The following is a 53,072-nucleotide window of genomic DNA, read 5'->3' as shown; positions in this document are numbered from 1 at the left end:
GTGGACAATCCTCATCAATTAAAGTTTTACTTTATTGCACACCATATTGAATATAACTTGAATCATAGTATACCCATTGATTTGTCCCTAAGCAAAGCCATCCATCTTGCTTACTCCATACTCGATATGATTCACCATGATGTAACTGTCTTATAACATTCCCGTTTAATGATGGAGCGTCTCGCAGATTCACATTATCGCCAGTAATAGTTGCCACATAATGTTTATACTGAATATAACTTGAATCATTATATACCCACTGATTTGTCCCTAAACAGAGCCATCCATCTTGTTCTCCCCAAACTTCATATGATTCGCCACGATTCAATTGGCGAATTACACTAGACTGTAAAGATGGTCCACTTCGTAAATTTACATTATCTCCATTAATTACAGCAACTCCGTATACTGGTGTTGCATTATTAGGCGTGGAAATATTACCTCCACCACTTGCTCCATTTCCTTGTAAAGCTTCTAATGAAACAGCTGCTGATATCACAATTCCCTACTCCTGAAATTTGACCAGAATCTGTGTACTGCCACGCTGTCCACGCTGTCCATCCACATGTACAACTTCAGTTAGAGGACACGACGTTTATGCTATAGTAATAAAGTTCTAATATATTCATTTTGTCGAGATGTTTAAGAAAAAAGTGAAATTGAAACTACACCGTCCACCAGAAACTCCATTAATACACTTTTAACACCTCAAAAAAGGCCTTGTAATTACAAGGCCTTTTGCAAACTCCCTTTATTTTGTAGTAAGTACATATTATAGTAAAGTCCTTGTTTACTAAGCAACTCTTGATGTGTTCCTCTTTCTATGATTTCCCCTTCATGCATAACAAATATTTGATCCGCATCTTGGATTGTAGACAATCTGTGTGCAATCGCTATCGTTGTTCTACCTTTTCGCATTTGCTGCAATGCCGTTTGGATAGCCTCCTCTGTTTCTGTATCAATATTTGCCGTCGCTTCATCTAACACTAATACTTTCGGATTAGTTGCTATCGTTCTAGCAAAAGCAATTAATTGCCTTTGACCACTAGAAAACGCAGCTCCTCTTTCGACTACTTCTGTATCATATTTCTCTGGTAATTTTTCAATAAACGTATTCGCTTGTACAAATCGCGCTGCTTCTTCTATCTCTTCATCCGTTATCTCTTCATTATACATACGAATGTTTTGCTTTACATTTCCAGCAAATAAAAATGCATCTTGCAGCACAAGACCAATTTTCTTTCGAATTTCTTTTTCTTCAAACTTCTCTAAACCCACTCCGTCTATTACAATATTACCTGATTTAATATTGTAAAATCTCATTAATAAATTCATAATTGTACTCTTACCACTACCAGTGTGTCCAACGAAAGCAACCGTTTGCCCTGGCTTTACGTGAAAAGATACATTTTTTAAAACGTCACGCTTTCCATCATATGAAAAAGTAACATCTTTAAACTGAATTTCCCCGTTAACTACTCGTGGATTTTCACTCCCCATTTGAACAGGAGCTAAATCTTTATCATCCATTAAATGAAATACACGCGATGATGAAACGAGCGCTTGTTGGAAGAAAGATAGTTTCATCATCATCTCGTTTACCGGCTGGAAGAAACGATGAATATAGTTAACGAAAGCATATAAAACCCCTACTTCAACAGGACTCTTTAAAGCGTCAATTCCAAATAAACCAAGAACTAACGCAATTGCTACAATATGAACAAGGTCTGTTGCTGGACGTAAAAGTAATGCATCTAATTTCAATGTACGACGTCCAGCACTATAATGCTTGTTGTTCACTTCTTCAAACTCTTTTCTCATCCGCTTTTCTTGCCGGAACACTTGAACAATATTCATCCCTTGAATGGACTCATTTAACTTTGCATTTAATACACTCAGTTGATTACGTACCTCTAAATAAAAAGCTGCACTTTTCCGGCGATACAGTACCATAATCGCAAACATAATTGGAATTAATATGAGAGAAAATAGCGCTAATTTTACATCTAGTAAAAACATCGCTACTAAAATCCCCACTAAAAAGACTACATTTTTCACGAATGTTGATAGTACACTAACATAAAAATCCTTAATCGCTTCCGTATCATTCGTTATACGAGATACGAGCATACCAATCGGCGTACGATCAAAGAAACTTAATGATAACTTTTGAACATGTTCATACACTTCAACACGCATATCTTGAACAATCTTAAAAGCAATATTTTGAAAGTACAATAAATTCAAATACGTAAATAATACTTTTAATAAGTGAGCAATTATGTACACAACAAATAAAGTAACTAGCGCTGATTGTTCGAAATTACGTGGTACCAAGTGTTCATCTAGAAATTGTTTAATTAAGAAGGGCCCCATCATTTCAGTTACAGTTGCGCCAACTAGAAATATAAATGCTAACGATAATAAACCTTTATATGGCTTCATATAGGAAAGCAATCTCCCTAAATCGCTCTGCTTTTTCTCAGCCATCATACGCCTCCTTTCTCAACTAACGCCTCTAACTGCTGGCTTTCGTACATGTCTTTATACCAACCGTGTTCTTTCATTAGTTGCTCATGTGTCCCTCGCTGCACAACCGTTCCTTCATCAACAACAAGAATAAGATTTGCATGCTGAATCGCACTTAAACGGTGCGCAGTAATAATCGTTGTTTTCTCTGCTCTTTCTCGTTTCAGTGCAGTTAAAATTGTTTCTTCTGTTTTTGCATCTACAGCTGACAAACAATCGTCTAAAATTAAAATTTCAGCATTTGTTAATAACGCACGCGCAATGGAAATCCGCTGTTTTTGTCCTCCAGATAGCGAAACTCCTCTTTCACCTACTACCGTGTCATATCCTTCTGGAAATTGAATAATATCATTATGAATACAAGCAATCTCAGCAGCACGGGTAATTTCTTTATATGTAGCATCGGCCTTTCCAAAAGCAATATTCTCCCCAATACTCGCTGAAAATAAAAAATGATCTTGCGGTACGTATGAAATTGCAGAGCGCACACCATGAAGTGTTAAATCTCGAATATCTCGCTCACCAACTTTTAATTCACCATTAAAATGGTCATACTCGCGAATTAAACATTTTAACAACGTCGTCTTCCCTGCACCGGTACGTCCTACAATTCCTAACGTTTCACCTTTTCTTAAATTAAAATAAATATCTTTTAAGTTTAAGAGTTCATTTTTCTTATAAGAAAACGAATCAACAGCGAATGAAACATCACCACATACTATAGTATCTATAGCATGTTCCCTATTCACTACTTCCGAAGTTTGTGAAAGTATTTTCTCCACACGATCATATGAAGCACGTCCACGCTCCATAATATTAAACAGCCATCCAAAAGCTAACATTGGCCACGCAAGAGTCCCTAAGTATGTTGTAAATGTAACTAATTCACCTATAGTTAATTCTCCCCGTACAACTAATAGTGATCCGTAACAAACTGCGATTAAAAATGAAAACCCGACAATAAGAGCAATCGTTGGATCGAATAACGAGTCAATACGTGCAACTAACATATTTTTATGTACAACATCTTCCGATTTCTTCCGAAATGCTTGTAAATCTTCTTTCTCTTGCCCAAGCGAGCGAATTACCTTCATCCCACTCATACTTTCTTGTACTTTATCATTGATTTCAGAAAACGCTTGCTGCGCTTTATGAAATCTTCTATGCAATAAAGTTCCATAATAATTTGTAGAAATCGCTACAATTGGCATCGGAATTAAACTTAATAACGTTAACTTCCAGCTAATTGTAAATCCCATCACTACGAGTACACACCCTCCAACAGCTAATGAATCAACGAGTGTTAAAACACCTGACCCAGCAGTTTGCTGAATCGCCTGAATATCATTGGTCGCATGTGCCATCAAATCGCCCGTACGACGTGATTGATAAAAGGATGGGCTCATCTTTGTGAAATGTTCATATAAATTCTTTCGTAATTGACGGGCTAGTTTTAAAGAAGATCCAAAAATCGTAATACGCCATAAGTAACGTAATATGTACATCGTAATCCCTACAGCTACTAACAGAATGACCCATTTCAACAATTTTTCAGACGTTAATGTTCCATTATTAATTTCGTCTACTACAATCCCAATTACTTTTGGCGCTACAAGTTCAAGGAGCGCGACACCAAATAACATAATAATTCCGATTATGTATGCCCGTTTTTCTTGTTTAAAAAACCAAGCTAAATTAAAAAACACTTTCATATTTATCCTCCTCCCTTAAAATGAGCGATATTTTCAGTGTAACAAAAATACAGAATTTTTAAAAGTTTTAAATATCTTTTGTACCCAAAAGAAAAGGGCACTCGGTAAGAGTGCCCTTTGGCGCTTATTTTGTTTGTTGCTTGTTCATCGCGCTCATCATTTGATTGATTTTCTTTTGGGAAGGTTTTTGCCCCATTTGCATCATCATCATTTTTAGCATTTGTTCGTTAATTGGTGGATTTTTTTGTAAGTAATTCATCATGTATTTGCGGGCAATGAAAAATCCTAAAGCCACGCCTGCTACTAGTGCTACTACGCCCACTAGAATACCTAACCACATTGGCATATCTTTTCCTCCTTCATGTTGTCTACCTTACAGTGTACTAAAACCTTTTCAATAAGACAAGATACTATTCGACATTTTTTATACATATGTTCGTACTTGTTTGAGAGGATTTAACCAGCCGTACTTTTTATTTTCATAATCCATCGCGAAAAATGTTAACTCACACTTTCTAAGCACCTCAAAGAAAGTTGTTTCCATGGATACATTTCCAGAAGTATTCATTCGAATATATTGTGGTTTCACCATTATTTCACCATATTCCGCTCCTGTATAAAGCGTATGAGTATGATTTGTTCTTTCATATTTGCCAAGAACACGCAAAGCTTGTTCTAATTTATGATGAATTTTCATTACTTGTATTGGCATCGTAATATATATCATTTGCTTATATAACACTTTCTTTTCCGAAAGGGACCCAGATTCTGAAAATCGAGCAAATAAATCAAAAAACAAATATTCACGACCAAAGTAAGCTTTCGCAATATCTTCTTGAATTAAATACAATTCATACGTTTTCATTTTTCCCCTCCCGATCTGGACAATCTTTTCTCTACATTATATAAAAGAAAATTTGCAATGATTGTCTGACTATGGAGAGAGAAAAAACTTTTTCTGTCGAAAAAACTCAATTACATAGAAAAATCTCCCCATGCTGGAGAGATTTTACTAAAATCATTAAAGCATTTCTTTTACTTTACGAACAACGTTCTCTACAGTAAATCCATACTCTTCCATAATCTTCTCACCAGGAGCAGAAGCACCGAATGTATCGATACCTAGTACATCACCGTCAAGACCTACGTAACGGTGCCATCCGAATGTAGCACCCATTTCAATTGCGAAACGTTTCGTTACTGCTTTTGGTAATACAGATTCTTTGTACTCAGCAGTTTGAGCTTCAAAGCGATCCATAGATGGCATGCTGACAACAGCTGCGTCAACGCCGTCTACTGCTAATGCTTTTTGTGCTTCAACAGCTAGACTCACTTCAGATCCAGTTGCAAGTAGGATTACATCAGCTGTTTCTTTCTTACTTGGAGAAACTACATATGCACCTTTTGCTACTTTTTCATAAGTATCGTCTTTTGCACCTTCTAATGTTGGAAGATCTTGACGAGTTAAAACTAATGCAGTCGGTGTTTTTGTAGATTCTAAAGCTAATCTCCAAGCTGCAACAGATTCGTTACCGTCAGCAGGACGAATAACAGATACATTTGGCATTGCACGAAGCGCTGCTAATTGCTCAACTGGTTCATGTGTTGGGCCATCTTCACCAACAGCGATACTGTCGTGTGTAAATACATACGTTACAGGCAATTGCATTAATGCTGCAAGACGAATTGCTGGACGTAAGTAATCAGAGAATACGAAGAACGTACCACCGTAAGTTTTTAAACCGCCATGAAGTGCGATACCGTTCATTGCTGCACCCATTGCAAACTCACGTACACCGTACCAAATGTTTTTACCGCTGTAATCAGCTCTTGTAAAGTCTTTTTCGTTATTCATGTATGTTTTGTTAGAACCAGCAAGGTCCGCAGATCCACCAAAGAATGATGGTACAGACTCTGAAATAGCATTAATTACAGCACCTGAAGAATTACGTGTTGCTGCTTTTGATCCTAATTCATAAGTTGGTAAGCTTTGTTCCCAACCTTCTGGAAGAAGACCGTTCATTGCTACTTGCAGTTCGTTTGCTAATTCTGGATATGCTTGTGCATATTCACCGAGCATCGTGTTCCATGCAGCTTGCGTCGTTTCACCAACATCTTGTACTGTTTTACGGAAGTTTTCATATACTTCTTCTGCTACATGGAAGTCTTGTTCAGCATTCCAAGCATATGCTTCTTTTGTTAATTTTGTTTCGTCTACACCAAGTGGAGAACCATGTGAAGCTGATTTCCCTGATTTGTTTGGAGAACCGAAACCAATTGTCGTTCTTACTTCAATTAGCGTTGGGCGTTTTTCGTCAGCTTTCGCTTCTTCAATTGCTTTTGCAATTGCTTCAATATCGTTTCCATCCTCAACACGGATTACTTGCCAGCCGTATGCTGTATAACGATCTTCTACACTTTCAGAGAATGAACGATTTAAATCGCCATCTAATGAAATGTCATTAGAATCGTATAACACTACAAGACGACCTAATCCTAAGTGTGCAGCTAATGAAGATGCTTCAGCAGAAACGCCTTCCATTAAATCGCCATCACCACAAATAGCGTATGTAAAATGATCCACTACATTGTACGCATCACGATTATACTTTGCTGCTAAATGTCTTTCAGCCATCGCCATACCAACAGCTGTTGCAATACCTTGTCCAAGTGGACCAGTTGTTGAGTCTACACCTACTGTGTGACCATACTCAGGATGTCCTGGAGTTTTGCTTCCCCATTGACGGAAGTTCTTTAAATCATCCATTGTTAAGTCATAACCAGATAGATGAAGTAGGCTGTATAGTAACATTGAGCCATGACCTGCAGATAATACGAAACGATCGCGGTTAAACCACGTTGGGTTATTTGGATTGTGTTTCATAAATTGAGTCCATAATGTATAAGCCATTGGTGCTGCACCCATTGGCATTCCTGGATGACCAGAGTTTGCTTTTTCAATCGCATCAATGGATAATGTGCGAATCGTGTTGATAGAAAGTTGTTCGATTGAATGTGACATGCTATTCTTCCCTTCGCGTATGTTAGTAAACGTTTTATACATTTATATGATAGCTTCCCACGCAAGATTATACAACATGTATCGACAAATATGTTGATGTTTTTTTGGTTTTTTATAAAAAACCCAATGATTTCGGTAATGTATGGGCATTCAATATGACATACTTTTTCATTGTTTTTATTTTAGAAAGAAAGGGAATAATCTGTATTTTTATACAAAAGAAGCACCTTATGTGGGTGCTTCAAAAAACACTTATACGATTCTCTTTCGAATCGAGCTCGAAATAAAGTCAATAATAATCACCATCAAAATAATTCCTAGTAAAATAATACCTACACGGGACCAATTTCGTGAGCTTAGTGCAAAAATTAAAGGCGTACCAATTCCGCCTGCTCCAATAACTCCTAAAATCGAAGCGGAGCGTACATTAATTTCAAACCTATATAACGTATATGACAAGAAATCCGGTAATACTTGTGGTAATACTGCATGCCAAAGTATTTGAAAACGATTCGCTCCTGTTGCAATCAACGCTTCCGTCGGCCCTTTATCTATATTTTCAATCCCTTCCGAATACAGTTTTCCTAACATCCCAATAGAATGCAGTCCTAAAGCTAATACACCCGCAAAAGACCCTGGACCAACAGCCTTTATAAATAAAAGTGCCATAACTAACTCCGGAAACGTACGAATAAAACTTAGTACAAATTTCCCTGTTCCAGAAGTCACTTTTCCCGTACTCATATTTGTTGCTGCCCAAAATGCAAATGGTACAGATAAAAATGCTGATATAAATGTACCTAATATTGCGATTGCTAACGTATCAATTAAACCATGCAATAAATCTTCGCCATCCGGTAATGACACGTACGACCAATCTGGATGTGACACCCCTGTAATAATCGCTTTTGTAATTTCGCCAGCTGTATCCTTTATTCCTTCTAGCGGTACTCCGGAAAATGCCCATACATATAGAACTACAAGTGCAATAAAAATAATCCAACGATATAAACTCGGTTTCCTTGGTTTCGGTACCACCATCTTCAGTTCACTCATCATAATTTCTCCCGTAACAATGTACTTATATAGTCAATTACCAATACAACAACGAGTGTATAAATAATAATAGAAGCAGTTTGTTGATATTGTAAAAATCCAAGCGTTCGATCATAATATAATCCAATTCCCCCTGCTCCAACTAAACCTAAAACGGCTGCTGCACGTACATTCACCTCAAATGTATACAGAACATAAGAAACGAAGTGTGCCTTCACCTGCGGGATTACTGCATATACAATCCACTGCACCTTATTTGCTCCTACAGCAGTCATTGCTTCTAATGGACCTGGGTCAATCGATTCGATTGATTCATATAATAACTTCGCAACAAGCCCAACAGAGAAAAAAGTAAGCGCCAAAATACCTGGAAGTGGTCCGATTCCAAAAATCGCTACAAAAATAGCTGCTAATAATAGATCTGGTATCGTTCGAATTAAATTTAAAACGAACCGAGCCGGACCATATAAAGCCATATTTGAAAACACATTACTCGCCGCGAATAATGCAAGAGGAATAGCTAAAATCGCACCTAAAGTCGTTCCAATAATAGCCATACGAATTGTGTCTAACATCGCCGTTGTGATCACCTGAAAATAGCCCCAATCTGGTGGTACCATCTCCTTCAGCAAATCCATCATATTTGGAAAGCCTGTTACAAGTTTCGAAAATGATGCATCTACCTGTACACTACTACCCCACAATAATAAAATGATAATAGTAGCAGTTAACATATGCTTCAGTTTACTTGGTGGTTTCGGTATCGTTTTCGAATGTATCGTCACATCATTCATTTGACCGCCACCTCTAACAATTCACTGTTCTGAATTGAGTTCCCATAAATCTCAGCAAATTTTTCATCCGTTGCCTCTACTACAGATCCATTAAATACAATCTCACCTGCATGTAACCCGATAATGCGCGTCGCATACTCTCTAGCCAAATCAATAGAATGTAAGTTTACAATCATCGTAATTCCCAAATCTTGATTAATTTTCTTTAAATCATCCATTACCTGCTTCGTAGTAAGCGGATCTAAAGAAGCGACAGGCTCATCGGCTAAAATAATTTTCGCCTCTTGCGCAAGTGCCCTTGCAATTGATACCCGTTGCTGTTGTCCTCCCGATAACTCATCAGCCCTCGCATATGCTTTCTCTAATATATTCACTCGTCTTAAGGCTTGAAAAGCAAGCTCTACATCGTCTTTAGGAAATAGTCCTAGCGTTGTACGTAATGTAGAATGATATCCAACACGTCCAGCTAATACATTTTTTAAAACAGTAGATCTCTTCACAAGATTGAAACTTTGAAAAATCATACCAATGTCTCGTCGCATGCATCGTAACTCTTTTCCTTTCGCAGCGGTAATAGATTCTCCATCAATAATAATTTCTCCACCTGTAATTTCATGAAGTCGATTAATCGATCTGAGAAGTGTTGATTTTCCGGCCCCAGATAACCCTACCATAACGACAAACTCGCCTTTTTGAATTTCCATATTAATATTATTCAATCCTTTTGTACCGTTCGGATAAACTTTGGAAACATTTCGAAACTCAATCACGCCTTTTACCTACTTTCTACTTAATTATAAAAGCCGAAAAACGGCCCACTAACTGAAAATACACACACTTCCAGTTAGTCGCCATTTTCAATGAACCTGTAAAATATCCATATGTATTATTGCGTTTTCACTTTCTTTCCATAATCGCGAACGATATCAAATTTACTATCATCAGATTTAATATAACCTTCATGGGAATATACTTCTTTAATAATCTTTTGTCCCTCTTCACTCTTTCCAATTTCGATAAATGCGTCTTGTAATTTTTCACTCCATTCAGCATCTAAGTCGGAGCGTACAGAAATAGTATCGTTAGGAATTTTTTCTGTGAATTCCACAATTTTTGTTTGATCAAACACATTAGGATAGTCTTTTTTTACAATATTACGAGCATCTTGGAACACAACCGCAGCATCTACATCCCCGTTTAAAAGAGCGATAATAGATTGGTCATGCCCTTTTAATGTAACAGGTTTCACATCTTTTAATGGATCTATCCCTTCCTTAACCAATACAGCGGCAGGCCACACATATCCTGCTGAAGATGTTACATCTTGATAACCGATTTTTTTACCTTTTAAATCTTTCACACTATTAATGTTAGAATCTTTCTTTACAACAAACTCAGATTTATAATAATCTACTAAGTCTTTTGTTGGAGCTCCTGTTGCATCATCTACTCCAAATCGTTGTGCTTGTAAAATTACATTTGCGGCCTTTTTCTCATGCGCTAATACATATGCCGTTGGAGGCAAGAAACCTACATCTACTTGTTTTGATGCCATCGCTTCTACAATCGTATTGTAATTCGTCGAAATACTAACTTTTACAGGGATATCTAGCTTATCACTTAACAGTTTTTCTAGTGGTTTTGCTTTCGCTTCTAACGTATCAGCATTTTGCGACGGTACAAATTGAACATTTAACGTCTTGGGCACGTACCCTTTTTTCGTATCTTCACTTTTATTTGCACTCGATTCCTTAGTTCCACACCCACTTAATAATCCCGCTGCTAATACAACCGATGTACCCATTGCAAAAACTTTTTTCAACATGTTAAAGCCTCCATTTCCCTTGTTATAAATTTACTTTTTGTAAACATGTAGAAATATATCACATATTTTCCCACACAATTATTCATTTACAGAATCTTTACACATTCTAAACATTCCAACCAAACTTCATTTCACATATCTGATATGATTAATCGTAAGATAACAATAGAAAAGGTGGATTATGTTGGATCAAAATCGATTTGTAACTATTAACATCTTATTAACGAGCGATATACATGGTAATGTTTATCCGATTCACTATCAAAATAACTTACCAGCAGACGTAGGACTATCCAAAATTTCCACACTCATTAAAAAAGAGCGTTCTACAAATGAGCATGTGATTTTAATTGATAACGGTGATTTCATCCAAGGAACCCCTTTCACTTATCACTATGCTACTTATGAAAAAGATAAAAAGAACCCAATGGCCTTATTAGCTGATTATCTAGATTATGATGCTGCAATTATTGGAAATCATGAATTTAATTATGGGATGGACATATTAAACAATGCTATTTCAACTGCCAATACCCCCTATTTATCAGCCAATATTTTAGATAAAAACATAAAGAAACCGTATTTCGGAAAACCTTACATCATAAAGCAAATTGAGCCCGATATCAAGATTGCTATTTTAGGGATAACAACACATTACATCCCAAATTGGGAGCAACCTCATCATATTGAAGGTTTACTATTTGAAGATGCACTAGAAACAACAAAAAGGTGGGTTTCTTATATTCATGAAGAGGAGAAACCTGATTTACTAGTCGTAGCCTACCACGGGGGATTTGAACGTGATTTACAAACTGGAGAACCTACTGAAGCTTTAACAGGTGAAAATCAAGGATATGCAATGTGTCATGAAATTGACGGTATAGATATTTTACTAACAGGTCATCAACACCGAACGATTGCAAACGCTAAAATTAATGGTGTTACAATTTTACAAGTTGGCTGTAATGGACAATCATTAGGAAAAGTGAAAGTTACATTTGAAAGAAATAATAATGAATGGATGCCGACAGAATGTCATTCAGAAATACTATCTGTGCAGAGGATCCAGGAAGATGAAGCTGTCCTTTCACTTGTGTATGATTACGAGGATAAAACACAAAAGTGGCTTGATCAGCCCATTGGGGTTATTAATGGAGACATGCAAATTTTTGATGCTATACAAACGCGTCTACAAGACCATCCCTTTATTGAATTTATTAATAAAATACAGATGGATGTAGCAGAAGTTTCTATTTCTTGCACAAGTTTGTTTCATAATGAATCTCCTGGTTTTCCAAAACATGTCACAATGCGTGACATCGTGTCTAATTATATTTATCCAAATACATTAAAAGTTATTCGAGTGACTGGGGCAGATATAAAAGAAGCTCTCGAACTCTCCGCCGCTTATTTCACACTACAAGAAGACGGAAACATCATTGTAAACCGTGCCTACTTAGAACCGAAACCGCAGCACTATAATTACGATATGTGGGAAGGGATTTCATACGTATTAAACATTTCAAAACCAATTGGCGAAAGAGTTACTTTTTTAGAATATGATGGACTGCCTATCAACACGAAGCAAGAATACGATGTCGTTATGAATAATTATCGCGCAAGTGGTGGCGGAAACTTCCTTATGTATCAAAATAAGCCCGTTATAAAAGACATACCAATAGATATGTCTGAACTTATCACTAACTATATATTGAAGCATAAAACGATAGAAGCAACAATAAATCATAACTGGAAAGTTATTAAATAGCGAATCTGTCTATTAATATCAAAAAAAGATGGGCTATGCCCATCTTTTAATTTAATTTTGCATTATCTTGCTTTTTTAAAGCTTTTAATTTCGCCGGTGTAACATCCGTTCCTTCTTCGTTAACGACTTTAATTCCTTTTAATTCGTTTAACATATTTTGACGAAATCCTTTTAAATATTGTTCACGTAGCGATTGGCGCTCACGTTGTTCTTCTTCAGTTAAGCCTTCAGCTTTTGCTTTTTTCGCTAAGAAGTTAATGCGTTCAATGAGTTCGTGACTTGGCATCTCGAATCCCCCTTCTACTCAAAACTGATTATTATCATACAATAGTTAGTCCTCTTTATCAAGCAATTGCTTTGTATATTCTACATACCTTCGATGTACAGTTGCTTTTGAAACATCATGACCAAAACCACGAAGTGTTGCTGCAATTTCTTCAAAAGTTAATTCATTCCGGCGTAAACGTACAATTTCCTCAATTGGCACTTCTTTTTTCTCACGTCCTATACTTAAATGACGATTTTTCAAATTATTCTCTGGACGAAATCCTTTCTCTACCGCCCTTTGCATGCCACGTTTAATTTTTAAATTGTGGATCTTTCTTTGATACTCTTCAACAATCCCAATTATATTTAGCACCATCGAATCAGAATCTGAAAGCTGTAATTCACCACTATGCGTGTGCGTATAAACTTTTATCCCCTCTTTATGTAAACAATGCATTAATGCGATCTTTGCATTTCCTCTACCAAGACGCGTTTCATCTTGTATAAGTAGTACATCAACTTGTTCATCTCGAATTGTATCTAGCACTTCTAATATGCCATCACGTTCAATTGTATAACCGCTAGCCTGCTCCTCAATTACCTTTGTAACATCCATTTGATAGCGCTCAGCTAAATGCAATAATTCATCTTTTTGACGCAATAATGATGTTTCCTGTTCTTCTTTTGTTGTGCTCACACGTGCATAAATAATTGCATTCATTTTGAACCCTTCTTTCTCACTATATTTTCCTTATAGTGTATCATAAATTCGCCTTTCGTTCGAACTTATGTTTGTAGAATGTTTTTTCGCATGTTATACTTAATAATAAGAAAAATGAAAGAAAACGAGGTGTTAGAAAACATGGAAAAGTTAACGAAACGCCAGCAAGACATTCTCGACTTTATTAAGCTAAAAGTACAAGAAAAAGGATATCCACCTTCCGTACGTGAAATCGGTCAAGCAGTCGGCCTCGCTTCTAGTTCTACAGTGCACGGACATTTATCACGACTAGAAGAAAAAGGATATATTCGACGCGATCCAACAAAACCACGCGCAATTGAAATTTTAGGTAGCAACCGAATGGAAACAGAAACACAATCTGTTATTCAAGTTCCAATCGTCGGAAAAGTTACTGCCGGTTTACCGATTACAGCAGTCGAAAGTGTAGAAGATCACTTCCCACTTCCAGCTAGTATCGTTGCTGGAGCAGATCAAGTGTTTATGTTACGCATTTCTGGAGATAGCATGATTGAAGCTGGTATCTTTGATGGTGATTTAGTTGTTGTTCGCCAACAGCAGTCTGCATACAACGGTGAAATTGTAGTTGCTTTAACAGAAGATAACGAAGCAACTGTTAAACGTTTCTATAAAGAAAAAGATCATTTCCGTCTACAACCGGAAAACTCTTCACTAGAACCTATCATTTTAAAACAAGTGTCAGTTATCGGAAAAGTAATTGGTGTATATCGTGATTTACATTAAAAATAATAAAAAGAAGATAATACCCTTATTTATATAGGGTATTATCTTCTTTTTATATTTTGATAGATTTCCGTTCATTCAAAAGACTTCATTTCATTAATTATTAACGCGTTTCAATAGTAACATCTCCAGCAGCAGTTTTACCGCTAATCTTTTTACTACCATTACCAATCGTTATATTTTTATTTTCTTCATTAAAAATTGTCACGTCTCCAGCAGCGGTTTGCCCAGTTATAACTGCATCTTGTGGTTTTTCCAATAAAGTAATATCTACATCTCCAGCAGTTGAACTTGCCTCTAAATCATATTTAGAATCATGATCAATAATATCTATATCCCCACTAGCCGTTTTTGCTGTTACTTTCCCTATTACTTTTTTAAAATTCACCTCACCAGCTTTTGTAGAACCCTCTACACTCTTTGCTGTTACATGTTTCAAATCCACTTCTCCGGCGAGTGTTTCAACACTTACGCGGTCACTTTTCACATTACTTATTTCTATTTGTCCAGCGGATGAATTTACTTTTATCTCTTGATAAGAACGTTCAGGTACTAATATAGTCAATGTAGGCGTTTGAAATCCGAAATTGTAAAATGAAAAATCAAATGAAACACCTTTTTCTATTTCCCCTATGACTTTTAATGTGTCACCATCTTCAGCAATACGAATCTCCTGTTTACTTACGTCTCCTGTTTGCTTTACATAAAAAGAGGAATCAGGAGATTTTTGGACAACAATATCTCCAGCATCTAACTTAACTTCTACATTTTTTAGCGTTTCGTTTTTAATAACTTCTTCCTTATTTCCTTTCTCTACAGTTTCTACTGCTTTTTTATATGTTTGTGAAATCCCTATTACTCCAATAATGATACAAGCGATAGCTACTAATAATATTTTTTTCATCATCTACTCCCCTTTTATCATTTTGAAGTTCCATACTACATAGCGTACACATAATCTTTTAAACCACTTCGTACTATAATAAGCTACAATACATAACAATAAACCTACTCCAACAAACGTTATACTAACGAAAAGATCCAACCATATAAAAGTACCCATAAATACTTTTAAAATAACGAAAAATGGTGTCACTACACTAGCAATACCACCGACCCAAAAGGAAAATATAAAAGCTATAATTGCAATTAATGGGCCTAACACAATAATAAAATTAAACAAACTAAGTCCAACCGCTGCCATGACAGCTCTTGTTATATTTGAAGTCGATGGATCCTTTTTCATCTCATCAAAGTGATACAAAGCAAGCAAATCTTTCGCAATTACCTTCGGAGAGCCAAGCCCCTTTATTATTTCTGATTCAGTTTTCCCCTCTTCTATCCCAAACTGAAAGTGCTCTTCATAATCAAATAAAATATCTTGTCGCTCTTCTTCTGGTAACTTTCTAAGATGACTTGATAATTCTTTAAGAAACTGCTCTTTACTCATCCCATTCCACCCCTTCAATAATTTCTTGAACACCTTTAGCAAAATCACGCCACTCTGTTACTAATAACGTAAGTTGCATCTCCCCTTGCTCTGTTAGTTGATAATATTTACGGGGCGGTCCTTCCGTGGATTCTTTTAAATACGTTTGAAAATATCCATCTTTCGTTAAACGACGTAATAACGGATATACAGAACCTTCCGATATTAAAAATTTATTAGAGATTTGCTGAACAAGTTCATACCCATAACAATCCTTACGTTTTACAAGTGCCAATACACACAGTTCTAACACACCTTTTTTAAACTGAACATTCAAGGACAATCCCCCTTTCTTATTTCAGTACTGTTCAATACACGGTACCTATTATATCCATAATATACCATTAGGTACTGTTTATTGCAAGGTACTAAATTATATTTATTCCCTAAATTTATAAAACACAAATATAAAAGCCCGAATAAGATCTTTTGTAACTGACCATTATCCGGGCTATCATTCAACTCGAATTACAATAATACAAGATTTCATTCAATCTTTCTCCTCTATGAACCCACTTCCATTTGTGACCCTAATAAATTTCGAAATACACCTTTTCTCTCTTTAGCCAATTGATTAAATTCACCTTTTTGAACAATTTCACCTTTTCCTAAAACAATAACTTGATCTGCATTGCGGATCGTAGATAACCGATGCGCAATAACAACAATAGTCATCGTTCCTTTCAATCTTTCTATTGCTGATTGGATCTTTACCTCATTTTCAGTATCTAATGCACTCGTAGCTTCATCTAATACTAAAATGGATGGTTGTCTTAAAATAGCTCGAGCTAGTACAAGTCGTTGACGTTCACCACCTGAAAGCCTCACTCCACGATCTCCAATGAGAGTATCAAGCCCTTTTGGAAGCATTCGTACAAATTCAGCTGCCGCCGCAAAATCTAATGCAGTCCAAATTTGTTCTTCACTGGCATACGGATCAATCATCAATAAATTTTCTCTTATGCTTGCATTAAATAAGAAAGGATCTTGTGACACATAACTAATAGCCCGTCTCAATGACAACAAATTTTCACTTGTAAGAGGAGTTCCATCTATTAATACTTGACCTTTCTCTGGTTGAATCAATCCCATTAAAACATCAATTAATGTACTCTTCCCAGCTCCCGAATGTCCCACAATAGCCGTCATGCTATTGATTGGTATTTGCACATTAATATTTTGAAGTGCATACAAATGCTCCTTCTTATTATACCGAAAATAAATATCCTTACATTCAATACCCTGTTCTATACAAATCGGCTTTATATGTTTTTGCTGATGTATATCCTGCATTTCAATCGCTTCATTACATTCCTCTTGTAATTCCCATAATGACTTAAAAGCAGGAATGCTTGCAGCAAGCTGTTCTAAATTAGACTGAATTGTCATAAATCGTGGCCATAGTCTAGAAAAGATAAGTATGATTAATAGTAATTGGGCAGGTTGAGCTTTAAATATACTTACTGATAATAATATAAAAAATGCAATTAAAATAGCCATTGAAACTTTATAAAACAATTGAGAGTTCGATCTTATTCTCATATACTCCATTTGTTCATTACTCATCTTTTCTGTTATAGATTGTAACCAATCCAAACGTGATGCTTCCAAAGTATTACTCTTTATATCTTTAATTCCATTAAAATGATCTGTTATACCAGAAAGATAGCCTTGTGCCAATTTTGAGGTCTTACCGCCTAGTATTCGTGCTTTTTTCATAAAAACACGAGAAGCTACCAAGAATAATAAGCCAAAGCCTAAAACAAATATAGTTATTTGGGGAGATAATAAAAACGCAATCCCCACCTGTATGAATGTAAACAGAATAGCAGCTAACAATTGTAAAATTAAATTAACCCCATAACTTACGCGAGCTAATTCTGTAGTTAATGTATTTATTAGATTTGTTTTCCTTTTCTCTAAAAAAAAACTCCACTTCGCTTTTAGAATCATACTATATGTTTCTATTCTTAATTCTCGTACAAAAGCTTGTTGCGTTCCCGCATCCCTTAGCGTTATGTTTCTTTGTAGTAGATTTTGACCTAACACTATTAGTATATATATACCTAAAATAGAAATTAGACTTGTTGTTTTAGGGAAATCCTGCAAAAATCTATAGACAGGTGCGATAAAAGCAGTCTCCTCACCTATATTGATTATTCCAGTCATACTTATCATAGGAATTAATAAAATAATACCTATCCCTTCAAGTAAACTTATTAAAACCATACCAAACAAATTCACATACAGAATCTTCCCTGCAGAAGAATATAATTTCTTCATAAAATATATAATATGATTCATCGATGTTCCCCCTATAACAAAGCAAGCTCCTTTGTTTTCCTCCAAAGACATAGAAACGGACGTAAAGGAAAATATAAAAAATGAAGAGATTTAGGTAACGGTAATGTTTTTGCATCAATTGGATAAGGATAAAGTTGGCTCAAAATAAATAAAATTTTTTGCTGATTAGACATCAGTGAAAATAAATGTCTACCATGATAAGCAAGTACTTCTTCAGGAACAGGTTCAGAATGCAAGTTTATCGTTTTCTTGAAATAAAACAGTGCTTCTTGTGCTAACTGCTTCGAATGTTTTTTAGCTACTAATTCCGTCATTCTTTCATTTAATCGTGTACCTAGCAATTGTGATGCCAAAATTAATGCTTGTCCTCCTAAATGAAGTATTTGGTATTTTCTCATTAATTTATGAATCTCATTCCAGTTAAGATCTTGATCGACAATTTTTTTTATGTCTACTAACCAACGTAACCTGGACCAACCATGTCTGGCACCATGAGATACAAGAAATAAAAATAAGTCTTCCTTTCCTAACATATATACCGAATTACTCGTAAGTGTACTTTTTCTCTTCTGCTTCCAAAGCTCTTCAAACCCAGGTTCCTTACCCGGTCCGGGATTTAACCTCCAATGAATTTCAAGTTTGATCCGCCTTGTTGGATGGAAAAATGTTATATGGTGATGCCTCCATTTCCAATCACTTAATATCGTTTGAATATAATCATCTTTCACATATCCTTGCTCTAAAAGTAGTTTTTCTACTTTTTCTAAATTTTGAATAGGGATGAGAACGTCCAAATCACAGGATGTTCGCAAAGAAATATCTCCATATAAGTCCTGAGATAGTACAGGACCTTTTAGAAACATCGTACGAATCTCATTTTCATTAAAAAGTTTATTTATTCGTTCCATTTCAGCACTTAAATAAAGCATTTGAAATGTATTATTTTTATATTTTCTATTTAAAGTTTGTACAACATGTGAAGGAATTAGTTCCTCATCTACCTGTTTAATTTTTTGATAAATCACCGGATAAACACGATGATGCATAGCTTGCTCAAGAAAAACCTCCCAATCAATATCTGCAAACCATTCACTACTGTAAGTTTGCAGTGTTTCGTCATCTTGTAACTTCAAAATTGCAAAAAGAAATTTCAATTCCTTAGACATGAACTCTACATCAAGACCAAAATCATTCCTCATTTTACTCTCCTTTAATAGTGTCCTCACTTAACCTCTTTGCAAATGATCCGACGACAGTAAACTTCTCCATTCCCTCTGATCCAGTAACATAAAAAGAACCGCTACGTAACCATGCATGCGCAATTAATTCCCCATTATTATCCTTAGCAGTTCCTAAATAAAGTGTACTCTCAATATGACGTTTTTCGAGCATTTTCATCCCAGCCATAGCTTTAACAAGGCATTGACTTTCCCAAAAAGTATAACGACTCATAACAGAAATAGCTTCGGACACCTTCTTTAGTGTATCCCAGTGTGGCTGAGTGTGAGTAAATGATGTTTCGTTCATGTAATCTCCTAAAGAAGGTGCAACTTTGGAAAATGTAATACTTTTTAGTACACGTGCCCACCCTAAGAAAATAAAAGCCTCAAAAAGTAAAAACTTTGTTTTCGTGTTCAATGATAAAAATATCCTTAACCTTTTCACAATATTCATTAATCCCTCCCTAATAATTCTCTTAAAGTTATGAATCTATTTATTAGGGTGATCTTTTATTTGAATTAAACCTTCTTGATACAAACACTCTAAAAAGGAAAGAACTTGCTCTTCACAATCTTTTCGTTCAATATCATAGTTAGATACTAACATGGTAACAAGCTGATTAATTATTATTGGCTTTTCAATAAGCTCCCATATTTCTCCGCCTATTTCACCTAAGTTATAGTAATTTCCTTTTTGGACATTTAACATAACTTTTTCTCCATCCATATCGCTTACTATATTACCTTTACTTTGGACAACGTTATGTTCTAATGATATTTTTCTCGAATGTACAACCATCAACCATACTCCCTTTCTGTATTGTATTTAAAATAACTTGCACAAGCTCATGAGCTGTAAATCTCGAATCCGGTCGTCTTAATTGAAACATTTCCATTCCGCTTGCAATATCAGATGACGTTTCAAAATGCCATTCCATCAATCCTAATTTAGAAATTAAAGAACTCCTAAATGTATGGTAGTATAATTTATACAGACGTGTAAGCCCTTCTATCCGGGTCATCTCTATATCTTCTCCCTGCGCTTTTACTAATTCAATAACACCAGCAAGAGGTAAAGGATCAGGAAAAAATTGAGAATTCACAGGAACAGCATACTTCGTTTCCCTTTCAAACAAAGGGCTATATTGCGTTATTTCCATTCCAAACTCATCTAAACTTTCTTGCCATAATTTTTGTTGTGGGTAAGACGGATGAACCATTGGGGTATTCTTACATAAAAGAGACACGGCGACTATATCATCACTTAAAAGCTGATATCCTTTACTCAAAAAGGCCGAGGATAAAGTTGATTTTCCGGCTCCTGAATCACCAATTAAAGCATATGCTTTCCCATCTATGGCAATCACACTTCCATGCAATGGAAGTACTTTGCGTTGCATTAAAAGTGCCCCCATGCAAGTTCCCAAAATATATAGTCGTATTTTATTTTCATCCGCCCCTGGCATAGGTGAAAAAGTAATTTTTTCGCCCGCTTGGATAGAAAATATTGCAGTTTGAGGAACATGAAACATCACTACCTCATCTTCCACTACAATTGTTTTCCGCTGTTCTTCGTTATATTTATCCCATCGTTTAGATAAATCAATTATTTCAATTTGAATATCTGCCATCTCTTTCTTTTCATTTAGCTGAGACAATTCGGGTAATGGGATTTCACTTACTATTTTTAACCCGAATGCTTTGTATAACACATTCTCCATAGAATTGATCATCCTATTCACTCCATATTGTCATTTTTTTGAAAGCTCTTATATAATAAAGCTATATAAGAGCTTTATTTTTCCAATGACTTAACTATACTTCACCGGATCATCTGGATCAGGTTGAATAGCATCTGGATATTTATGCCCAGGTCCCGCCATAGTCATATTAATATTAAGCACTTCTAATACAGGTTGTTTCCATTCCTTTTTCATACGTATCACCTCCTTTCATATTACTTTTTTTATAAATCGATAGAAGATTAAGCTGCGCATCAAAATTCTAAAATCTAAATCAAATGCATATTCTGGTCGAGGTTCTTTACAAATTTTTGAGATAGCTTTCTTAATTACCTCTACATTTAGAAATTCAGAAATTACTGGATCTATACTAAGTTCTTCAACTTCCTCAATAAATTCATTCCAAAAAGGAGCCATACGGTAAACACCATCTGCACCTTGAATACCTCGAACCCGTTGATTCAATCGTACTTTATCAGGAAGGAAATTCTTTGTGGCTCTCCGGATCAGGGCTCGATCTAAACCATTTTGAACATACTGTTCTTCTGGAACTGACAAACAAAATTGAATCAATCGTAAGTCATTTGTGGGATCACGATCCCATAAAGCATAACGTAATGATAATTTCGTTTCATACGTTCCATTTATGCTCCAATAATATGGTTTTTCAAACTGTTCTCTTTTCATGTCATATGCATTAGAGATAGAGGTGCCTGTTATATCAATTTCTTGTTCTCTAAGTCTGTCAAAAACATTCATTTCCCTTGCAAATTCCGGATTAATTATTGCGGAATTTGCATCTTGTTTTCCTGAAAAAAGTAACTGATGCAAAAATGGAAAAGCCTTTCGTCTTACCACTTCAAAAACACGTGATTTTTTCACTCCTATATTTCTACTATATAAATATAGTTCACGATAAAAACGAATCCAATGTAGCTTTTTCAATAACATTGCCTGGTAATCTAAAATAGGTCCCCATGATACTGTCCAATTACCTCTTTGACCACTAAGAAGTACTCCTATTCCATGCTGAGATGCTTTTTCATAAACTCCACTCAACCAAAAAGTATTCTCAAAAAATTTATATGGCATCTCCATTGTTTCCAGCCAATCATCAATTTCCGATAGTGGGCTTCTCTCTGGCAATTCTAAATAATAATCCTGTATATTCCCTACATGCTCTACAGTCGATTGAATAAATGGTCTTTCGTCAGCTATCCTACCTTTGTGTGTCCAATCTTCAAATCCTTCTACTGGAACATAACTATACGTATGTAATTTTTTATTTTCAGCCCGTAAATCCTTTGCAGCAAAACTAACGACAGAACCTGAGTCTAGCCCTCCACTCAAATGGGCTCCTACTTGGTGATGTGTTCGTAAACGGGCCTTCACTGCACTTTTATACACCTCTCGAAACGCCTCTTCATACTCTTCATTTGATTTTAAATTAAGCATTTTCCCAACAGTTGGTGTATAGTATCGCGAAAACTTCACTTCGCCTTCTTTTACCAAAATAGTGTGTGATGGGGGCACTTGTTCTATATATTTGTAAACTGTTAACTGTGGATCTACCGATTCGAAATTTACAGGTATAGCTAAAAATTCAGCAATCCACTGCTTATTTAATTTCTTCTCAACATATGGTAGAGAAAATAACGGATTTATAATAGTACAAAAAGCAAATTTTCCCTCACCACGATAAAAATAAAGTGTCCGACTTCCTGAAAAATCTCTGGCACCAAAAAGAATTTGTTTTTTCTCATCCCAAATCATAAAGGCAAAATCGCCTACCAAATATTTTGGAGCCGCTTCCCCCCATTTCTGATAAGAGAGTAAAATCAACTCACTATCTGTCATGTTTTTTCTATCCGCATAATCCACTTGTAATTTTTCAAATAACTCATTACGATTATCAATAATAGCATCTGCTGTAATTGCCAGTTGCCTTTCATAATTATAGAAGGGTAATTGTTCACCAATTGACTCTGGTGTAATCCATTGTGCATGACATCCTAGAAAAGCATTTTCTTTGTGCCATATTTGAATATCATCGGCAGGATATTTGTATAAACGACTCATTACTTCTCTTCCGTGCTCAATTGATACAGGCTCATTAGTAAAGTGAATAATGCCAGTTATAGCGCTCATTTCTTCCTCCTAATATATGAAAAGTTACTACAAATACTATTTACATATTAAATTCGTTAAACACACCCTTTAATCATTCTTTTTAACGAACGAAATTATTTGTTTTATTACTTTCTCAATTACATACTTTAATTTACTTGCAGACTAAGATATAGATATTTAAAACCTATGATCATCCCTTTTTTATATTAGTTGAAACTAAATATTCCTAAATAACTTTCGGAAAAATTCACTATAAAGAACAAATAGTGGTACGTATACAAATTTAATTCCACTTTCACTTACTTTTCTTTTAATTCTTCCATTCTACAGCTTTCAAAATACCTTGAATTACCCTTCGTTGATCTTCTGCTAACATATTAGATCCTGAAGGCAAACAAATTCCACTTTGAAATAGGGACTGCGACACATCTTCATTTTCGCTATGCGGATAATACTTCTTCTCTTTAAAGAGCGACTGCATATGAAGTGGCTTCCACAAAAGACGCGCTTCAATGTTCTCTTCTGCTAAAGTTCTCAACAATTGCCCAATAGAGATCCCGGATTCTTTTTCATCAATTGTCAATGTCGTAAGCCAACGATTTGAGCGTGTATTTTCTAATTCAGGCATAAAATAAAATCCTGGCATGTGAGATAGCGCTGCGTAATACCGTTTATATATAGACCTTCTAGCCTTCACCCTATCTTCTAACACTTCTAATTGTCCTCTACCAATACCAGCTAAAATATTACTCATTCGATAATTATATCCTATCTCACTATGTTCATAATGTGGCGCTGGATCCTTTGCTTGTGTCGCTAAAAACCTCACTCTCTCTAATGCTTCTACATCATTAGAAACTAGCATTCCACCACCTGAAGTTGTAATAATTTTATTTCCATTAAATGAATAAACACCAAATTTTCCGAATGTACCGCTTGCTTTTCCTTTATATGTAGATCCAAGAGATTCTGCTGCATCCTCGACTATAGGAACATTGTATTGATTACAAAGTGAAAGAATTTCATCTAGTTTAGCACTCTGACCATATAAATGAACAAGAATGATAGCCTTTGGTAATTTCCCTGCTTTATCAGCTTCATATAATGCATGTGCCAATGCATCCGGTGACATATTCCATGTTTCTGGTTCTGAATCAATAAATACCGGTTCAGCTCCCAAATAAATAATCGGATTTGCACTCGCTACAAAAGTGAAACTTGAACAAAACACTTTATCTCCTTTTTGAACGTCTAATAATCGTAAAGCTAAATGAATGGCAGCAGTACCTGAACTAACCGCAGCACCATCTTTAACTCCTACAATAGAAGCAAGTTCTCTTTCAAATTCATCTACATTTGGACCAAGAGGTGCAATCCAATTTGAATCAAAGGCATCTTTAATATATTTCTGTTCATTTCCACTCATATGCGGTGAAGAAAGATAGATTCGTTTTTTATGCTGAATTGTTTGCATGTAAACACATCCTTTATACATATTTAAATACTATGTATCTAGAAACATATGCTTTAATACTGGTATATCAGGTAATCTCCTTAAATTATCAATTGTATAATGTGCTTTATAAGCTTGCTCAACTATAAGATTATGGTAAATCCCATCTTCTCTATTAATGTGAACCGTTAACCATTTTAGTTTCTTGGCAGTTATAAAATCCTTGCTTAAATTATCTCCTATATAGACACATTGCTGATGAGACACCTGTAATTCCTTACTTATTTTTTCATAAGGGATTTCGCTCGGCTTCCAACATTCTTTTCCAAGCTTATCAGTGAGAATTATTGAATGAACTCTCTCTTTTAACTTTAATGCATTTATTTTTCTTTCTTGAGCAACTAAATATCCATCTGAAATTAGTCCTATTTTTACGGTATTAATTAAATTATTTAGTACCCAATCCGCTTCCTCCAATAATTGAATATCTGGTTTATGGGCCCTATATTGTTCTATCAAATTACCAATCAATTTTTCATCATAATCAATGTTTAACTTTTCTAGTGTTTTATTAAACACTAACTTTCTTTCCCCCGAATTGAATAATCGCATTGCAATATTATAAAATTCAGTTTTTTTATGATTCACTTTAATCCAATCATCCACTGCTTTAAAACCACTTACGACATAATCTTTTTCTTTATACAAAGTATCATCCATATCAAAAACAATTGCTTTAATCATCATATTAAATACTCTCCATAAAAACTGCTTCATCATATCTAAGCATTGTTAAATTTTCTCTCCAATTAAAGTCCTTATCTATAAAAACTTCCCCCTGACACATTTTAATTGTCCAAAGCGGAAAATTCGCTCCTGCTTCTATTGATAGCGGAATTCCCCCACCAAAACGTGGGTTTATTTCAATAAACGTAATTTGTCCATCCTCCTTTTTAAAACATTGTAAAGTAATACACCCAATAGGATTAGGAAGAGCTTTTATTACAGTTTCTGCTGCTTTGATGATTTCAATATCCTTCTTGGTCATACCTTTACTTACCTCACCTGCTCGTGTTTCTATGCGCAACCTAGGAACAATTGTTTTTATATTTCCATAGAAATCTACCATTATATCTATAGTATATTCTTCTCCTGAAACGTACTCTTGTATCATAGCGTTAGGTATATACTCCTTAAAAAATTCCAATTCCTTTTCATTCATAATTTTTGTTACACCTTTACTAGAACTGCCATCATAAGGTTTAATTAATAGTGGAAATTGATATTCTTTTCTTTCAATCTCTTCATCACTAAATACTCTAGGCGTTGGTATATTATTAGAAACGAAAAAGTTATATGTGTATTTTTTGTCATTAGCTATTTTATTTAATTCCATACTAGAAACTAGTACTTTTACACCGATACCTTCAAAAACCTTTGCCTTATTAGCCAAAAGCATTAATTCCGTATCAATTAACGGGATTATTAGATTTATCATTTCAGATCTACATATTTTTAATAATTCATTTATATAGCCTTCTTCATTTACATGCGGAACAATAAAATGCTTATCGCTAAAGTATATGGTAGGTGCAGTTTCTTTTAAGTCTGCAGTAAAGATTTTCCCTTTAATCCCTTCTTGTTTAAATGCTTCCTTAAATTTTTTAATTAAGGCGACCCTCCTACCTGAGCTAGTAAACAAAATATTCATTTCATTCTCCCCCATGCTCGATTCCCCCCTTAAAAACTGGCATAGTCACATGCTTATTATTTGTTATCCCTTCCGACTTTAAAACCTTACTAAAAGTTCGATATAAAATTTTTAAGTCTAAAAGAAAACTTTGATTCTCAACATACCATACATCTAATTTAAATTTCTCATCCCATGAGATGCTATTTCTTCCATTAATTTGAGCCCACCCAGTGATTCCCGGTCTTACATTATGCCTTTTAGCTTGCTCTTGCGAATATAAAGGCATATATTCTATTAATAATGGGCGGGGTCCCACCAAACTTAATTGACCTTTTAGCACATTTATTAATTGTGGTAATTCATCTAAACTATATTTTCTAAGAAATTTTCCTACTTTAGTTAATCTAGCGTGATCTGGTAAGAGCTTCCCATTACTATCTCGCTCATTGGTCATCGTACGAAATTTATAAAGATAAAAAGGTTTTCCATGTAACCCTGGACGTTGTTGTCTAAATAAGATGGGTGATCCTATCTGGATTTTAACTATAATTGCTACTAAAAGAATAACGAAAAAAAAGCAAATTAATAATAATAAAGAAATAAAGATATCAAACAATCTCTTCATTACCAATCATTCCCCCATCTTAAATTATTACAAATGCTTTTCCAAAGTTAAATAATCTACAAAGTATTCATTACGGATTGAAATCAAGTATATTCAAGTTGTAATTAAAGAATTGTATTCAATTTCTCTTTACTTATCACCTGCAAACATTTTCTATAGTACACAACTTTAAAACTTAATAAGTAGAAGAAAGCAATACACATAGGTGCAAAATATATTTTTCCAAATGCTTATCCAAGAGACTATTACACACTGTAAAAATCTCAAAAAATATATTCACAAACACAATTTTATAAACAACGCTTAGTAGTATATAAAAAAATCCATTTATTATTTAAAAATTCTCCTACACACTATTTTTTAGTATGCAGTTAACGTAATAATAAAAAGCCAATAAACATATTATCTATTAGGAATTAGGCTATTTCGAATGATTATATTGGACCAAATCCCTTCCATAGTACTACTTGAAACTACTAAAAAAAGCGGATGAAATTGTGTACGGTGTACCATTATATAATACTTTATAGACATATTTATTAAGATTCATTCTACTTCCTTTCTCATAATTTTTTAAAACTATTCAAATTTAATTATCACCATGCATTAATTTGGATTTATTACACCATTAACAATATTTCCTTGCAAAAATTCCCTCCCTGTAATTGTAATTTTCGCATTATTCAACACATTGTTTTGAATTACTACTAGGGGTGTAATACTCGTTGTTCTATTATCTATCCCAACTTGCATCAAATTTGTGGAATTTATAATATTATTTTGAATTACCACTTGCTTACCAGTAAACACTGTATCCAAAATAATAATAGCTCTCTGAAGAGTATCATTTGTAATTTTTATAGTATTTCCCCTTAACACTATATCATCAGATACATTTTGAATATTCAAGACCGTACCATTTGGTTTTTCTATATGACAATCAATCATCTTAAATGCTTTGAGGTTATTCACTGTAAATAACGTGTTATTTCTATCTATACTAAAGAACTTGCAATCTATTAATTCTAAAGTGTTTCCTGTACTTGTTATCCCCAAAAAAGTTATTTCCTTAAAAAAGCAATTCGTATATGTCCCTGCAACTAAGGTTGGGGTTTTAACATTATTAAATATACTATTTTCAAATATCCATCCTGATTTAACTGTTCCTACTGGTACATAATTTAAATACAAAACGTCTTGTCCTTCAAATATACAATTTGCGATAATTTGCGGCTCATTTTTCATCTCTAATGTCCACTGATACAGTGATGACAAGGAGTTTAGCTTATCTGCATCGTTTATAAAACGACAGGAATCAACTTTAACCGCATATGGAAATGGGGTATCAATAACCATTTTACTATTAGAAAAAACATTATCCAATATGTTAATAGTTCGATTTGCATATACACCTTGAACATTTATTTGTGCTCCGTATACATAATTATTAGAAAAAACAACATCTCCTAACAAAGAGACCTTAGTTAATCGGATATTATTCCCTGTTACGATTACCCTATCTGCACCACCATTAATAGATAGCCCAACATAAGCATTTGAAATGGTATTCATAATAGAATTATTTGATATATAAATAAATTTTCCATTTATAACAATAATATTATAATTTTTATTTTCATGAAAATTATTTCTTTCAATATATATATATTGGTTTAAATCATATCCATCTTCAATATCTATTCCACTTTGTGGATTGGTACCTGCGATGTGATGAATTTCATTATCTCGAATATATACATTCTTTGCCCCACATACACTAATCCCTTGTCTACGGCAATCATGTAAATTACATTTTTCTATATAAGTATATTGTGGAAAAGAAGGCACCCGAACATTTATTAAACAATTTGCAGGGGCAGGAACATTCCCTTGATGCAAAACAACTTTAGCATAACTTGCTCCATTAGGGACTTCTACTTCATCAAAGAATTGTACATTGACTTTTGAAGATAAAAATATATTATTTGAAGTGTAAAAAATGACATCATAGTAATCGCATTTTATATCAGAACCCAATGCTCCAAATCCATTTCCATATAAACCGAAGTAGCCATACTTTACAATAGCCACTTGGGTCATATCAATTTGCAAACTGGAACGTATCTTTGTTGTACTACTTACTAATGAACCATCTGTTGTATTAATTGCTCCCTGTTCAAATGAACTTGCTAAAGATGTAGGAAAAGGTAAAATCTGCCCAAAAGTACTGTTTAGTGTAATGGCATCTCCTGTACAATCTAAAATATCTAGATTATCTAAAGATACAAACCTTGTATTGTCCCCCCCATCAGTAGGCGGAGTAAAACTCCCCACTTCAATTCCGTACCCGCCCTCATGTGTTCCCCCACTAGAATAATCATGTGTATATCTATCTCCTTGGATAATACCATTTGTTATCCTAGAATATACTTGATTTCTACGAAAGCTTATAATTGCATATCCAGTCAAATTATTTGTTTCCATTTTTAATGTTGAACCGTTTAGATTCAAAGTTAAATGACTTGGTGGTTCGATGGGTGTTTGTTTATCAATCAAATATATCCCTCTAGGTAACACAACTTCCGTACATCCTTGTTGGGCCGCCCAAACTAAAGCATTATTAATACCTTTAGAAGTATTGATAGCCTCAGTCCCATCATTCTTAACATTCCACCTATCTAATTCTAATGTATATATACTTGTAGAATTTGTAGCTTCTAATGATTTTGGAATCCATTTTAATTGCGTACTATCATAAGTTAAAATGTCATTATGAAAAGGAGGCTTGGACACCAAATCTAAATCATTCAAATTCCCAAGATTATCCCTTCTTCTCCACATCAATTCACACCTCTTTTTGCTTTTCTACATCTTATGTTTCATAAGGTAAATTGATTGGATATAAGAGAAGTAATATCACTTTTTATTGTTCTTCAGAAATTCATTATTTAGAAAGCCTTTTTATAATTCCTTTCTCCTTCCCTAAAAAGCTCTTTTCCTACTAGCTGTTTTTATTTCAATAACCTTTTATTTACATTATTTAAACTTACAATAATCAAGATGTTTAACTTCTAGCTAAATAATTAAAAAGACACTATGCTCTTTATACATAACGCCACTATTATTACCTACTTTTTCAGAATATCCTAAAATCTTTTACGTAAATAAAGCATTTTTTACTGTGATATGGCGAAAATAAAATAATGATTTATGGAAAATTATCATTCGAAACCTTCCGAGTTAATATTTTCGACTTTATTTTTTTTATTAATATTCGGGTTAAATTAAGGAAATATCTATACTCTTCCGTCTCTTTAAATACCATCCAAAAGATAAAATTCGGAATAATTAGGCACGAGATACTACGTATTACCATGTCCATAAATATATTTATATGAAAAATATAACCAATTAAATCCGTTGCTATAACAGAAAATACTACAAGCACTACAAACAAAATATATCTAAAAAAATATATTTTAACAGATCTTTCAAAAAACAATTTAAATATAATATAAGGATCATACCAAAAGTAAGTACATAATCTACTAATAACAGTCCCTAAAAACACTCCTGCTATTCCTATTTGTTTCGCAAGAATTATAGAAACTACAATATTTATAATTGCCGCTATAATAGGTCTATACTTCCCCTTTTTAAATAAACCTGTGGTTTCTCTAAAAATTGTAGTTGTATTTTGCATTCCTGAAGTGAAGAAATTAAGTAATATGGAAAATAATACATACTTATTAAATACATATTCCTCACTTAACCAGAGTGTTATAAATGGATTTATCAAATTCCAAAGGCAAACTGTACAAAATCCATATATCCAAAAATTTAAAAAGTTAATTACACGAAAAATAAAATATTTTTTTCTGCATTTTCTTTCACATTCAAATTTCCAACACTAGCAGTGATAGAATAAAAAAAATACCCTAATAAGGTATTTAATGTATTTAAGATCAACAGATAATTTGAATACACACCAACCCAAATAACTCCAATAAATTTCGATATAATTATATTATCAGTTGCATTAATTACTACACCACTAATTTTATATAGTAACAAGGAATATAAATTTTCGAAAAACTCTCTTCTGTCTACCTTAGATAATTTCGCATTATTTTTTTCTTTTAAAAATGGATATAATTTATTTGCCTTATTTGCAATATATACATTCTCAATTACTTTTAATGTTAATTGAGATAGTAGTACTACAATGTAATCACTAATAATTATTAATAAAACAATTTGTAATGCGTTAGATATAATTATGAACAAAGTGTGTATTTTAGAAATGATATAGTTACTTTGATCAGCAATAATAATAGATTGCTTATATACAAAATAATATGATGACACCGAACTTATTAAAAATAAGAGATAGATAATGTTAATGTCTTTAATCGTAGTATCTGCATTCATTAAATGATCAAGAAATGGCAATAGCGATAACCCTATTAATAAAACTACTACTCCTATTATTCTGTATGCTTTTTGATATAAATTCATTAATGCCTGTATTTTATAAATATCCTTCTCAGCTAATGGCCTATATAAACTATAAATTATAGCTGTATCAAATCCTAAATTAGCTAGTGAAAACATCAATAGTATACTTGTAAAAAGTCCATCCACACCTAAATATTCTATACCGAGTGTATAGATAAAAACAGTTCGAACAATAAATCCCATGCCAATACTAATTATTTGTCCAGACAAACCGAATAAAATATTTTTTAAGGAGTTTTGTATTCTCATCGTAATACCTTCTATATTTTAGTTGTTTTGCGTACCCACTCTACTAAATTTGGCACTAATTTTCCTCTTTAAAATAGGGAAAAACTTTGTTATCCTGTATTTTAATAACGCTTTCCTTCGTTGCGCCTTGAAATCATAATCTAGAAACCAATTTAGTAAATTTTCATCTGCAATACAATCACAATTTTGTTTCATTCGCACTGGGATTAAACCCCAATACATTTCAATGAATGTATTGGTAAAAAACTTCACCTCGCTATTTAAAGAAGTTTTAACGTACTGATAAAGATTACTTGGAATATTAAAACCATATTCACGAGGATCTCTCCCTTCAGCAATTATTCCCATAATTGTTCTTAAACATTTTTCACATTTACAACAATTTTCTTCATTTTTAAAACATACCCTGATATTAACAGGTTCTTTATTAGCTGAATAATGGTCCACAACAACTTTAATCTTTTCTTGCCTAGTAAGTTCGTATCCATCATGAAAGACTGTTCCAGATGCATATTTTATTTCATTATCCACAGTTGGATCAGATGCACAAGTAACTTGATATAATGGAGAATTAGAGCTTGCAATGTATATACATTTTATCTTAAGTTTAAAGGCTATTGGAATAGCTGCAGATATTATTGCTAGACCATGATGCAATCCATGCCACCATGTATCGTTTAACTTTTCTCTAAAATCATGGTCAATGTTCCCTGCAATTATAAAGGTCCCATAGTTAGATTGTATAAAAATATTTTCTAGTCCATTATCCTTTACAAAATTTATGGCATTTTCTTTATCTGCCTCCCATACTTTACTACCCTCTATTTCATTTTCATGCCATCCATATTCAGTAACTAGCAAGGGGTTTTTATCTTTTATTCTTATAAATGTAGTAAGTGCATCTAATCCCCCACTAAATAAAGATGCCGCTTCAAGTTCCGGAATGTAAACATTATCAATAATTTCTCCTACATCCACGGATCCTTTAAATTTCACACCAGGAAACATGTTTTGATATGCATTTTTTATATTATTTAAACAAATATAAAAAGATTTATCTAATTCACTTATTACCATTGTTGAATTAGTAATCCATACAAGAGGTACTACATTTGCAACAAACGGAATAGCTAAAATACTTAAGGGGATATCAGATACATCATAGTTATATTCAAGAAACATATGATTACTTGTCTTAAAATACTTTTGTAAATTCCCCTTAATACTAAAAAAATAATCAACTCTATTATTTCTTACGACAATTTTATCGAGAATTATACTATTCATTTGAGCCTCCTAATAAATCGCCATTTTTACCACAGTACATTTGTTAATTAGAGAACTGTTTTAACCATTGATTTACTACATCAAAATCCACCTGAACATCCGTTATAAATTCTGAGTTTATCATTTTTTCGAGATTATTTAAATCTTCTCTATCAATCAGATTTAAATTATACGTTTCACCCATCCCCTTAGCTCTTTCATCTATGGAGATAATTATTGCACGTTTTTTATGACGCATAGCAAATATACCGCCATGTAAACGCGCTCCAACATAATCAACGGCTTTATTTAGGATTTTTTCATACGCCTCTATAGTAGGAGGTATAATTTTTATGCCCTGTATACCTTCTAAAGATTTTAAATGTTCGAAATCATCGGCGTCTTGTATCCAAAAGTAGACATTTTCATAACTTTTGCTAAGTATATCTATCAATAATTGATCTTTTTCACGATCTTTAGAATGATGGGTTAGTGTAAAAACAACCGATTCCGATTTTCCACTTGGAATTCCCCTACAAAAATCATGCGTAAAAGACCACAAAGTTGCACAACCAGTATTTAGAGCTTTAAACCCCATTTCTTCTAAAAATTTTTTTGTTCTTTCATTTCTAACGCTATGTATATATTCATGTGATAAAACTTTTCTATATAACATTTTTGTATAGGGATTTATTTTATTCCCTTTTCCTGCACCAACTCCAACCAGAATACTCCCCTTTAAAGGTCCATAATTTAATATATTAATATTCCACTGTGGGAAATGAGTAAACATATCCATTGCTAGCAAATTCGAACCACCTACAAACTTATATTTCGCATCACTATAAATCTTTACCCTATTTGATTTTCTCGCTACTTGGTACCAATGAAAAGGTGAAACATGAGTGGGTAATGTTAAAACATATGCATTTTTAGTTATATCAGAAAGATGATGCTTTACACACTTCATTATTATATCGTCACCCTTGTTAAGAGAACCTACTGATGTATCTAATACTAAAACATTATCCATAAAAATAATTCCCCAAAGTATCTTTTATAAGTAGTAAAAGATTTTTAGTTTTATAACTTAATCTATTCTAATTCAATTAACCTATATATCTTTTCCATTTCTATTTCATTACCATAATTTTTTTGACTTACATTATTAACAATTTCATTTCTGAATTCAACATCATCAATCATTTTTTTTATTCCTTCGACAATTCCCTTTATACCCATTGGACAAATATATCCATCTACCCTGTTCTCCAACTGACTTTTGGCTGTTGAAAAATTAGTTATTAATACTGGTTTTTTAAGAATTTGCGCTTCCCGAACTGTTACTGCCTTCCCTTCGTATCTAGAAGGTTGTACATAAATATCACATACTTTTATGTACGGGTACGGATTAATCTTCTTACCTAGTAAAACAAATTTATCTTGAAGTCCTAGTTTATCTATCAACAATTTAAGTTCCGCTTCTTGAGGCCCATATCCAACTATGTACCACTCGATATCATACCCTTGATCTAATAGTTTTCTAAGCGCATATATAGCGTTATCAATTCCCTTAGCATGCGAAAGTCTAGCAACAGTAATTAACTTGATTCGCTCGCTATTTATTGGTATTTCCTGAGTAATATCTCCTTCATTAGATTGTCCGCGAACAAATTCAGAATCTATTATATTTTCTATTACTTGTACCTTTTTATTAATATAAGGCAGACTATTCAGGAATGTATCTCTACAACTTTCAGAAACTGCCACGATATCATCCATTTCCCTCCACATTTTACATTCCATTTCTTTGTTAAGTTGTATGTTCGAATAATCAGTATGAATCCACCCAATTTTTCTTTTCGCTCGAACTTTATCCCCTATAAAATAATGCGGCCATCAAAAACTTATCGCAACATCGTACTCTTCTCTCAACTTTGGAAGAAATGGAAGAGATATTCTCCATCCATATTGAATGACGAAGTATCCAGGTTCTTTACTATTTACATATCTTCCATGCATAACACCCATAACTTTTCCTATCATCCTAGTAATTCCAATTGAGAAATGCCCTTCTTGTAATATCTGCTTAATTGATTTTCTAAAAGTAGTATATTGTTGCAATTCTTCTAATAAATTCGGCTCTTTAGGTAGTAAAGAGAAAAATCCTCCTTCATGTTTAAATAACATTAAATCTATATCATACTTACTGTAATCAATTGTATTTAATAAACCAATCAAACTTCTTTCTACTCCACCAATTTCCATATCAAAAGATGTAATTAATATTCTTTTCTTTTTCATTATAGGATACCTCACAAAATCTATTATTGATTTCTCTTCCTCATTTTATATTAGTATTTTGCTGTTACGCTCAACAAATCTCCTTATACATCAGACATATAAAATGAAAACAAATTAGATTACCCTATTTCTTCCTTGCGCACAATTCCATATAACGATAGCCACTCGTAAATGTTATCGTTAATATCAAAGCCTAATTTCGATATATTGTTAATTATGAATTCCCTGTCAGGTCTTTCTTTTAACAAAGCTTTATAAATTTCTTTACACCATATTTCAATTTCTTCATCTAAGTCAACAAATGACATTATCCCTAACCCCATATCAGTATTATTAGGTAGCGTATCTGCTACAACACATGGTACACCTGCAGATTGCGCTTCTAAAGTTACAATACCAAACCCCTCAAACAAAGAAGGAAAAATAAAAACATCAAAACTCTTCATGAGTCGTGAAATATCCTTCCTAACCCCCAAAAATCTAATGTTTTCAAAAATCCCTAATTGCTTTGCTTTTAATTCAATAGAAATCCTTAACGAGCCATCTCCTACTAAAATAGCAACAAAATTTGAATCTCGTTTTAAAATTTTCTTTAAAACTTTTAGGATAAAAATATGATTCTTTGACTCTGAAAAACTTCCTATATGTCCTATTAATTTTGCTGCATTCGGTATATTAAGTTCCCTTCTTACGCTGACACTACTCCCAGCGTCTATATCAGTAAATTGATTAATATCTATACCGTTTTTAATTAGTTCTATCCTCTCACTATGAAGCATCCTTTCGCCAAATAAAAAACGTGCTGCTTCAACGCTGCACGCACAATAATTAGTTCCAGCATATTTAATAATAGATTGCAAAACCTTTAGGATAACTCTTGCTTTTATTCCAGAGTCTTGTGGCCAATTATTACTATGCGAATGACAAATTCTCTTTTTTATACCAGCTATTTTTGCCGCTACAGCAACGAAACCACCTTGATAATCCGTATGTGCATGTACAACTTCATATTGATTATCCGACATAATTTTTACAAGTTCTTTAACATAGGAAAAAGGTCCTATTTGTCCTAAACTAGGTACCTTATATATTCTCCCACCTAACGCCATTATTTCATCTTCATAATCATTTTTCTCATTTCGATGAGATACAAAATCAAACTGAAGCTGCCTCTTATCTGTTTTCCTATATATATTCATTAGTAACGTTTCAGCTCCCCCGCGATTCAGAGCGCTGACAATGTGTAAAACCTTCTTTTTATTTTTAGGTCTAAGCTTAGAATCTATCCCCATTTAACAATCCTCTCCCAGCATTTTGCACTTTATTATCAAAGTAGGTTGCTCTTATAGATAATTCCCAGAGTAATTACATGTTCATATACAAAATAAATAAAATAGCACACTAGAACTGCATAATAAATTAACTTTTGATCTTTATCTGTAAATGACTTCACAACCCAAGAAATTAATATTAACTGATACAATCCAAAATATATGGAGAATCTAGCAAATATCCAATTTTGTGTTGAAATAATCATAAAAACAAGACCTAATATAGACATATTTACAATATAATCACTTTCAGGGAATAACGCCCTCATTCTATCTTTCCCAAGGTAAGCCAGTATAATTGGCACTATATTCACAGCAACCCTAAGTATATTGGCACCACCTTCATGAAATTCCTTATATTGACCATATTGAGTATTTCCAATAGCCGAAAATAAAACTTCTGAAAACTGATTAAAGCCTATAACTACACATACTGCTAAAAAAAGAAGCAAATATGTCGTTCCTGACCAGGCTTTTTTTCTTACAAAAAAGTAGATTGGCATAAGAACTAATGCACTTGCATGAAATGTGGATGCGCATAATACAATTGCCATATATTTTTTCCATTTTCCTTCAAAAATATATTTTGTAGCAGCAAAAATAATTGCAGCAGCTAAATATTGCCTGATCCCATTCATTGATGTTAAATACATACCTGACGTAATATAAACATATAAACTCAATTCAATTAACCTTGAATATTTATATAGTGTTGCTATAATGAGTACATTTGTTATCAATGCTGTAGTAAAAACCATTACTTGAGGATCATCCGTATATTTTTTCAAAACCATTTGAAAAATATTAAAGCCCATGTCTTTGTTAGTTTGAACATACTCCCAATTAAAATCCGTTATTTTATATGCATGCATATAAAAATAAGTATCCCCAATATTATTCCGAAGCCCCGATACTAATATAAGGGATAGAGCGGCCATCAAAATTAGAAACTGATTTAGCTTTATCGGTATAAGACTATTAGTCACTGGTATAGCAAAATACCTTGCAAAAAATGCGAGTATGAATACTATAGCAAGATTCATCCAAAGTATAGTCATTATTATTTCCTCTCATTTACTTACTAATTAAATTTTTAAATGTTTACTTTCATTTTTGTTTTCATTTTAATGTAACTATAAAGGATAGCCCCAAATGGTAGCGCACACAGTGTTAGTCCTTTACATGGTGATTCTTGTATAAACTTTCTATTTCTTGCTATAAAACTACTAGATACATAATGTATAGCTTGCCTATACTTAAATAGTCGATTAGTAAATGGCAATTTCATAAGTTCCTTGCGATAAAAGGCAAAACCTTTTGGATTTTTATGATATTGATTTAGCATATTCATTGATGATCCATCAGCCATGTATTCCACATAACAAAGTGCCTCATTCATTAGTAACATCTCATACTGCTGATCTAACATATAATATTTATATGCTAATCCAACATATTTTTCATTTTTAAAAATTGGGTATCGATATTTCTTAGTCAATTCTGTGCGATAAACCAATTTTTTATCACCTGTGACACCATGTTTGTTGTAAAGATTAAACAACGTGGAGTATTTAAGGTTTTCTGGTAACTTTGAGCCAATTATTTGCCCATTTGTATACAAATCCAATCCAATTATCCCACTAACTTCATCATTCCCATATCTACTCCAAAAAGAAAGGATTTTTGTTACAGCATCATCTGGCATATAATCATCAGAATCAATACAAACATTTAACTCCGTATCAATCATTTCATATGCTGCATTATGAGCACTATGCATACCTTGATTACTTTGCCAATGATACCTAATTGTTATACATTCTTCATCAATCCAGCTATCAACCAATGTTTTTGTGTTATCACTAGATCCATCATCTATTATTAACCATACAAAATTCTTACATGTTTGACGTTTTAAACTCTCATAACAATTTGCAAGACAATACGCTCTATTATAGGTAGGGGTGAAAATCGTTAAATTCTCCAAATTACTCACCTCGAAAGTACGGAATAATAGTCTTGAGTTAATTCTGCCGTATGTTTTATATCGTAGCCTTTCTCTAAAAATACTTGAGCTGGTATTTCCCTCGGAAAATTACTAATTTCTATATTTTTCATTTTTTCTATCCAAGCCATTTTATCTGTTAGAGGAACATGTTCAACTAAATTCATCCCTAAATCCACTTCTTTCGTAATATTATCCGATATGATACAAGGTAAACCAACCCCTTGTGCTTCTACAAGTGTGACTGGTAATCCCTCATGAATAGATGGGAAAACAAACACATCAAATGCTTGAAGTATCTTTTCTATATCACTTCGTACCCCCAGAAACCTTATGTGATTCTCCATGTTCAAATCCCTTGCTTTTTTTTCAATTTCCAAGCGAAGCGGCCCTTCTCCAGCTAATAAAAGTATTGAATTTGGCCGAAATTGAGTTAACTGCGCAAATAAATCTATAAGATAGGTATGATTTTTTTGATAAGCGAATCTTCCGACATGACCTATAACAAGAGCGTCTTGTTCAATTTGTAATTCCTCTCTTACTTGTTTTCTTATTTCTGGACAGAACAAAAATCTATCACAATCAATTCCATTTTTTAAGATTCTAGCTGTATCGGCTTCATCTACAAATAACCATCTGGCAGCAGCATTCGAACATGCTAACAAATGTGTTGCACATGTGGCTATAGATTTTCCTGCATACCATTTATAGATTTTAGCCGCAGTACCACCTTCACTACTAGTATTATGACTATGCGCAATCCTAACTGGCACCCTTGCTTTTTTAGCTGAACGAAGTACAAATCCGCTCATTTTATCCATATGTGAATGAACGATTTTATATTGCGGATGAGAGCTAAAGAAAGTATCTAGCACCTTTATATAGCCTCTATGACCAACATCTGTAACATATGGAATTCTATGAGCTTTTCCGCCTAACTTTATTATTTCTTCATCAAATACACCCTCTTTACAAGTTAAAAAATCAAATTGTACTTTTGAGCGGTCTATATTACGATACAAATTCATAATTAAAGTTTCGGCTCCGCCTCTATTCATATTTACGACTACATGTAATACTCTCAATGGAGTGCCCAATTTAAATCCTCCATTTCATCCATATATGTTGTATAAATTTCTTGTTTCTCTTTCAATACTTCATTAACTGAATATTTACTTGTAATAATAGTACGTCCACACTGTCCAAACTGAGCTTTTAATTTAGTATTTTTAGAAATAGAATTTATTCTTTCAGACATCGTCTTTATATCATCACGATCTATAATCCAACCATTTTTATTACTAATAATTAGCTCCCTATGTCCCCGATTGTCAGTAGCGATAACCGGAAGTCCACAAGCCATAGCTTCCATAATATTAACTGGTAAACCTTCCCGGTAACTCGATGCAACAGCTAAGTCACACATCTGCAACAAAGAGGCTATATCATTTCTATAACCAAGAAAGTGAACCATATTACTCACGCCTAGTTGAGTCGCTATTTTTTTGCACTCTTCCATTAACGGTCCTTCGCCAGCAAGTAGAAGCTTTGCATGCGGAATTTCATTTTTCAACTGCGCCAATGATTGAATTAAGAAGCTTTGGTTTTTGTTCTTATTAAATTCGGCAGCATAAAACATTAAAAAATCTTTTGTCTTATAACCATTTTTAAGCCTTAATTGCTCTTTTTCACTTTCAGTAGCAGGAACATATCGTTCTATATCTACTCCTACACCATGAACGAGTTTAATATTTTTCACCTGAAACCGATGTCTTACCGCTAAATTGTAATCTTCTTGATTAATTGTTATGAGACAATCCGTAGTAGTAGCTAAACTTCTTTCAATTGGATAGTATAAAAGCCAATTTTTGAATGGTGATCCTTTACAAAAGTGAAATCCATGCGCTGTATATATAACCTTTGTCCCTTCCCTCCGTGCTTTACGAGTAGCTAAACGAGCAATTACTCCTCCCATAGGCGTATGACAATGAATGATATGATATTTATTTTGATGAATAATTGATTTTAGTTTTTTATATGCATGAAGGTTTTGTATGCTAAGAGGTGATCTTTGAATAGGAATATTATATTTTTGAGTTACATATGGAAGATGTATATCCCCATTCGCTGCAACATGTACTTCCCATCCTTGTTCTGAAAACCATTGCAAATACGGTAAATGAAAAGCCTTAAAATGATAATCCACAGTTGCACAAAACAGAACTTTTTTAGACACCATCCCACGCACCCGTCTTATATTAAATTTTTTCTATTAACCTGATACCGGTATTAATAGTTTTAAAGTTTTACGCTTATTCACTAAGTTTAACAATCGCTTTCTTAATTCTACTTCGTTTAAATCTGTATAATTTGAAATAAACTCTTCTATTTCTTCTATTCGAACATTCATTTCTTGTCCTACATAAATTCTTGGGTGAACTTGCTTCTCATTCATTTCATCTTCTTTTAGTAATTCTTCAAAAAGTTTCTCCCCTGGGCGTATACCAGTAAATTCTATTCCTATTTCATCCACGGAATTTCCGGATAATCGAATGAGATTTTTAGCGAGATCGACTATTTTTACTGGTTCTCCCATGTTCAGCACAAAAATCTCCCCACCTTCAGCTAACGCACCAGCTTGCACTACAAGTCTAGATGCCTCTGGAATTGTCATAAAATACCTAATCATATCCGGATGAGTAACTGTAACTGGTCCACCGTTTTGAATTTGCTTCTTAAACAAAGGAATAACACTGCCTCTACTTCCTAAGACATTCCCAAATCTTACAGTAACAAACTTTGTATGACTTATTTTATCTTTATGTTGAATTACCATCTCAGCTAATTTCTTTGTTGCTCCCATAACACTCGTCGGGTTCACCGCTTTATCAGATGAAATCATAACAAACGTTCCTACTCCAGTTGCTCTCGCTGCCTCTGCTACATTCATAGTTCCAATCAAATTATTTTTAACAGCCTCTTCAGGATTATTCTCCATTAGTGGTACATGTTTATGTGCAGCTGCATGATATACAACATTCGGAAGATGTTTACTCATAATTAAATGCATCTTCTTAGCATCTTGTATATCTGCGATTTCAGGAATAAATGTGCCTTTCATCTCTCTATATTTTTCGTTTAATTCCATTTCTATAGAATAAATACTGTTCTCCCCATGCCCTAGTAAAATCAACTTTTTCGGCTTAAATTTCGCAACTTGTCTACAAATTTCCGAACCAATGGATCCACCTGCACCAGTAACTAAAATGACTTTGTCAGTTATATAATCTGAAATAATATCCATATTAAGTTCTACAGGATCACGCCCTAATAAATCTTCTACTTGAACATCCCTGAATTCATTCACCGAAACTTTACCTGTTACTAAGTCTTCTAACATCGGAAGAATTTGAGTTTTCACCTGTGTTTTCAAACATTCTTTTAAAATAATATTTCGATTCCCTTTGCTTAGTGAAGGAATTGCTAAAATAACATTTTCAATATTCAGGTTTTTAACAACGTACTCAATTTGATTAATACCGCCAATTACTGGAATCCCCCAAATATCAAGATTATGTTTTTTTACATTATCATCAATAAATGCGACTGGCATTAATTCGGCAGTACTATTCTTTAACAACTGCCTTGCAACCATTGTCCCCGCTGAACCAGCACCAACAATTAAGGTTCTTTTTTTATCACCCTTTTTTACATAATAAGCATCTCTGTACATTCTCCAAATAAAACGTGAACCGCCAATTAATAAAATATGAATCATCCAAGTTACAACTAACAACCGAAAATACATTTTTGGCATTATTATTTGTTGCACAACTGCTGTAGTAATGATAGAAAATGTAACAACTTTGCATATAATGAGTAATTCTCCTATACTTGCATATTCCCAAGCTTTGTTATACAACTTATACATTAAAGCAAACAAATGATGACTGACTAATAAAGTGATAGAGCTAATAACTGATGATAAAGTGATAACACTAAAGCTAGCATTTACAAAGAAATAACTAAAAAAAATAGCACTTAACACAATCAGTGAATCCATTAAAAGTAATAACGATACCCTCCGCCGATACGTCATGTAACTTCCTCCTTTAATCAATTCCATACTTAACTCTTTCAAATTTAAAGTTTCTAACTATATTCTCTTTATTAAAAGCACATAGTTAGAAACCTTAATAAAACATGGGCATCTAACCCTCCCTCACATTACACTTTTGATGACCCGCATCTAAGGTTGTTTTCACAACCCACAGCATAATCGAGTGCCTCCGTTGATCGCGGTAAGGAGACCTCACCACATCGTAGTCCTTTAAAAAATTCTTTATAAAGAACATCTTCATATACGAATCTTAAATTTATTTTTCTAAAGTACATTTATATTATTCATACTTTATCATTCAAAATCGCACCTAACATCCTACTTTTCGTAAAACTTAAAGCCCTTTTCGTTTCAAGCGCATCTTCGCTCACAGTACGATTATATCGAATTACCAATAGCACCCCTTCACATTTATCAGCCAATACACTTGTATCCGTTACTTCTAGTACAGGAGAAGAATCAAATAATATGATGTCATATCGTTCCATCACCTTTTGAATTAACATATCCATTGCATCTGAGCTAAGTACTTCAGATGGATTGAATGGTATTGGACCGCTAGTTAATACATTAAGACTTTCCATCTCTGTTTTTTTTACAGCGCCTTCTAAATTTGTTTTTCCGTTCAATATGTCAGTTAATCCAATTTCATTTTCTACTCCAAACATTTCATGAATCGTTGGTTTTCGTAAATTTGCATCTATTACCAATACTTTTTCACCTTTTTGCGCTATTGAGACTGCTAAATTAACTGTAATCGTTGATTTTCCTTCACCATACCTCGGAGAAGTAATAACTATAGTTTTGCTTTTATGAATAGACGAAGATAATTGGAGGTTTGTTCGAAGCGAACGGTACTGCTCCGAAATTTTCGATCTTGGAGCTGTATAAGCAATTATACTTTCTCCTTTAACTTTATTTGTTTTTCGTCTATTTTTGTAAGCCACTCCGTTCCCTCCCCCAGTACCACTGTGTTTTTTTCACTAAATTTGTCTTTCACATTTTTCCTATTCGTTTTAGAAATCCCACCCAAAACAGGGACATCTAACAATTGTTCAATTCGTCGTTCTGATTTTATTCTCTCATCAAGTGAATCCAATAAAAAAATAAAACCGATACTGAGCACCATACCTATAGAGAATGCAATTAGTATCGTCTTAAAGTGATTTATATTTATAGGCATCGAATATTTTTGAACTGGGTCTTCCGGTAGTATACTCACATTATTAAAATTCAATATATTCGCTACTTCTCTCTTATAAACAGCAGCTGTAGTATTTGCAATTTTATGCGCAAGTACAGGATCCATGTCCACTACATTTATTCTCATAATCTGGGATCCTTGTACACTTTCTGTACTTATTTGCCCACTTAATGCACCTACAGATTTGTTAATATTCAATTCAGCAGCTACTTTTTCTAATATTACAGGCTCATTTACCATTGCTTTCAGTGTATTCATAGTTTCAGTGTTAGCTTGGACAATAACTCTTGCCGAGGAGGCATATAATGGCGTTTTTACATATATACTATAAATCGCTCCTCCTAACGTTGTGAAAGTTGTAAACAATAAAAGTATCCAAATTCTTTTTCGTATAATAGTAAATAGATTTTTCAAATTTATTTCCTTATCCATAACTTCCCTCCTCATTTAAAACCAATGAGCTTCAACTTGAAATTGGCATCGAAAACTTAAGAAAAAATAATATTTTCATTATTTTTAATATACAAAAATTTCTAGTTAATGCCATTTTAGTTCTTTATATAGAACGAGTCAACATAAATTATTTTCACTAAATTACTTCCTGATGGCGCTAAAAAAATTACGATAACATTCGAGTTTTTTCACTGTAAATAAATGACGAAAAAGCCCTAATACCGTAGTATTAGGGCTTTTTTCTCTCCTAGTATAGAGACATATATTGATCGCGTTCCCATTGGTGAACTTGCGTGCGGAAAATATCCCACTCAATTTCTTTCGCTTCGATGAAGTGCTCAAGTAAATGCTCTCCTAGTGCACCACATACGATTTCATTAGATTGTAACGTAACTAATGCTTGCGCTAATGTTGCTGGTAAATCAACGATACCTGCTTCTTCACGCTCTTCTTTTGTCATTACGTAGATGTTACGGTCTACTGCAGCTGGTGGAGTTAATTTGTTTTTAATTCCATCAAGACCTGCTGCTAATAATGTAGCCATTACTAAATACGGGTTTGCAGCTGGGTCAACACTACGTACTTCTACGCGTGTACTTATACCACGAGATGCCGGGATACGTACTAACGGGCTACGATTTTGTGCAGACCATGCTACGTAACATGGAGCTTCATATCCAGGTACTAAACGTTTGTACGAGTTTACAGTTGGGTTTGCTACCGCTGTAAATGCTGGTGCATGTTTTAAAATACCTGCGATGAAATGACGAGCATCATCACTTAATTGTAAATCACCGTTTTGATCGAAGAACACGTTCTCACCATTTTTAAATAGTGATAAGTTACAGTGCATACCTGAACCGTTCACACCGTATAATGGTTTCGGCATAAATGTTGCGTGTAAACCATGTTTACGAGCAATCGTTCTTACAACAAGCTTGAATGTTTGAATGTCATCACATGAGCGAATTGCATTTGCATATTTAAAGTCAATTTCATGTTGACCTGGTGCAACCTCATGGTGAGATGCTTCAATTTCAAAGCCCATTTCTTCAAGTTCAAGAACGATATCACGACGACAGTTTTCCCCTAGATCCATCGGCGCAAGGTCGAAGTATCCACCGTTATCGTTTAATTCTAATGTTGGATTTCCTTTTTCATCAACTTTAAATAGGAAGAATTCTGGCTCTGGTCCAAGATTGAAATCTGAGAATCCTAATGCTTCCATTTCTTTTAACACACGCTTTAAGTTGTTACGTGGGTCGCCATCAAATGGCGTACCATCAGCATTGTAAATATCACAGATTAAACGAGCTACTTTACCTTTTTCAGCTGTCCAAGGGAAAATTACCCAAGTATCTAAATCCGGATATAAATACATATCAGATTCTTCAATACGTACAAAACCTTCAATAGAAGATCCATCAAACATCATTTTGTTATCAAGAGCTTTTGTTAATTGGCTCACTGGAATTTCTACGTTTTTAATTACTCCTAAAAGGTCTGTGAATTGCAGACGGATATACTTTACATTCTCTTCTTTCGCCAAACGGAAAATATCTTCTTTTGTGTACCTAGCCATTATAAATTCCTCCTTAGTCCCTCTAAACACCTTCAGAATCAGTTATCTTTAGTGAAAAAATCTTGAAATATCACCTTGCCGCAATGAAGTTCGATTAAATCTACCTGTATGCTGTAGTTCATCTCGAAGAATTTTGCGAAGCTCGGATTTTGAAATTTCTTTCGTTTCTTCTTTTACTTTCACTGCTTCTGTTTGATTTTCTTTCATTTGCAATACTTGTTTAATTCCGGCCATATTTAAGCCTTGATCTAACAAATCTTTAATTTCTAACAATTTATCTACATCGTTAAATGAAAATAATCTACGATTCCCTTTTGTACGGGTTGGAAAAATAAGATTATGCTCTTCATAGTAGCGAATTTGACGTGCAGATAATTGTGTTAAATCCATTACAATACCAATAGGAAACAGCGGAGCAGAACGTCTATCTTCTTTCATCATTTCAGTTCCTCCTTCGCCTTAACTGCTTCCCATTTTATATTATGTTATGTTTCATGTCAATAGATGTTAGCTTTTCTTACATGATTTTTTTTAAAAAAATTCCACTCTTTTTTCTAATGGTAAAAATCATTGCTTTCACACGAAAAAAAGCTGTCGAAATCGACAGCTTCCCCTTAAGAAATTGTTAATAGATTTTTTTCAATTAACGCATCAATTGCAGAACAAATTGCAATCTTCACATGAGAATACGTCAATCCACCTTGTACGTATGCAACATAAGGAGGACGAATCGGACCATCCGCAGATAATTCGATACTTGCACCTTGAATAAACGTCCCTGCAGCCATAATTACATCATCTTCATAACCTGGCATATAGTTTGCATATGGAGTGAAATGAGAATTAATTGGAGATGCATATTGAATCGCTTGACAGAATGCAATCATACGATTTTTATCATCAAACTGAACAGATTGAATTAAATCCGTTCTTGACGCATTCCACGCTGGTGATGTATTCATTCCTAACTTCTCTAAAAATGCCGCTGTAAAAATCGCACCTTTTAGCGCTTGCCCCGCCACATGCGGCGCTAAGAAGAAACCTTGATACATTTCTTGCAGACTGTATAAAGATGCCCCTGCTTCCGCACCAATCCCCGGAGATGTTAGACGATATGCACATGCTTCAACATACTGTTCTTTACCTACAATGTAACCACCAGTTTTAACAATTCCCCCGCCAGGATTCTTAATAAGAGAACCTGCCATTAAGTCCGCACCAACATGACACGGCTCTTGTTCTTCAATAAACTCGCCATAGCAGTTATCTACAAATACAACAACATCAGGCTTAATTTCTTTAACAAACGCGATCATCTCTTTAATTTGTGAAACGGTAAACGACGGACGAGTAGCATATCCTTTCGAACGCTGAATACCAACCATCTTCGTATTACTATGGATCGCAGCTGCAACAGCTTCAAAGTCAACAAGCCCCGCTCCAGTTAGCGGAACCGCGTTATATCCGATATTATATTCTCTAAAAGAACCTACACCTTTCCCGCGCACACCAACGATTTCTTCTAGCGTATCATACGGTTTCCCCGTTATGTATAGTAACTCATCTCCCGGACGTAAAATACCAAATAAAGCTGTTGAAATTGCATGAGTACCCGAAATAATTTGAGGACGAACAAGGCCCGCTTCCGCTCCAAATACATCCGCATACACCTTCTCTAACGTGTCACGACCAATATCATCATACCCATAACCTGTCGTCGGAATAAAATGCGAATCACTAATTTTATGTTTACGAAAACTTTCTAGCACACGAAATTGATTACTCTCAATTACTTCATCCACACGTTTATGCACTTCTACAACTTGACTTTCTACTTCTTTTACGATTGGAGCAATTTTTTCTCCATTTTTCAAACGATCAAACATTATTATTTTCTCCTTCTTCCACTAAAAATCTCTTTAATTGCCCATTAAGCGATGAATGAGCAAATATATATCCTGTACAATCATATACAAATTTATCTTCTAGAAACTCCATTTTAGTTAATAACGTTTCCGTCTTTAAAAGCGTTAACAACCTACCTTCACCCGGAGGAATTTCCACTTGATAATCATCCATTTCTTCCTTCATCTTCATTTCTATCGCTTCTTTTATACGCAGTAAATCACTTTCTTCAAAAGCACTAGTCATTAAGAAATCACTTTTCGGAAATGGAATGAAGTTTTGATGCAATTTATCTTTTTTATTATATAACGTAATAATAGGAATATGATTAACTTCAAGGTCTGACAATAATTGTTTTACCGTCTGCTCATGCCCTACATAATTAGGATCTGCCGAATCAACAACATGTAAAATAACATCCGCTTCACCAGCTTCTTCTAACGTAGATCGAAAAGCAGCGATTAGTGACGTAGGTAAATCTTGTATAAAACCAACCGTATCAGTCAAAAGCACTGTATAACCAGAAGGTAACGGCATCTTTCTTGTCGTCGGATCTAGCGTTGCAAACAATAAATTTTCTTCAAACGTATCAGCTTCCGTTAATCTATTAAACAACGTAGATTTCCCTGCATTTGTATACCCAATTAACGAAACTTGAAACACTTTATTATCTTTCCTTCTCTCACGATATCTTTTTCGATGTTCTACAACAACCGCAAGTTGCTTCTTTATTTCATCAATACGTGATCGAATATGACGACGGTCCGTTTCAAGCTTCGTCTCTCCCGGTCCTCTTGTACCAATTCCACCACCAAGACGTGATAAAGACAAACCTTGCCCCATAAGGCGCGGCATTGTATATTGCAACTGAGCTAGCTCTACTTGAAGCTTACCCTCTCTTGATTTCGCACGTTGCGCAAAGATATCTAGTATTAACTGCGTTCGGTCAATCACTCTCGCATCTAATACTGAAGATAAGTTCCGAATTTGGCTTGGCGTTAACTCGTTGTTAAAAATAATAACAGCTGGTTCTAATTCTTCAGTTAACAGCGTAAGCTCTTCAAGTTTACCTTTTCCTATATAAGTCGCAGGATGAAACTTCGGGCGCTTTTGCGTCGTTGATACTAACACTTCCGCTCGCGCAGTCTTTGCTAGCGATACAAGCTCTTTCATGGAATGCATAAATTTTTCATCATCATCTTGCGACAATTGGCAGCCAACTAATATGACTTTTTCTTTTTCTTCCATCAAATATGTTCACTCATCCTTTTCGAAATTTAAACCTTCTAATATAATAGCAGAGGAAGCATATTTCATCTAGTTAGCGGGGGAGAAAATTCATGGCATGGGAGATTTTTAGCATCATAGGCACAATCGCCTTCGCACTAAGCGGAGCCATTGTTGCAATGGAAGAAGATTATGATATTTTCGGGGTATATATTTTAGGAATGGCAACCGCATTTGGGGGAGGTGCCCTTCGTAATTTATTAATCGGTTATCCAATCGTCGCATTTTGGCAACAAGACATGTTATTCCAAATCGCACTATTATCAATGACGATTATTTTTCTTTTTCCAAATAAATTAATTAGACATTGGAAAAAGTGGGAAAACATCACGGACGCCATCGGTTTATCAGCATTCGCTGTACAAGGAGCACTATATGCTCAAAAACTGGATTTACCAATTAGCGCTACAATCGTAGCTGCAGTTTTAACAGGCATCGGCGGCGGTATTATTCGCGACCTTTTAGCTCGCAGAAAGCCTCTTGTCCTCCGATCTGAAGTATATGCGTTTTGGACGATTTTAGCAGGTTTCTTAATTGGCGCTAAAATTATCGTTAGCGATTGGGCTCTATACACCTTATTCATTTTAATTGTTTGCTTCCGCATGATTTCTATTCATTACAAATGGCATTTACCGCATAGACGTATCGATACAAAGGAACGTTCAATGCATAAATAGCACTCTAACCTCTTTACATATCGTAAAGAGGTTTTTCTTTTCTAACGAGTTTTTCTTTACATAATGTTTATACTAATTTTTAAAGCGAGGTGAATACAAATGACAAACCATGTTAATAAAGGCGCTCAAAAAAGCTCAGTAGACCAAATTACACACGATCCTAATTCAGCACACGAAAAAAGCGCTAAAATGGAACGCTTCCATAAATCTTACCAAGAAAAAGCGAAAAAAGAGTAACGTACTTATACATCAAAAAACAGACGCACAGTTTACGTACTGTGCGTCTCCTCTTCAAGCATCAAATCCATACTTGATATCCCAATTAAATCATATTTATCATACGTATCCTCTTGTAACAATCGCATAGCTTGTGTGCGAATTGATTTTTCAACAATATTCCGTACGTATCGCCCATTACTAAACGATGTAATTTGTGACGAATACTTTACCGTGTGTAAATGATCTCTAAATTTCCACTCTGCTTCTTTCGACAACTGATATTCACGCTCTTCATACATTCTCTTTCCAATTTCCAACAACTGATTTACCGAGTAATCCGCAAATTCAATAATAAACGGAAAACGAGATTGTAATCCTGGATTTAATGAAAGAAAATGATTCATCTCTCTTGAATATCCAGCTAAAATTAATACAAAACCGTGCTGCTTATCTTCCATATGCTTCACAAGTGTATCAATAGCTTCCTTCCCAAAATCCTTCTCTCCACCCCGTGCTAATGAATACGCCTCATCAATAAATAAAATCCCTCCCATAGCCTTCTTTATTAAATCTCTTGTCTTTTGTGCTGTATGACCGATATACTCACCTACAAGATCAGCACGTTCAGCTTCAACTAAATGCCCCTTCGATAAAATATTCATCTCAAACAACAATTTCCCTATCATTCTAGCAACGGTTGTCTTCCCAGTACCGGGATTCCCCCTAAATAACATGTGAAGCACTTGCTTCTCAGACTTCAACCCCACCTCTTGCCTTTTTTTATTTACATAAATCCAAGCATAAATTTCTTTTATTATCTTTTTTATATCATCCATCCCAACAAGTTTTCCCATCTCTTCTTCAATTCTCTGCAACATCTCATGTTTAGTAGTGGTTTCACTTGAAATTACCGTTTTATTTTCTGATGCCGGTAACGAAATTTTCTTTCGATGGTTTAATACAATATTAATTTGATTATTATTTTTCTTACGCATCGATTGTTCCATACAATCACCTCATTTTATCCACTCACCAAATATTATTATTCCAGTCCCTCTTGCAAATGCCTATTTTCAGAAAAGTTTGCTATAATATAAGAAAGAATTAAGGTGGTGGGACTATGGAAACAACGGAATTCCATGATACAATACAAGCCTTTTCTATTTTTTTATTGAATAAAGGCCGAAAGTCTTCGACTATTAAACGTTATGTTTATGACATTGAAGATTTTGGACATTGGTTAGAAAAAAACAAAAAGCTCCCTTCCAGTAATATATGGGCTACACTTTGTACAAAAGACTATGAAAATTACTTTTCCGACTTAAAAAAGAATCGACACTACTCAGAAAAAACGATGCATCGTGTATTTATTGTACTAAATAGAATGTATCACTTTCTAAACATTCCTAATCCATTGAAAAATATGGAAATTGTCATCCAACCAGACCGTGCATTACGCAATGAAGATTTTATTTCATCCGATGAAGAAAAAAGATTAAAACATATAGTCTCTTCATTGGAAGGGCTCTCAGAAAAACAACTTCCTGTTCGACCATTATTAATGGATCGTAATATTGCTATTTTAAGTCTACTAATCGACTACGGACTATCCTTACAAGAACTTACATCGTTAACTATGCATCATGTTCATTTCGAAACTAATACATTGTCTATTCCAGCAACCGCAGGAGTAGAAAGAACAATCACATTAGCAACCGAAGACAAAAAACAACTGTACACATATTATAAAAGTATTCCAGAACCAGTTCGTCCTAAATACCATAGTAATGACCCGTTGTTTGTTGCATTCGATTTTAACCGTGGAACATACAGATGGGTATACGAAAATGATGCACCAAAGGCATTAACAGAAATTGCTATTCAAAAAATGATCCGACTTGAAGTAGCAAGAGCAAATTTACGTAAAGGCATTTCTGGCCAACATTTTCGGAACACCTTTATTTTACGCCTAATAAAAAAACAAACCCCGGAACCAGAGATCATAAAATTAGTTGGCTTCAAATCAAAAATTTCACTAAAACGATATTATAAATACGAAGAAAATAGAAAAAACGCCTTAAAATAAGGCGTTTTTTCTATTTTTTTTCGAAACAATCAATTTTACTATGACCATTTAACTATTCCCTGCATCTACTATGATGAGTGTTGTTCACATTCTCATTAGAAAGGAGAGATTTAATGTCTCGCTTTAACGACAATCAAGATAACTTCTCCAAACCATGCTTTCCAGGTAGTGCCGGACGAATTCCAACTACCCCAACGATCCCAATTACTAAAGCACAATTTAGAACATTCCGCGCAATTATTACCGATTTAATAAGAATAATCCCAAAAATTTTCGCCGATCCATCCAAAAAAAATATTGAAGATTTAATAGATACATTGAACCTACTAAGCAAATTCATCTGTTCACTAGACGCTACTTCCTCCCTGAAAGCACAAGGATTAGCCATCATTAAAAACTTAATAACTATATTAAGAAATAAGACCTTCGTAGCAAGCGCTGTATTTATTGAACTTCAAAGCTTAATTAATTATTTACTATACATTACAAAACTATTCCGAATTGATCACTGCACACTTCAAGAGCTTCTTAAACTAATTGCCGAATTACAAACCACCCTAGTTAATTCTGCTTCGTTCGGCAGAGGACCTACTGGACCTCAAGGTAATACGGGCGCTACTGGCTCTACCGGACCTCAAGGCAACACTGGTGCCACTGGCTCTACCGGACCTCAAGGTAACACGGGCGCTACTGGTTCTACTGGACCTCAAGGCAACACTGGTGCCACTGGCTCTACCGGACCTCAAGGTAATAC

General features: G+C 34.2%; 47 protein-coding genes and 3 pseudogenes. 6 read left to right on the top strand and 44 right to left on the bottom strand.

Going from position 1 to position 53,072, the window contains the following annotated elements:
- Positions 1-31: 31 nt before the first annotated feature.
- The 10 genes and pseudogenes from MR071_RS21115 to MR071_RS21070 form a co-directional block, all read right to left on the bottom strand.
- Positions 32-563 (bottom strand): annotated as a pseudogene (locus MR071_RS21115) (SH3 domain-containing protein); the annotation flags it as partial.
- A gap of 163 nt (positions 564-726) precedes the next feature.
- Entirely contained in the window at positions 727-2,490 is a 1,764-nt protein-coding gene (locus MR071_RS21110) for an ABC transporter ATP-binding protein (protein WP_105585323.1), read from the bottom strand.
- A complete protein-coding gene (locus MR071_RS21105) occupies positions 2,490-4,241 on the bottom strand; it encodes an ABC transporter transmembrane domain-containing protein (RefSeq protein ID WP_242237845.1) in 1,752 nt (583 codons plus the stop codon). The genes MR071_RS21110 and MR071_RS21105 overlap by 1 nt, the downstream gene beginning before the upstream one ends.
- 124 nt (positions 4,242-4,365) lie before the next feature.
- Positions 4,366-4,587, bottom strand: coding sequence for a YneF family protein (locus tag MR071_RS21100; RefSeq protein WP_001132292.1), 222 nt, complete (start codon positions 4,585-4,587; stop codon positions 4,366-4,368).
- Positions 4,588-4,665: 78 nt separating this feature from the next.
- A complete protein-coding gene (gene sirA, locus MR071_RS21095; RefSeq protein WP_002146251.1) occupies positions 4,666-5,106 on the bottom strand; it encodes a sporulation inhibitor of replication protein SirA in 441 nt (146 codons plus the stop codon).
- A gap of 156 nt (positions 5,107-5,262) precedes the next feature.
- Entirely contained in the window at positions 5,263-7,263 is a 2,001-nt protein-coding gene (gene tkt / locus MR071_RS21090; RefSeq protein WP_242237844.1) for a transketolase, read from the bottom strand.
- A gap of 252 nt (positions 7,264-7,515) precedes the next feature.
- Entirely contained in the window at positions 7,516-8,319 is an 804-nt protein-coding gene (phnE, locus tag MR071_RS21085; protein WP_105585327.1) for a phosphonate ABC transporter, permease protein PhnE, read from the bottom strand.
- Entirely contained in the window at positions 8,319-9,113 is a 795-nt protein-coding gene (gene phnE, locus MR071_RS21080; protein WP_105585328.1) for a phosphonate ABC transporter, permease protein PhnE, read from the bottom strand. The genes phnE (MR071_RS21085) and phnE (MR071_RS21080) overlap by 1 nt, the downstream gene beginning before the upstream one ends.
- Positions 9,110-9,883 carry a phosphonate ABC transporter ATP-binding protein gene (phnC, locus tag MR071_RS21075; protein WP_105585329.1) on the bottom strand — a complete coding sequence of 258 codons (774 nt, stop codon included), beginning with the start codon at positions 9,881-9,883 and terminating at the stop codon, positions 9,110-9,112. Before phnC ends, phnE (MR071_RS21080) begins: the two co-directional genes overlap by 4 nt.
- Before the next feature lie 116 nt (positions 9,884-9,999).
- On the bottom strand, positions 10,000-10,938 hold the full coding sequence (locus MR071_RS21070; RefSeq protein ID WP_105585330.1) for a phosphate/phosphite/phosphonate ABC transporter substrate-binding protein: 939 nt from the start codon (positions 10,936-10,938) through the stop codon (positions 10,000-10,002).
- A gap of 184 nt (positions 10,939-11,122) precedes the next feature.
- Between MR071_RS21070 and MR071_RS21065 the strand changes: the two genes are divergently transcribed.
- Complete coding sequence (locus tag MR071_RS21065; RefSeq protein ID WP_242237843.1) at positions 11,123-12,706, top strand: bifunctional metallophosphatase/5'-nucleotidase; 1,584 nt, start codon at positions 11,123-11,125, stop codon at positions 12,704-12,706.
- Positions 12,707-12,752: 46 nt separating this feature from the next.
- Here MR071_RS21065 and MR071_RS21060 read toward each other — a convergent pair whose 3' ends face one another.
- On the bottom strand, positions 12,753-12,992 hold the full coding sequence (locus MR071_RS21060; RefSeq protein WP_002121521.1) for a DUF896 domain-containing protein: 240 nt from the start codon (positions 12,990-12,992) through the stop codon (positions 12,753-12,755).
- Positions 12,993-13,037: 45 nt separating this feature from the next.
- Positions 13,038-13,694, bottom strand: a complete 657-nt coding sequence (locus MR071_RS21055) for a YneB family resolvase-like protein (protein WP_002111214.1) — start codon at positions 13,692-13,694, stop codon at positions 13,038-13,040.
- Between the two features lie 141 nt (positions 13,695-13,835).
- Between MR071_RS21055 and lexA the strand changes: the two genes are divergently transcribed.
- Positions 13,836-14,456, top strand: coding sequence for a transcriptional repressor LexA (gene lexA / locus MR071_RS21050; RefSeq protein WP_142395802.1), 621 nt, complete (start codon positions 13,836-13,838; stop codon positions 14,454-14,456).
- Between the two features lie 103 nt (positions 14,457-14,559).
- On the opposite strand, the gene MR071_RS21045 is transcribed toward lexA, so the two are convergent.
- The 31 genes and pseudogenes from MR071_RS21045 to hflX all read right to left on the bottom strand — a co-directional run bounded on the left by MR071_RS21045 (position 14,560) and on the right by hflX (position 49,297).
- Positions 14,560-15,363 carry a DUF4097 family beta strand repeat-containing protein gene (locus MR071_RS21045; protein ID WP_105585332.1) on the bottom strand — a complete coding sequence of 268 codons (804 nt, stop codon included), beginning with the start codon at positions 15,361-15,363 and terminating at the stop codon, positions 14,560-14,562.
- Entirely contained in the window at positions 15,364-15,906 is a 543-nt protein-coding gene (locus MR071_RS21040) for a DUF1700 domain-containing protein (protein ID WP_242237842.1), read from the bottom strand.
- A complete protein-coding gene (locus MR071_RS21035; RefSeq protein WP_070144434.1) occupies positions 15,899-16,222 on the bottom strand; it encodes a PadR family transcriptional regulator in 324 nt (107 codons plus the stop codon). The genes MR071_RS21040 and MR071_RS21035 overlap by 8 nt, the downstream gene beginning before the upstream one ends.
- A gap of 227 nt (positions 16,223-16,449) precedes the next feature.
- Positions 16,450-18,249 (bottom strand): ABC transporter ATP-binding protein, encoded by a 1,800-nt coding sequence (locus tag MR071_RS21030; RefSeq protein WP_242237839.1) that lies wholly within the window; start codon positions 18,247-18,249, stop codon positions 16,450-16,452.
- Positions 18,250-18,260: 11 nt separating this feature from the next.
- Positions 18,261-19,448 carry a nucleotidyltransferase domain-containing protein gene (locus tag MR071_RS21025; protein WP_242237837.1) on the bottom strand — a complete coding sequence of 396 codons (1,188 nt, stop codon included), beginning with the start codon at positions 19,446-19,448 and terminating at the stop codon, positions 18,261-18,263.
- A 1-nt stretch (position 19,449) separates the two neighbouring features.
- Positions 19,450-19,923 carry a lasso peptide biosynthesis B2 protein gene (locus tag MR071_RS21020; RefSeq protein ID WP_105585336.1) on the bottom strand — a complete coding sequence of 158 codons (474 nt, stop codon included), beginning with the start codon at positions 19,921-19,923 and terminating at the stop codon, positions 19,450-19,452.
- 36 nt (positions 19,924-19,959) lie between these two features.
- Positions 19,960-20,268, bottom strand: a complete 309-nt coding sequence (locus MR071_RS21015; protein ID WP_105585337.1) for a lasso peptide biosynthesis PqqD family chaperone — start codon at positions 20,266-20,268, stop codon at positions 19,960-19,962.
- Positions 20,231-21,202: an aldolase gene (locus MR071_RS21010; RefSeq protein WP_242237835.1), complete on the bottom strand. Its 972-nt coding sequence runs from the start codon at positions 21,200-21,202 to the stop codon at positions 20,231-20,233. Before MR071_RS21010 ends, MR071_RS21015 begins: the two co-directional genes overlap by 38 nt.
- 78 nt (positions 21,203-21,280) lie before the next feature.
- Positions 21,281-21,406, bottom strand: coding sequence for a paeninodin family lasso peptide (locus MR071_RS21005; protein WP_105585339.1), 126 nt, complete (start codon positions 21,404-21,406; stop codon positions 21,281-21,283).
- A gap of 15 nt (positions 21,407-21,421) precedes the next feature.
- On the bottom strand, positions 21,422-23,359 hold the full coding sequence (locus MR071_RS21000; RefSeq protein ID WP_242237833.1) for a lasso peptide isopeptide bond-forming cyclase: 1,938 nt from the start codon (positions 23,357-23,359) through the stop codon (positions 21,422-21,424).
- A 292-nt stretch (positions 23,360-23,651) separates the two neighbouring features.
- Positions 23,652-24,815, bottom strand: coding sequence for an aminotransferase class I/II-fold pyridoxal phosphate-dependent enzyme (locus MR071_RS20995; protein ID WP_105585341.1), 1,164 nt, complete (start codon positions 24,813-24,815; stop codon positions 23,652-23,654).
- 30 nt (positions 24,816-24,845) lie between these two features.
- Entirely contained in the window at positions 24,846-25,541 is a 696-nt protein-coding gene (locus tag MR071_RS20990) for an HAD family hydrolase (RefSeq protein ID WP_105585342.1), read from the bottom strand.
- A gap of 1 nt (position 25,542) precedes the next feature.
- Positions 25,543-26,520 carry an ATP-grasp domain-containing protein gene (locus MR071_RS20985; RefSeq protein ID WP_105585343.1) on the bottom strand — a complete coding sequence of 326 codons (978 nt, stop codon included), beginning with the start codon at positions 26,518-26,520 and terminating at the stop codon, positions 25,543-25,545.
- Positions 26,507-27,112: a sugar transferase gene (locus MR071_RS20980; protein ID WP_242237832.1), complete on the bottom strand. Its 606-nt coding sequence runs from the start codon at positions 27,110-27,112 to the stop codon at positions 26,507-26,509. Before MR071_RS20980 ends, MR071_RS20985 begins: the two co-directional genes overlap by 14 nt.
- A gap of 606 nt (positions 27,113-27,718) precedes the next feature.
- Complete coding sequence (locus MR071_RS20975; protein WP_105585345.1) at positions 27,719-29,953, bottom strand: right-handed parallel beta-helix repeat-containing protein; 2,235 nt, start codon at positions 29,951-29,953, stop codon at positions 27,719-27,721.
- 367 nt (positions 29,954-30,320) lie between these two features.
- A pseudogene (locus tag MR071_RS20970) lies at positions 30,321-31,879 on the bottom strand (lipopolysaccharide biosynthesis protein).
- 18 nt (positions 31,880-31,897) lie between these two features.
- A complete protein-coding gene (locus MR071_RS20965; protein ID WP_242237830.1) occupies positions 31,898-33,166 on the bottom strand; it encodes a peptidase in 1,269 nt (422 codons plus the stop codon).
- A 43-nt stretch (positions 33,167-33,209) separates the two neighbouring features.
- A complete protein-coding gene (locus MR071_RS20960) occupies positions 33,210-34,178 on the bottom strand; it encodes a polysaccharide pyruvyl transferase family protein (RefSeq protein WP_105585347.1) in 969 nt (322 codons plus the stop codon).
- Positions 34,179-34,240: 62 nt separating this feature from the next.
- Positions 34,241-35,449: pseudogene (locus MR071_RS20955) on the bottom strand (glycosyltransferase).
- A gap of 119 nt (positions 35,450-35,568) precedes the next feature.
- The gene (locus tag MR071_RS20950) at positions 35,569-36,741 is read right to left on the bottom strand and encodes a glycosyltransferase family 1 protein (protein WP_242237827.1); all 1,173 of its coding nucleotides are present in this window, start codon (positions 36,739-36,741) and stop codon (positions 35,569-35,571) included.
- A 35-nt stretch (positions 36,742-36,776) separates the two neighbouring features.
- The gene (locus MR071_RS20945) at positions 36,777-37,838 is read right to left on the bottom strand and encodes an EpsG family protein (RefSeq protein ID WP_105585349.1); all 1,062 of its coding nucleotides are present in this window, start codon (positions 37,836-37,838) and stop codon (positions 36,777-36,779) included.
- A 35-nt stretch (positions 37,839-37,873) separates the two neighbouring features.
- Positions 37,874-38,767, bottom strand: coding sequence for a glycosyltransferase family 2 protein (locus MR071_RS20940; protein ID WP_105585350.1), 894 nt, complete (start codon positions 38,765-38,767; stop codon positions 37,874-37,876).
- Between the two features lie 5 nt (positions 38,768-38,772).
- Complete coding sequence (locus tag MR071_RS20935; protein WP_242237825.1) at positions 38,773-39,882, bottom strand: glycosyltransferase family 1 protein; 1,110 nt, start codon at positions 39,880-39,882, stop codon at positions 38,773-38,775.
- A complete protein-coding gene (locus MR071_RS20930) occupies positions 39,867-41,024 on the bottom strand; it encodes a glycosyltransferase family 4 protein (protein WP_105585351.1) in 1,158 nt (385 codons plus the stop codon). The genes MR071_RS20935 and MR071_RS20930 overlap by 16 nt, the downstream gene beginning before the upstream one ends.
- Positions 41,025-41,057: 33 nt before the next feature.
- Positions 41,058-42,884, bottom strand: a complete 1,827-nt coding sequence (locus MR071_RS20925) for a polysaccharide biosynthesis protein (RefSeq protein WP_242237821.1) — start codon at positions 42,882-42,884, stop codon at positions 41,058-41,060.
- Between the two features lie 305 nt (positions 42,885-43,189).
- The gene (locus tag MR071_RS20920; protein WP_105585353.1) at positions 43,190-43,852 is read right to left on the bottom strand and encodes a CpsD/CapB family tyrosine-protein kinase; all 663 of its coding nucleotides are present in this window, start codon (positions 43,850-43,852) and stop codon (positions 43,190-43,192) included.
- Complete coding sequence (locus MR071_RS20915; RefSeq protein ID WP_105585354.1) at positions 43,801-44,541, bottom strand: YveK family protein; 741 nt, start codon at positions 44,539-44,541, stop codon at positions 43,801-43,803. The genes MR071_RS20920 and MR071_RS20915 overlap by 52 nt, the downstream gene beginning before the upstream one ends.
- Before the next feature lie 268 nt (positions 44,542-44,809).
- Positions 44,810-46,144 (bottom strand): type I glutamate--ammonia ligase, encoded by a 1,335-nt coding sequence (gene glnA, locus MR071_RS20910; RefSeq protein ID WP_002146212.1) that lies wholly within the window; start codon positions 46,142-46,144, stop codon positions 44,810-44,812.
- A 48-nt stretch (positions 46,145-46,192) separates the two neighbouring features.
- Positions 46,193-46,582 (bottom strand): transcriptional repressor GlnR, encoded by a 390-nt coding sequence (gene glnR / locus MR071_RS20905; protein ID WP_002014475.1) that lies wholly within the window; start codon positions 46,580-46,582, stop codon positions 46,193-46,195.
- Positions 46,583-46,758: 176 nt separating this feature from the next.
- Positions 46,759-48,030 carry a methionine gamma-lyase family protein gene (locus MR071_RS20900; RefSeq protein ID WP_105585355.1) on the bottom strand — a complete coding sequence of 424 codons (1,272 nt, stop codon included), beginning with the start codon at positions 48,028-48,030 and terminating at the stop codon, positions 46,759-46,761.
- Positions 48,023-49,297 (bottom strand): GTPase HflX, encoded by a 1,275-nt coding sequence (hflX, locus tag MR071_RS20895; RefSeq protein ID WP_142395804.1) that lies wholly within the window; start codon positions 49,295-49,297, stop codon positions 48,023-48,025. Before hflX ends, MR071_RS20900 begins: the two co-directional genes overlap by 8 nt.
- 92 nt (positions 49,298-49,389) lie before the next feature.
- Here hflX and MR071_RS20890 point away from each other — a divergent pair, with 92 nt between their 5' ends.
- Both MR071_RS20890 and MR071_RS20885 read left to right on the top strand, forming a co-directional pair.
- Entirely contained in the window at positions 49,390-50,013 is a 624-nt protein-coding gene (locus MR071_RS20890; protein WP_105585357.1) for a trimeric intracellular cation channel family protein, read from the top strand.
- Positions 50,014-50,112: 99 nt separating this feature from the next.
- Entirely contained in the window at positions 50,113-50,250 is a 138-nt protein-coding gene (locus MR071_RS20885; RefSeq protein ID WP_002111258.1) for a hypothetical protein, read from the top strand.
- A gap of 32 nt (positions 50,251-50,282) precedes the next feature.
- On the opposite strand, the gene spoVK is transcribed toward MR071_RS20885, so the two are convergent.
- Positions 50,283-51,239, bottom strand: a complete 957-nt coding sequence (gene spoVK, locus MR071_RS20880; protein WP_242237818.1) for a stage V sporulation protein K — start codon at positions 51,237-51,239, stop codon at positions 50,283-50,285.
- Positions 51,240-51,352: 113 nt separating this feature from the next.
- Between spoVK and MR071_RS20875 the strand changes: the two genes are divergently transcribed.
- Positions 51,353-52,318 (top strand): tyrosine-type recombinase/integrase, encoded by a 966-nt coding sequence (locus MR071_RS20875; RefSeq protein WP_242237816.1) that lies wholly within the window; start codon positions 51,353-51,355, stop codon positions 52,316-52,318.
- A gap of 113 nt (positions 52,319-52,431) precedes the next feature.
- Positions 52,432-53,072 (top strand): collagen-like protein (locus tag MR071_RS20870; protein WP_242237814.1); only part of this gene is annotated, 641 nt, incomplete at its 3' end.

Origin of the sequence: Bacillus cereus group sp. BfR-BA-01316 (assembly GCF_022664195.1) — a bacterium.
In the GTDB taxonomy this organism is placed as follows: domain Bacteria; phylum Bacillota; class Bacilli; order Bacillales; family Bacillaceae_G; genus Bacillus_A.
Note: the sequence above shows the minus strand (reverse complement) of the source record. Positions and strands in the feature narration are given on the sequence as shown.

What these genes read in the sequence shown, in the direction of transcription:
- MR071_RS21005 (WP_105585339.1), bottom strand. Translation starts at nt 21,406, where the DNA reads ATGAAAAAGGAATGGAAACAACCTGTATTAGAAGTGCTTAATATTAAT.
- MR071_RS21055 (WP_002111214.1), bottom strand. Translation starts at nt 13,694, where the DNA reads ATGAATGCAATTATTTATGCACGTGTGAGCACAACAAAAGAAGAACAG.
- MR071_RS20960 (WP_105585347.1), bottom strand. Translation starts at nt 34,178, where the DNA reads ATGGATAATGTTTTAGTATTAGATACATCAGTAGGTTCTCTTAACAAG.
- MR071_RS20975 (WP_105585345.1), bottom strand. Translation starts at nt 29,953, where the DNA reads ATGTGGAGAAGAAGGGATAATCTTGGGAATTTGAATGATTTAGATTTG.
- glnA (WP_002146212.1), bottom strand. Translation starts at nt 46,144, where the DNA reads ATGGCTAGGTACACAAAAGAAGATATTTTCCGTTTGGCGAAAGAAGAG.
- phnE (WP_105585327.1), bottom strand. Translation starts at nt 8,319, where the DNA reads ATGAGTGAACTGAAGATGGTGGTACCGAAACCAAGGAAACCGAGTTTA.
- MR071_RS21020 (WP_105585336.1), bottom strand. Translation starts at nt 19,923, where the DNA reads ATGAATATTGTGAAAAGGTTAAGGATATTTTTATCATTGAACACGAAA.
- MR071_RS21100 (WP_001132292.1), bottom strand. Translation starts at nt 4,587, where the DNA reads ATGCCAATGTGGTTAGGTATTCTAGTGGGCGTAGTAGCACTAGTAGCA.
- MR071_RS20995 (WP_105585341.1), bottom strand. Translation starts at nt 24,815, where the DNA reads ATGCAAACAATTCAGCATAAAAAACGAATCTATCTTTCTTCACCGCAT.
- MR071_RS21025 (WP_242237837.1), bottom strand. Translation starts at nt 19,448, where the DNA reads ATGAGGAATGATTTTGGTCTTGATGTAGAGTTCATGTCTAAGGAATTG.
- tkt (WP_242237844.1), bottom strand. Translation starts at nt 7,263, where the DNA reads ATGTCACATTCAATCGAACAACTTTCTATCAACACGATTCGCACATTA.
- hflX (WP_142395804.1), bottom strand. Translation starts at nt 49,297, where the DNA reads ATGGAAGAAAAAGAAAAAGTCATATTAGTTGGCTGCCAATTGTCGCAA.
- glnR (WP_002014475.1), bottom strand. Translation starts at nt 46,582, where the DNA reads ATGAAAGAAGATAGACGTTCTGCTCCGCTGTTTCCTATTGGTATTGTA.
- MR071_RS20980 (WP_242237832.1), bottom strand. Translation starts at nt 27,112, where the DNA reads ATGAAGAGATTGTTTGATATCTTTATTTCTTTATTATTATTAATTTGC.
- MR071_RS20915 (WP_105585354.1), bottom strand. Translation starts at nt 44,541, where the DNA reads ATGGATAAGGAAATAAATTTGAAAAATCTATTTACTATTATACGAAAA.
- MR071_RS21105 (WP_242237845.1), bottom strand. Translation starts at nt 4,241, where the DNA reads ATGAAAGTGTTTTTTAATTTAGCTTGGTTTTTTAAACAAGAAAAACGG.
- MR071_RS20945 (WP_105585349.1), bottom strand. Translation starts at nt 37,838, where the DNA reads ATGACTATACTTTGGATGAATCTTGCTATAGTATTCATACTCGCATTT.
- MR071_RS20890 (WP_105585357.1), top strand. Translation starts at nt 49,390, where the DNA reads ATGGCATGGGAGATTTTTAGCATCATAGGCACAATCGCCTTCGCACTA.
- MR071_RS20965 (WP_242237830.1), bottom strand. Translation starts at nt 33,166, where the DNA reads ATGAATAGTATAATTCTCGATAAAATTGTCGTAAGAAATAATAGAGTT.
- MR071_RS21070 (WP_105585330.1), bottom strand. Translation starts at nt 10,938, where the DNA reads ATGTTGAAAAAAGTTTTTGCAATGGGTACATCGGTTGTATTAGCAGCG.
- MR071_RS20925 (WP_242237821.1), bottom strand. Translation starts at nt 42,884, where the DNA reads ATGACGTATCGGCGGAGGGTATCGTTATTACTTTTAATGGATTCACTG.
- MR071_RS21060 (WP_002121521.1), bottom strand. Translation starts at nt 12,992, where the DNA reads ATGCCAAGTCACGAACTCATTGAACGCATTAACTTCTTAGCGAAAAAA.
- lexA (WP_142395802.1), top strand. Translation starts at nt 13,836, where the DNA reads ATGGAAAAGTTAACGAAACGCCAGCAAGACATTCTCGACTTTATTAAG.
- MR071_RS21015 (WP_105585337.1), bottom strand. Translation starts at nt 20,268, where the DNA reads ATGGTTGTACATTCGAGAAAAATATCATTAGAACATAACGTTGTCCAA.
- MR071_RS21110 (WP_105585323.1), bottom strand. Translation starts at nt 2,490, where the DNA reads ATGGCTGAGAAAAAGCAGAGCGATTTAGGGAGATTGCTTTCCTATATG.
- MR071_RS21040 (WP_242237842.1), bottom strand. Translation starts at nt 15,906, where the DNA reads ATGAGTAAAGAGCAGTTTCTTAAAGAATTATCAAGTCATCTTAGAAAG.
- MR071_RS21010 (WP_242237835.1), bottom strand. Translation starts at nt 21,202, where the DNA reads ATGATCAATTCTATGGAGAATGTGTTATACAAAGCATTCGGGTTAAAA.
- MR071_RS20885 (WP_002111258.1), top strand. Translation starts at nt 50,113, where the DNA reads ATGACAAACCATGTTAATAAAGGCGCTCAAAAAAGCTCAGTAGACCAA.
- MR071_RS21045 (WP_105585332.1), bottom strand. Translation starts at nt 15,363, where the DNA reads ATGATGAAAAAAATATTATTAGTAGCTATCGCTTGTATCATTATTGGA.
- spoVK (WP_242237818.1), bottom strand. Translation starts at nt 51,239, where the DNA reads ATGGAACAATCGATGCGTAAGAAAAATAATAATCAAATTAATATTGTA.
- MR071_RS20950 (WP_242237827.1), bottom strand. Translation starts at nt 36,741, where the DNA reads ATGGGGATAGATTCTAAGCTTAGACCTAAAAATAAAAAGAAGGTTTTA.
- phnE (WP_105585328.1), bottom strand. Translation starts at nt 9,113, where the DNA reads ATGAATGATGTGACGATACATTCGAAAACGATACCGAAACCACCAAGT.
- MR071_RS20900 (WP_105585355.1), bottom strand. Translation starts at nt 48,030, where the DNA reads ATGTTTGATCGTTTGAAAAATGGAGAAAAAATTGCTCCAATCGTAAAA.
- MR071_RS20990 (WP_105585342.1), bottom strand. Translation starts at nt 25,541, where the DNA reads ATGATGATTAAAGCAATTGTTTTTGATATGGATGATACTTTGTATAAA.
- MR071_RS20985 (WP_105585343.1), bottom strand. Translation starts at nt 26,520, where the DNA reads ATGGGGGAGAATGAAATGAATATTTTGTTTACTAGCTCAGGTAGGAGG.
- sirA (WP_002146251.1), bottom strand. Translation starts at nt 5,106, where the DNA reads ATGAAAACGTATGAATTGTATTTAATTCAAGAAGATATTGCGAAAGCT.
- MR071_RS21030 (WP_242237839.1), bottom strand. Translation starts at nt 18,249, where the DNA reads ATGAATCATATTATATATTTTATGAAGAAATTATATTCTTCTGCAGGG.
- MR071_RS20875 (WP_242237816.1), top strand. Translation starts at nt 51,353, where the DNA reads ATGGAAACAACGGAATTCCATGATACAATACAAGCCTTTTCTATTTTT.
- MR071_RS20930 (WP_105585351.1), bottom strand. Translation starts at nt 41,024, where the DNA reads ATGGTGTCTAAAAAAGTTCTGTTTTGTGCAACTGTGGATTATCATTTT.
- MR071_RS21000 (WP_242237833.1), bottom strand. Translation starts at nt 23,359, where the DNA reads ATGAGCGCTATAACTGGCATTATTCACTTTACTAATGAGCCTGTATCA.